The sequence below is a fragment of the Pseudomonas typographi genome, from assembly GCF_014694385.1.
Lineage (GTDB): Bacteria > Pseudomonadota > Gammaproteobacteria > Pseudomonadales > Pseudomonadaceae > Aquipseudomonas > Aquipseudomonas typographi.
In genome coordinates, this window is the sequence record NZ_JAAOCA010000021.1 from 1 (window position 1) to 56,227 (window position 56,227).

Annotated in this window: 48 protein-coding genes, 4 tRNA genes and 1 pseudogene (1 of these 53 cut by a window edge); 30 read left to right on the forward strand and 23 right to left on the reverse strand. The window is 62.2% G+C overall.

The window, feature by feature from the left end; genetic code table 11:
- Positions 1-195: 195 nt before the first annotated feature.
- From HAQ05_RS16670 to HAQ05_RS16700, 7 genes are all read right to left on the reverse strand, one after another.
- Positions 196-2,172: a PAS domain-containing sensor histidine kinase gene (locus HAQ05_RS16670; RefSeq protein ID WP_190422585.1), complete on the reverse strand. Its 1,977-nt coding sequence runs from the start codon at positions 2,170-2,172 to the stop codon at positions 196-198.
- On the reverse strand, positions 2,169-2,792 hold the full coding sequence (locus HAQ05_RS16675) for a response regulator transcription factor (protein ID WP_190422587.1): 624 nt from the start codon (positions 2,790-2,792) through the stop codon (positions 2,169-2,171). The genes HAQ05_RS16670 and HAQ05_RS16675 overlap by 4 nt, the downstream gene beginning before the upstream one ends.
- A gap of 137 nt (positions 2,793-2,929) precedes the next feature.
- Positions 2,930-4,261 (reverse strand): deoxyguanosinetriphosphate triphosphohydrolase, encoded by a 1,332-nt coding sequence (locus HAQ05_RS16680; RefSeq protein WP_190422589.1) that lies wholly within the window; start codon positions 4,259-4,261, stop codon positions 2,930-2,932.
- Between the two features lie 60 nt (positions 4,262-4,321).
- Positions 4,322-5,488, reverse strand: a complete 1,167-nt coding sequence (locus HAQ05_RS16685; protein ID WP_190422591.1) for an EAL domain-containing protein — start codon at positions 5,486-5,488, stop codon at positions 4,322-4,324.
- Between the two features lie 125 nt (positions 5,489-5,613).
- The gene (locus HAQ05_RS16690; RefSeq protein WP_190422594.1) at positions 5,614-5,943 is read right to left on the reverse strand and encodes a hypothetical protein; all 330 of its coding nucleotides are present in this window, start codon (positions 5,941-5,943) and stop codon (positions 5,614-5,616) included.
- Entirely contained in the window at positions 5,940-6,329 is a 390-nt protein-coding gene (locus HAQ05_RS16695; RefSeq protein ID WP_190422596.1) for a phage holin family protein, read from the reverse strand. The genes HAQ05_RS16690 and HAQ05_RS16695 overlap by 4 nt, the downstream gene beginning before the upstream one ends.
- A gap of 2 nt (positions 6,330-6,331) precedes the next feature.
- Positions 6,332-6,646, reverse strand: coding sequence for an ElaB/YgaM/YqjD family protein (locus HAQ05_RS16700; protein ID WP_190422598.1), 315 nt, complete (start codon positions 6,644-6,646; stop codon positions 6,332-6,334).
- Between the two features lie 482 nt (positions 6,647-7,128).
- Here HAQ05_RS16700 and HAQ05_RS16705 point away from each other — a divergent pair, with 482 nt between their 5' ends.
- The 4 genes from HAQ05_RS16705 to HAQ05_RS16720 all read left to right on the forward strand — a co-directional run bounded on the left by HAQ05_RS16705 (position 7,129) and on the right by HAQ05_RS16720 (position 10,273).
- Positions 7,129-7,368: a glutaredoxin family protein gene (locus HAQ05_RS16705; RefSeq protein WP_190422599.1), complete on the forward strand. Its 240-nt coding sequence runs from the start codon at positions 7,129-7,131 to the stop codon at positions 7,366-7,368.
- A 142-nt stretch (positions 7,369-7,510) separates the two neighbouring features.
- Positions 7,511-7,789, forward strand: a complete 279-nt coding sequence (locus HAQ05_RS16710) for a transcriptional regulator (protein ID WP_238935175.1) — start codon at positions 7,511-7,513, stop codon at positions 7,787-7,789.
- Between the two features lie 40 nt (positions 7,790-7,829).
- The gene (locus HAQ05_RS16715; RefSeq protein ID WP_190422603.1) at positions 7,830-8,726 is read left to right on the forward strand and encodes a pseudouridine synthase; all 897 of its coding nucleotides are present in this window, start codon (positions 7,830-7,832) and stop codon (positions 8,724-8,726) included.
- A gap of 179 nt (positions 8,727-8,905) precedes the next feature.
- On the forward strand, positions 8,906-10,273 hold the full coding sequence (locus HAQ05_RS16720) for a PipA/GogA/GtgA family type III secretion system effector (protein ID WP_190422604.1): 1,368 nt from the start codon (positions 8,906-8,908) through the stop codon (positions 10,271-10,273).
- Between the two features lie 164 nt (positions 10,274-10,437).
- On the opposite strand, the gene HAQ05_RS16725 is transcribed toward HAQ05_RS16720, so the two are convergent.
- The 3 genes from HAQ05_RS16725 to mobA all read right to left on the reverse strand — a co-directional run bounded on the left by HAQ05_RS16725 (position 10,438) and on the right by mobA (position 11,485).
- Positions 10,438-10,514 (reverse strand) — tRNA-Pro (locus HAQ05_RS16725).
- 88 nt (positions 10,515-10,602) lie between these two features.
- Positions 10,603-10,824 (reverse strand): YgdI/YgdR family lipoprotein, encoded by a 222-nt coding sequence (locus tag HAQ05_RS16730; protein ID WP_190422605.1) that lies wholly within the window; start codon positions 10,822-10,824, stop codon positions 10,603-10,605.
- Positions 10,825-10,903: 79 nt separating this feature from the next.
- Positions 10,904-11,485, reverse strand: coding sequence for a molybdenum cofactor guanylyltransferase MobA (gene mobA / locus HAQ05_RS16735; protein WP_190422606.1), 582 nt, complete (start codon positions 11,483-11,485; stop codon positions 10,904-10,906).
- Positions 11,486-11,562: 77 nt separating this feature from the next.
- Here mobA and moaB point away from each other — a divergent pair, with 77 nt between their 5' ends.
- Both moaB and HAQ05_RS16745 read left to right on the forward strand, forming a co-directional pair.
- Entirely contained in the window at positions 11,563-12,102 is a 540-nt protein-coding gene (gene moaB, locus HAQ05_RS16740; RefSeq protein ID WP_190422607.1) for a molybdenum cofactor biosynthesis protein B, read from the forward strand.
- Between the two features lie 13 nt (positions 12,103-12,115).
- Positions 12,116-13,303, forward strand: coding sequence for a molybdopterin molybdotransferase MoeA (locus HAQ05_RS16745; RefSeq protein WP_190422754.1), 1,188 nt, complete (start codon positions 12,116-12,118; stop codon positions 13,301-13,303).
- A 12-nt stretch (positions 13,304-13,315) separates the two neighbouring features.
- Here HAQ05_RS16745 and HAQ05_RS16750 read toward each other — a convergent pair whose 3' ends face one another.
- Positions 13,316-14,758 (reverse strand): mannose-1-phosphate guanylyltransferase/mannose-6-phosphate isomerase, encoded by a 1,443-nt coding sequence (locus tag HAQ05_RS16750; RefSeq protein WP_190422608.1) that lies wholly within the window; start codon positions 14,756-14,758, stop codon positions 13,316-13,318.
- A 283-nt stretch (positions 14,759-15,041) separates the two neighbouring features.
- Between HAQ05_RS16750 and yegS the strand changes: the two genes are divergently transcribed.
- The 3 genes from yegS to HAQ05_RS16765 all read left to right on the forward strand — a co-directional run bounded on the left by yegS (position 15,042) and on the right by HAQ05_RS16765 (position 17,814).
- The gene (gene yegS, locus HAQ05_RS16755; protein WP_190422609.1) at positions 15,042-15,941 is read left to right on the forward strand and encodes a lipid kinase YegS; all 900 of its coding nucleotides are present in this window, start codon (positions 15,042-15,044) and stop codon (positions 15,939-15,941) included.
- Positions 15,942-16,035: 94 nt separating this feature from the next.
- The gene (locus HAQ05_RS16760; RefSeq protein ID WP_190422611.1) at positions 16,036-16,959 is read left to right on the forward strand and encodes a chemotaxis protein CheV; all 924 of its coding nucleotides are present in this window, start codon (positions 16,036-16,038) and stop codon (positions 16,957-16,959) included.
- Positions 16,960-17,010: 51 nt separating this feature from the next.
- Positions 17,011-17,814 carry an MOSC domain-containing protein gene (locus tag HAQ05_RS16765; protein WP_190422613.1) on the forward strand — a complete coding sequence of 268 codons (804 nt, stop codon included), beginning with the start codon at positions 17,011-17,013 and terminating at the stop codon, positions 17,812-17,814.
- 24 nt (positions 17,815-17,838) lie between these two features.
- Here the strand turns inward: HAQ05_RS16765 and HAQ05_RS16770 are convergent, their stop codons facing one another.
- Entirely contained in the window at positions 17,839-19,773 is a 1,935-nt protein-coding gene (locus HAQ05_RS16770; protein ID WP_190422615.1) for a transglycosylase SLT domain-containing protein, read from the reverse strand.
- 199 nt (positions 19,774-19,972) lie between these two features.
- Here HAQ05_RS16770 and HAQ05_RS16775 point away from each other — a divergent pair, with 199 nt between their 5' ends.
- Entirely contained in the window at positions 19,973-21,886 is a 1,914-nt protein-coding gene (locus tag HAQ05_RS16775; RefSeq protein WP_190422616.1) for an ATP-binding cassette domain-containing protein, read from the forward strand.
- A gap of 18 nt (positions 21,887-21,904) precedes the next feature.
- On the opposite strand, the gene HAQ05_RS16780 is transcribed toward HAQ05_RS16775, so the two are convergent.
- Positions 21,905-22,396, reverse strand: a complete 492-nt coding sequence (locus tag HAQ05_RS16780) for a universal stress protein (RefSeq protein WP_190422617.1) — start codon at positions 22,394-22,396, stop codon at positions 21,905-21,907.
- A gap of 102 nt (positions 22,397-22,498) precedes the next feature.
- Between HAQ05_RS16780 and HAQ05_RS16785 the strand changes: the two genes are divergently transcribed.
- The 12 genes from HAQ05_RS16785 to prpF all read left to right on the forward strand — a co-directional run bounded on the left by HAQ05_RS16785 (position 22,499) and on the right by prpF (position 37,667).
- The gene (locus tag HAQ05_RS16785) at positions 22,499-22,927 is read left to right on the forward strand and encodes a hypothetical protein (protein WP_190422618.1); all 429 of its coding nucleotides are present in this window, start codon (positions 22,499-22,501) and stop codon (positions 22,925-22,927) included.
- Between the two features lie 574 nt (positions 22,928-23,501).
- Positions 23,502-25,649 carry a fatty acid oxidation complex subunit alpha FadB gene (gene fadB / locus HAQ05_RS16790; RefSeq protein WP_190422619.1) on the forward strand — a complete coding sequence of 716 codons (2,148 nt, stop codon included), beginning with the start codon at positions 23,502-23,504 and terminating at the stop codon, positions 25,647-25,649.
- Positions 25,650-25,677: 28 nt separating this feature from the next.
- Complete coding sequence (fadA, locus tag HAQ05_RS16795) at positions 25,678-26,853, forward strand: acetyl-CoA C-acyltransferase FadA (protein WP_190422620.1); 1,176 nt, start codon at positions 25,678-25,680, stop codon at positions 26,851-26,853.
- Between the two features lie 135 nt (positions 26,854-26,988).
- A complete protein-coding gene (locus tag HAQ05_RS16800) occupies positions 26,989-27,240 on the forward strand; it encodes a DUF1653 domain-containing protein (protein ID WP_190422621.1) in 252 nt (83 codons plus the stop codon).
- Between the two features lie 96 nt (positions 27,241-27,336).
- Positions 27,337-29,955 carry a type I DNA topoisomerase gene (gene topA, locus HAQ05_RS16805; RefSeq protein ID WP_190422623.1) on the forward strand — a complete coding sequence of 873 codons (2,619 nt, stop codon included), beginning with the start codon at positions 27,337-27,339 and terminating at the stop codon, positions 29,953-29,955.
- 21 nt (positions 29,956-29,976) lie between these two features.
- Positions 29,977-30,501: a DUF6586 family protein gene (locus HAQ05_RS16810; protein ID WP_190422625.1), complete on the forward strand. Its 525-nt coding sequence runs from the start codon at positions 29,977-29,979 to the stop codon at positions 30,499-30,501.
- 52 nt (positions 30,502-30,553) lie between these two features.
- Positions 30,554-30,787, forward strand: coding sequence for a hypothetical protein (locus HAQ05_RS16815; RefSeq protein ID WP_186517230.1), 234 nt, complete (start codon positions 30,554-30,556; stop codon positions 30,785-30,787).
- A 251-nt stretch (positions 30,788-31,038) separates the two neighbouring features.
- Positions 31,039-31,755 (forward strand): GntR family transcriptional regulator, encoded by a 717-nt coding sequence (locus HAQ05_RS16820; RefSeq protein WP_190422626.1) that lies wholly within the window; start codon positions 31,039-31,041, stop codon positions 31,753-31,755.
- Positions 31,752-32,639: a methylisocitrate lyase gene (gene prpB / locus HAQ05_RS16825; RefSeq protein ID WP_190422628.1), complete on the forward strand. Its 888-nt coding sequence runs from the start codon at positions 31,752-31,754 to the stop codon at positions 32,637-32,639. Before HAQ05_RS16820 ends, prpB begins: the two co-directional genes overlap by 4 nt.
- Positions 32,640-32,688: 49 nt before the next feature.
- A complete protein-coding gene (gene prpC, locus HAQ05_RS16830; protein WP_190422630.1) occupies positions 32,689-33,816 on the forward strand; it encodes a bifunctional 2-methylcitrate synthase/citrate synthase in 1,128 nt (375 codons plus the stop codon).
- A gap of 65 nt (positions 33,817-33,881) precedes the next feature.
- Entirely contained in the window at positions 33,882-36,470 is a 2,589-nt protein-coding gene (gene acnD / locus HAQ05_RS16835) for a Fe/S-dependent 2-methylisocitrate dehydratase AcnD (protein WP_190422632.1), read from the forward strand.
- 12 nt (positions 36,471-36,482) lie between these two features.
- Positions 36,483-37,667, forward strand: a complete 1,185-nt coding sequence (gene prpF / locus HAQ05_RS16840; protein WP_190422634.1) for a 2-methylaconitate cis-trans isomerase PrpF — start codon at positions 36,483-36,485, stop codon at positions 37,665-37,667.
- A 66-nt stretch (positions 37,668-37,733) separates the two neighbouring features.
- On the opposite strand, the gene HAQ05_RS16845 is transcribed toward prpF, so the two are convergent.
- From HAQ05_RS16845 to HAQ05_RS16855, 3 genes are all read right to left on the reverse strand, one after another.
- Positions 37,734-37,818: transfer RNA gene (locus HAQ05_RS16845), tRNA-Leu, on the reverse strand.
- A gap of 57 nt (positions 37,819-37,875) precedes the next feature.
- A tRNA-His gene (locus HAQ05_RS16850) sits at positions 37,876-37,951 on the reverse strand.
- Between the two features lie 33 nt (positions 37,952-37,984).
- Positions 37,985-38,061: transfer RNA gene (locus tag HAQ05_RS16855), tRNA-Arg, on the reverse strand.
- 283 nt (positions 38,062-38,344) lie between these two features.
- Between HAQ05_RS16855 and folD the strand changes: the two genes are divergently transcribed.
- Positions 38,345-39,199, forward strand: a complete 855-nt coding sequence (gene folD / locus HAQ05_RS16860) for a bifunctional methylenetetrahydrofolate dehydrogenase/methenyltetrahydrofolate cyclohydrolase FolD (RefSeq protein ID WP_190422636.1) — start codon at positions 38,345-38,347, stop codon at positions 39,197-39,199.
- Between the two features lie 15 nt (positions 39,200-39,214).
- Here the strand turns inward: folD and HAQ05_RS16865 are convergent, their stop codons facing one another.
- The gene (locus tag HAQ05_RS16865; protein ID WP_238935171.1) at positions 39,215-39,808 is read right to left on the reverse strand and encodes a biliverdin-producing heme oxygenase; all 594 of its coding nucleotides are present in this window, start codon (positions 39,806-39,808) and stop codon (positions 39,215-39,217) included.
- Positions 39,809-40,035: 227 nt separating this feature from the next.
- On the opposite strand from HAQ05_RS16865, the gene tig reads away from it, so the two are divergent.
- The 6 genes from tig (at position 40,036) to HAQ05_RS16895 (ending at position 48,503) form a co-directional block, all read left to right on the forward strand.
- Positions 40,036-41,352: a trigger factor gene (gene tig, locus HAQ05_RS16870; RefSeq protein ID WP_190422638.1), complete on the forward strand. Its 1,317-nt coding sequence runs from the start codon at positions 40,036-40,038 to the stop codon at positions 41,350-41,352.
- 88 nt (positions 41,353-41,440) lie between these two features.
- Complete coding sequence (gene clpP, locus HAQ05_RS16875; protein ID WP_190422640.1) at positions 41,441-42,079, forward strand: ATP-dependent Clp endopeptidase proteolytic subunit ClpP; 639 nt, start codon at positions 41,441-41,443, stop codon at positions 42,077-42,079.
- Positions 42,080-42,185: 106 nt separating this feature from the next.
- Positions 42,186-43,466, forward strand: coding sequence for an ATP-dependent Clp protease ATP-binding subunit ClpX (gene clpX / locus HAQ05_RS16880; protein WP_190422642.1), 1,281 nt, complete (start codon positions 42,186-42,188; stop codon positions 43,464-43,466).
- Between the two features lie 160 nt (positions 43,467-43,626).
- Positions 43,627-46,026 carry an endopeptidase La gene (lon, locus tag HAQ05_RS16885; protein WP_190422644.1) on the forward strand — a complete coding sequence of 800 codons (2,400 nt, stop codon included), beginning with the start codon at positions 43,627-43,629 and terminating at the stop codon, positions 46,024-46,026.
- 151 nt (positions 46,027-46,177) lie between these two features.
- The gene (locus HAQ05_RS16890; protein ID WP_190422646.1) at positions 46,178-46,486 is read left to right on the forward strand and encodes an HU family DNA-binding protein; all 309 of its coding nucleotides are present in this window, start codon (positions 46,178-46,180) and stop codon (positions 46,484-46,486) included.
- A 145-nt stretch (positions 46,487-46,631) separates the two neighbouring features.
- Entirely contained in the window at positions 46,632-48,503 is a 1,872-nt protein-coding gene (locus tag HAQ05_RS16895) for a SurA N-terminal domain-containing protein (protein WP_190422647.1), read from the forward strand.
- Between the two features lie 87 nt (positions 48,504-48,590).
- Here the strand turns inward: HAQ05_RS16895 and HAQ05_RS16900 are convergent, their stop codons facing one another.
- The 3 genes and pseudogenes from HAQ05_RS16900 to HAQ05_RS16910 all read right to left on the reverse strand — a co-directional run bounded on the left by HAQ05_RS16900 (position 48,591) and on the right by HAQ05_RS16910 (position 51,910).
- Positions 48,591-48,848, reverse strand: coding sequence for a PAAR domain-containing protein (locus tag HAQ05_RS16900; protein ID WP_190422648.1), 258 nt, complete (start codon positions 48,846-48,848; stop codon positions 48,591-48,593).
- 31 nt (positions 48,849-48,879) lie between these two features.
- Positions 48,880-49,428: pseudogene (locus HAQ05_RS16905) on the reverse strand (protein kinase domain-containing protein); the annotation flags it as partial.
- A gap of 70 nt (positions 49,429-49,498) precedes the next feature.
- Positions 49,499-51,910, reverse strand: a complete 2,412-nt coding sequence (locus HAQ05_RS16910; RefSeq protein WP_190422650.1) for a glucose/quinate/shikimate family membrane-bound PQQ-dependent dehydrogenase — start codon at positions 51,908-51,910, stop codon at positions 49,499-49,501.
- A 581-nt stretch (positions 51,911-52,491) separates the two neighbouring features.
- Here HAQ05_RS16910 and HAQ05_RS16915 point away from each other — a divergent pair.
- Positions 52,492-53,136, forward strand: a complete 645-nt coding sequence (locus HAQ05_RS16915) for a Pr6Pr family membrane protein (RefSeq protein WP_190422651.1) — start codon at positions 52,492-52,494, stop codon at positions 53,134-53,136.
- Here the strand turns inward: HAQ05_RS16915 and HAQ05_RS16920 are convergent.
- The 3 genes from HAQ05_RS16920 to HAQ05_RS16930 all read right to left on the reverse strand — a co-directional run.
- The gene (locus tag HAQ05_RS16920) at positions 53,100-53,879 is read right to left on the reverse strand and encodes a siderophore-interacting protein (RefSeq protein ID WP_420825777.1); all 780 of its coding nucleotides are present in this window, start codon (positions 53,877-53,879) and stop codon (positions 53,100-53,102) included. The two genes, HAQ05_RS16915 and HAQ05_RS16920, sit on opposite strands and share 37 nt — an antisense overlap.
- A complete protein-coding gene (locus HAQ05_RS16925; RefSeq protein WP_190422655.1) occupies positions 53,876-54,388 on the reverse strand; it encodes a PadR family transcriptional regulator in 513 nt (170 codons plus the stop codon). Before HAQ05_RS16925 ends, HAQ05_RS16920 begins: the two co-directional genes overlap by 4 nt.
- Positions 54,389-54,459: 71 nt before the next feature.
- Positions 54,460-56,227, reverse strand: the 3' portion of a protein-coding gene (locus tag HAQ05_RS16930; protein ID WP_190422657.1) for a transglycosylase domain-containing protein. The gene runs 1,340 nt beyond the window's last position; the window shows 1,768 of its 3,108 coding nt (coding positions 1,341-3,108); its start codon lies beyond the right edge, outside the window — the gene reads right to left on this strand; it ends in the stop codon at positions 54,460-54,462.

The window sequence follows — 56,227 nt, forward strand, 5'->3', positions numbered from 1 at the left end:
GCGGGGGACAAGGGGGGGTAGCGAATGGCGGCCTGCTGCTCATGCGGGTTTTTGCTCGTAGGCGAATGAAAATAAAACGTTCTTTTCATTGCCTACACGCAACCCGGGCAGGTCTTCCTCACTTGAAAATAAAATTTATTTGTATCGGAGGGCGGGCACGGTAGGCGGCCTACGCGACGCCGGCGCCGGTTGCCATCAGCCCGGTGCGATATGGGCAGGCTGCGGCCCAACGGGTGCTGGCGCTGTGGCCTGGCATTCGGCTTCAAGGGCCGTGAGCGCCGTAATCAGTGCCTGGCGCGCCGGTAGCCACTCGGCGCCGGTTCGGCAGGCTTGCTCCAATGCGTGCGCGGCTTGCTCTACGTGGCGCGCACCGACGATCAACGCCATACCCTTCGCCCGGTGGGCAAGGTCGGCCAGCGTTTGCGGGCAGGTATGCTCAGCCAAACTGCGGCGGTCGCTCTGGCAGCCGCGTACCACCTCCGCGCGCAATTGCGCGCCAAAGCGGGCGTCGTGCAGGTCGGTCAGGTGCCGGGCCGGAAGTGGCGCGCACTCGGCCAGGCAGGCGCGTAGCCGGGCCAGGTCTACCGGTTTGAACAGGCAACCGTCCATGCCGGCGGCCAGGCAGCGCTGGCGCTCCTGGGTTTGCGCATTGGCGGTGTAACCCATCACCGTGCAGCGGGCACGGCCTTCGTTGGTTTCGAACTGGCGTATCGCCTGGGTCAAGGCATAGCCGTCCAGCCCAGGCATATTGCAGTCGGCGATCACCAGGTCAAACGGTTGCGCTTTGTAAAGCCGCAGCGCCGCCGTGCCGCTCTCGGCCGCGCGGGGTTCGATGCCCAGGCGCTGCAATTGCCGGGTAAGGACCAAGCGATTGGCCGGGTGGTCGTCCACCACCAACACCCGCAACGGCACGAGCTGCGCCGGGGCCGCCCGGGTGGGCGCCGGTGCTGGTGCATTGGCGCACAAGCGCAACGACAGCGCCAGGCACACATTGGTGCCTACGCCTGGCGTACTGTGCAAGGTTAGATGGCCGCCGAGCACGGTGCTCAGCTTGCGGCAAATCGAAAGGCCCAGGCCGGCGCCATCGCTGCAGCGGGCAGCGCCCGTCGGGCGGAACTGGGTAAAGGGGGTAAAGGCCCGTTGTTGGTCTGGCACCGATATGCCCACACCGGTGTCATTCACGCATAAACGCACCTGCAGGTAGCCTTGGCGTACCGGTTGCAATGCTTCCAGGCGGATGGTCACGTGCCCTTTGGGGGTGTATTTGATGGCATTGCTGATCAGGTTCGATAGCACCTGGCGCAGCCGCAGTGGGTCCACCTCTACCGCTGTGCGGGTACGCGGGTCGATGTTCACGTGCAGGGCCAACCCCTGCTCGCGGGCGGCTGGCGAAAACATCGCGGCGGTGTCTTCGACCAGGTTGGCCAGCGCCACAGCTTCGGGCATCGCCGTCAGCTGCCCGGCTTCGATACGGGCGATGTCGAGCACGTCACCGATCAATGCCAGCAAGCCCTGCCCGGCACGTTGTGCCACCGCCAGCGAGGCTTCATCCGGGCGCCCGGCGCGTGCGTGCTCCAAGGCCAACTCCAGCAGCCCGAGCATCGCGTTCATTGGCGTGCGTATTTCATGGCTCATGGTTGCCAAAAAGGTGCTTTTCGCCACATTGGCCGCGTCGGCGGTGTCTTTGGCCTTTTTAAGCTGTTCGAGCAGCAATTGCCGTTCGCTGATGTCGATCCACCCGCAGACCACCCCACACACCTGGCCGCTGCCGTCGCGGTAGGGCAGCGTCCAGTGGTAGATGGTCAGGGTTTTGCCAGCAAAGCTCAAACTGCGGTCGCGGATCAGCGGGCGGCCGTCGGCGATTACCTGCGCATAGTCGCGTTCATAGGCTAGCGCATCTTCGCTGCCGGCCAGTACCCCTTCGGTGACGCTGCGGCCGAGGATGCCGGTGCGGGTGCAGCCAAAGGTTTTCAGGTAGCTGTCGTTACAACTGAGCAGCCGCCCCTGGCGGTCGCGGATATAAATAGGGTGGGGCGTGCCATCGACCAGTGCCTCGAGGATGCGTACCTGCCCCGCCAACCTGCAGGCATGCCGCCACAGCCCGATGCCCACTGTGGCCAACGCCACTAAGGTGCACACCGCCCCGGCGATTAACCACCACGGTGCCGTCATATCAGTTCGATTCGTTTGGCGAGGGTGATCAGGTCGGCTACCGACCGCACCTTGAGCTTTTCCATCAAGCGCTTTTTGTAGGTGCTCACGGTTTTATCGCTCAGGTACATGCTCAAGGCGATTTCCTTATTGCTGCGGCCTTGTGCATACAGTTGCAGCACCATCAGTTCGCGATCGTTGACCTGTTGCAACAGAGCCAGCTCTGCCTGGCGGGCCGGGTCGGCGCAGGGCAGCAGTGCCTGGCGAGGAAAGTAGTTGTAACCACACAGTACGGCGCGCACCGCGCTGAGCAACTCGCCGAGGTCTTCTTCCTTGCGCACGAAACCACAGGCGCCGGATTGCATGCAGCGGATTGCGAACAACGCCGGCGACTGCGCGGTGAGCACCAGGATGCGCACGTTCGAGCCCATGTTCTGATAGCGCGAGAGCAACTCCAGGCCGTCCAGCCGCGGGATACCGATGTCGAGAATAACGAGGTCGGGCCTGCTTTCGCGCACGCGCTGCATGGCATCGACACCGTTATCGCTCTCGCCGAGCACCTCGTAGCCTTCGGTTTCCAGGAGCATCCTGACAGCGAGGCGAACCACCGGGTGGTCGTCGATGATGTAGATGGTTTTCATGGGCACTTCCCTGCTCGATCTTGAAACAGGGGCACCCTAGCTCATTTGTGTGCCATAAGGATGTCGGCACGGGGGCGGAACCGTTATATCGGAAATTTCCTACAGCATTTTCGGAAGCCATGAAGGGTTGCGAAGGGTCACACCGGCATAGCCCCGCCGGTCATCTCTCGCGCCATGTCGCTGGCATAGCTGTCGGTCATACCGGCAATGAAATCGACCATGCGCAGGAACGCCGTGTGCAAGGGCCAGTGCGGTTGCGGCGCATTATTGCCGAGCAGGTCGAGGATGCGCCGGTGCTTGAACGATGGCGTACGCCCGCCGTGCTGTTCCAGGGCTGCGCCGCAAAAGGCATTGAGCAGTACTTCGAGGGTGGTGTAGGCGCCAATCTCGTGGAGGGTTTTGCGCTTGTCTTGGAAGATTTTGCGCCGCGCGATCTCCTTTGCGCTTTGTACGCAACGCTTGGCCGGCCCTTGTATGTGCTCGACCAAGTCACCCTCCAGCGTGCCGGCCAACAGTGCCGTTTGTTGCTCGACGAAGGCCCTGGCGGCGGCGTTGGTCAGGTGCTCGATGGCTTTGCCGCGCAGAATCGCCAGCTTGCGCCGGCGAGAGTCAGCGGGCCCAAGCTGCCGGTAGGTATCGGGCAGGTCGTCACCGACCAGCCCGAGCAGCAGCGCCTCGACCTCGGCATAGTCGAGCAGGTCCATCTCCAGGCCGTCTTCCAGGTCGATCAAGGCGTAGCAGATGTCGTCCGCGGCCTCCATCAAGTAAACCAGCGGGTGCCGTGCCCAACGTTGCGGGCCGAGTTGTGGCAGGCCAAGCTTCTGGGCGATCTGCTCCAGCAGTGGCAGTTCGCTTTGGTAACAGCCGAATTTGTGCTTTTTGTAACCTTGCGAATCGGCATGCTGGGCGCTCCAAGGGTACTTCAAATAGGCCCCAAGGGTGGCGTAGGTCAGGCGCATGCCGCCTTCGAACTGGTGATACTCCAACTGGGTAAGCAGTCGAAACCCTTGGGCATTGCCCTCGAATGTCAGAAAATCCAGGCGTTCGGCCTCGTTCATCGCATCCAGCCAGCCTTTGCCGGCAGCCTGCTGGAACCAATGGCGAATGGCATCTTCACCGGAGTGGCCAAACGGCGGGTTGCCGATGTCGTGGGCCAGGCATGCCGATTGCACCACCATGCCCAGGTCTGCCGGGCTGCACCAGGCCGGCAGGCTGTCGCGCAGGGTTTCACCTACACGCATGCCCAATGAGCGGCCCACGCAGCTGACCTCCAGTGAATGGGTCAGGCGGGTGTGGATGTGGTCGTTGCTGGTCACCGGGTGTACCTGGGTCTTGCGCCCGAGGCGGCGAAACGCGCCCGAAAAAATGACCCGGTCGTGGTCCTTATGAAACGGGCTGCGGCCCAGTTCCTCGGCACCGTGCACGACCTTGCCGAGCCGTTCACGGTTGAGCAGTGCTTGCCAGTCCAAGGCGTATCTCCGTACAAAACCAAGCCTGTAGCTTCCCCGCTTCGGTGCTGCGGTGCAAGGTCATAAACAGCCGGTGGGGTCTACGTCGATCAGCAGCAGGCGTTGGCCATTGTCGAAGCACTGCCCGGCGGTCAAACAGTACTGGTTGGTGGTGGCGTCCCGGTAGGTGCTGGAAAGCGTTAGCCGGCGTTCGTCCCAGCCTTCGGCGAGCAGGTGGTAGAAGTACGGCCGCCATGACCAGTTGTGGCCGATATAGCCGGCATCGCTGCGCCAAGCGCCGTCGTGCCATTCCAGGTTAGGCGTGAGCTGGGTGCCATGGCGGTCGCATTGGTAAAAACGCAACACCCAGGGGTAATCGTGCAGTGCCGGCAGTTCCGTGGTGGGCGCGTGCCGGGTGGCCCACGCTTGCAATTGGCTCATCAGCATCGCCAGTTGCTGGCGCAGGCGCTTGAACGCAGCGCGCTGCTCGATTTTGTGTTGTACGTAGCGGCCACGCAGGGCCGCGAAGCGCTCAACGAATGCGTCGCTTGCGAAAAAGCCCGGTTCTGCCCGGGCAAACAGGTAACCCTGCACATAGCGCGCCCCGCATTCCAGGGCAAAGTCCATTTCTGCCTCGGTTTCCACGCCCTCGGCAATGATCCAGCAACCGGTTTTCTCGGCCATCAATGCCAGGGCCTTGACCACCTCGCTGCTCGGGCCGCCCCGGGCGGCCGCTTGGAACAGGCGCATGTCGAGCTTGAGGATATCCGGCTGCAGTTCGAGCACCCGGTCGAGTTGGGAGTAGCCGACCCCGAAATCATCGATGGCGATGCGGGCACCGGCTTGGCGATAGCGCGCGGTCACGTCGCGTAGGCGTTGGTTATTGCCGGAGCATTCAGTGATCTCAAACACCACACGCTGCGCCGGCACGCCATGCTTGGCCAACTGTGCCAAGCTCGGCAGCGCCTGCCCGGGGCGCAACTGGCTAACCCAACGCGGCGATATGTTCAGGCTTAAGAACCAATCGGCCGGCGCTTGGGCGAATGTGCTAAGGGCTTCATTACGGATTTGCCGGTCGAGCGCACGCAACGCGCCTGCGGTCTGTTTGGGGTCGCCGAACAACGGCCCCACCGAGCGAAGCTCCCCGCCGGGTAGGCGCAAGCGGCCCAATGCTTCTACGCCGGCGATGCGGCCGGTGGCGGTGTCGATAAAGGGCTGGAAGCAGGCGGTAGGGTGCCCATCGAACACGGCGGCTCCTTAATGCTCAAGAAGGAAGCCTGAATGATGGCTTCTTGGAATCACCCCCGAGCACTGCAAGAATGCCGCCAATTCGCAATCGCTAACGCCATGCAGCCAACGTTCGAACCCTCACATCAACGCGTCGCCTTTTGCAGCAGGCGCAGCAACGGTGCGAGGCTCGCCGCCAACCGCACCAGGCGCCCCAGGCCACCCAGCTTGCCAGCGCGCGCCCCTTTGCCACTGAGAAAACCCAGCAGCGTGACCAGCCCCACCCCCCACAGCGGCCCATGTTTGATGCCCAGCCCCTCTTGTACGTGTTGTGACATGCCCCGCAACCGAGCGAGTGGGTTGACCACTTGGCGGGCCTCTTGGCGGATCTCCTGGCGGTGCATTTCCATGCGCAAGCGAACCAGCGCCTTGCGCATCTCTCGGCGCGACGCGCCGCTGTTCGAGGGTAGGGTCATGGCAACAGCCGCTCCCGGTCTTTAGCCAGCTCTTCAAGGGTGGCATGAAAAGGCGACAATTCATCGAAGATCGCCGCTTTCAGGCGCAACGCGCAAAACAACCCAGCTAGCAGGTAAAAAATACACAAGCCCACCATCCCAGGGATGCGATAGGTATCCCACAGCAGGATGAGCACCAACCCCGATAATGCCACCAAGGCGAGCAGGGCGAACACCAGGGCCAAGCCTGCGAATAACAGCAGGCTCACCGTGCGGGATTTTTGTTCTTGCAGTTCAATACCGGCCAGTTCCACATGGCTGTGCAGCAGGCCCAACACGCTGGCCAGCAGGCGCCGGCTTGGTGAGCCGGTAGGCGCGGCGGCGCCCGGTTTTTCCCCGATGCTCATGTTCAGCGCCTTGTTGCTAACAAACCGATAAGAAAGCCTACGCCGGCTGCAATTCCAATCGCCTGAATCGGCTTGGCTTGGATAAACTCTTCGATAGCACCCACCGCCAATTTGCCTTGTTCGATCAAAGCCTGTTCGCTGTCTTTGAGCGAGCCGCGTGCCCGTACCAGGCTCTCCTTGATCTGGGCGCGTAGCACTTCGGCTCGGTCCCCCGCCAAGGTTGCACTGTGCTCAAGCAGTTTTTCGGCATCGCGTACGAGGTTCTGGAAATCTGCCGCAAGCACTTCTTGTGCGGCTTTGGCGCTGATGTTGGGCATATTGCCTCCTGTCTGGTCGTTATCGGTTTCGAGTCCATGAACGCCGCTAAGGTTCAGCCGGCCCCCCATGGTAGTTTTTTGCTGCCAAACGGTGCGGTGCCCAGCCTGGCGCGCCCAAACGAGGCATTCATCGGCAGGCCACGGAAGGGTCAGCGAGCGGCCGCCTAAATGTTCCTTCACGGTACGCCCATCGGCTGCTCCTACAGCAGTTGCTCAAGGTGGTTGAATGAACCCTTGTGCCCTGGGCGCGTAAACAGTGTGCGGGGTTTGGGCGCCGCAATGGCGTGCCACAACAGTGATCGTAGCCTGCGCTGGGCCATTTTTCGAGCCCGTGCCGCGTAGGGTGGCTGCGGGGTGAGGGCACAAACGCTGGCGAAGGGCTAAGGGAGTGGCCTTGGTACAAGCGCCTGCTGCTTGCGAGCACGGCGCGGTAAGGCGCGATTGCCTAGACTAATATGCCGTTGCCGCTGAGGGGGTTTCACATGCTCGCCGAATGCAAATTGTACATCGTCACCGGCCACCCTTTGTGCAGCCTCGCCGAGGACATGCTCATGGATTGGGTGGAGCGGGCAGGGCTGTTGGTCGAACTGGTCGACATTACCGAGCAGCCTTTGCCGCTAGCCCAGTGGAGCAGCCGCGTGCCAGTGCTTGAGCGGGTGGATACCGGCGCGCAGTTGCCCTGGCCGTTCGACCTGGAAGATATCGAACACTTCCTGAAATAACGCCAGGGTCGCCTCCGCTGGTTTAACTGCGCACACTCACTGCTTGCCGGCCACTTCATGGATGAGTAAACTGTATATGCATACAGCAAAAGCAGGGCGAAGCCGCGTGAACATCGAGCAACTTAAATACAGTGTCAATCACATGCCAGCCCACGCGGTGTTCGACGCAGCCTTGGCGCTTCAACTCGAGGGGCTGGTGATGGATGACCGCACGCCTTTCAGCCGGGTTCACTTCAACGCCTGCTTTGCCGAAATAGAAGCGCTGTTCCAGCGTGCCGGCTATCACCGCGGCCTAGACGTGGTGGGCTATGACGGCCAAGTCTACGCCCTATACGACCCTGCGCGCTGGGAGGCGGTGGCGGTGCTGCGCACCCTCAAGCAGGCGTGCGAGGCGCGCCAGGCTGGAATGGCAGCCAGTTGATGCGGGATAATGCCCGCCTTCCTTAGCGCAGGCACCGAACATGGCCAACCCCAGCTTTCACCCCGCCCAGGTGCAGGCCAGTACACTAAGCCTTCCCGTGGGGCCCTGGCGGACGGTATTCGAATGCCTGTGCGAGCATTTTCCCAACCAAGGCGCGCCGGTGTGGCGCGAGCGTTTTGCCGCGGGCAAGGTGCTCGACGCGCACGGCCAGGCGATGGCACTGGATCACCCTTACCGTGCCGGCCTGCGCGTGCACTATTTTCGCGAAGTGCCTGGCGAAGCGCCCATTCCGGTGCAGGAGCACGTGTTGCATGTAGACGAGCACCTGGTGGTCGCGGATAAGCCACACTTCCTGCCGGTTACGCCCGGTGGCCAGTATGTGGAGCAAACACTGCTGCGCCGGCTGATCCGCCGCTTGGGCAACCCGCACCTGGTGCCGTTACACCGCATCGACCGGCACACGGCAGGGTTGGTCATGTTTTCAGCCAACCCCTCCACCCGTGCGCGGTATCAAAGCTTGTTCCCCCAGCGGCGCATTCATAAACACTACGAGGCCGTAGCCCCAGCGTTGCCGCAGCTCGCGTTCCCCTACGTGCACCGCAGCCGCATGGTGCGTGGCGAGCCCTTCTTTCGCATGGCGCAAACCGAAGGGCCGGCCAACAGCGAAACGCTGATCGAGGTGATCGAACGCGGCAGTGACGCGTGGCGTTACGGATTGTCACCCGTTACCGGCAAAACCCACCAATTGCGGGTGCACATGGCGGCGTTGGGTGCGCCGCTGCGCAACGACCCCTTTTATCCGCAGGTGCTCGCGGCACACTGCCAAGCCGATCTCACGCGGCCGTTGCAACTGCTGGCACGGGCGCTTCGTTTCAACGACCCCCTCAATGGGACGGAGCGCTATTTTTGTAGCGAGTTGGCGTTGCTGCCCCTGTAAAAAAGGCCGTCACTCGCCCCCGGGCGCTGGGCAGTAGCGTATCGCAGCTCGAGGCGGCACCGTGTACATGCCGCAGCCAAGGCGCGAGCGCACACTGGCGCCGGCCGCACGCTCAACCGGAACCGATCGGGGCATGCTGCCCACAAAGCCGTGACATCCTCGCGAAAAAAGGCCTTTCCATGCTTTTTCCCTTACAGGTCACGGCACGCCCAGCCCCGGCGGAACCACAACTGAGTGCGCCACCGAAAGATACCGATCAGCAACTGGCCGAGCGCCATGGCGACATGCACGCGCAACTGAAAAACCCTAGCGCCATGCGCAGGCAGCACGACATGCAAGCCATTGACGACGGCCCACAGCTGGAGCTGGCCCGCCTGGGTGATTACCTGGTCCGCGCCGACAGCCGAGCGGTGGATGGTAAGCCCGACGATTACCGCAAGGCCATGGCCACGTTGAACGAAACACTGGTCAGGGCCTATGAGCGCAGCCCAACGTTTCGCCGCCTTTACAACCACGCGGTGCAAAACGGTGTTCTCAGCTTGGAGGGCCGCTATGCGCTCACACTCGCGCGCCCCCTAGGTGACGGCCGAAGAAGTACCCCGTTGCTGATCGATGGAAAAGAGCCTGGCAAGCAGCCCCATCGCTCGGCCCGCAGTTATCGAAGCGCATCCGGCGAAAGGGCATCTAGTAGTAAACGCGTGTTGCTTGAACAGATACTGTCCGCTGTTACACGGTTACCTAGCACAGAAAGCAAGCACCCCAGGGGGCCCATTCAGGAATACGCCAATATCATCCTCAAGGAACAGGGTGAGCGTGCCGAGCCCGCACTGGTCGCTCAGTTGGAGGATGCGCCACCATCGCGTTCGCCTAACGGCCGCTCAGCGAGCCCACGGGCTGTGCTTAATAGTGTGCTCATGACCCACAACTTGGCTTCGGATAACGGGGCGCAACCGCCGGGGCGTGAACGCTTTCAACGGGCCAAAGCTGAGTTGAACATCGTTGCTCAAGCGCGCTTGGAGGCCATCGCCAACCGCCCCCGGCCGAACCGGCCAGACCTTCAGCAGCTCATACAGATAGACCAGCAGAACGCAAAAGCGCTGGTGCCCACATTGTCACGCCTATTGGTAGGCATGGACGGCACCGAGTCGCCGCTGGGCTTGCTTGAAAAGATGGCGCGGCAGAATGCGCGCCAGAAATTATTCACCTATCGGATGGATAAAGCCCGTGAGCCGTTTGAGATGGTCGCCCGGCGAGACGGCGACTGCTCATCCTTTGCCAAGATTTTCAACATGGTTGGCCAAGCGGCCGGTATCAAAGGCCTTCGTCCGGTCGAGTTGGAAGGCGCCATGAAATTCACCTTATCGGCGACACCAGAGCTTTCCAACTGGGCGGCGGGAGCGCCTCTTGAGTTCGCCAGGCACACCATTTTGGCCATCGAAAACGAAGACGACACTGGGCCCGATATACATTTCGACCCGGTATTTGGTTGCCAGGTAGATCCCGAGCAATACGGCAAAGACGCTGACCGGTACTTGATGCGCGCCTAATGTGATGGTTTGGGGGGGTGCCTGAGCATGCCCATGTGGGCGTTGTAGCTGGGCGTGTCGCGTTGTGCTGTTTCTGGCAAGGCAGCCAGAAACAAGAAAGCCCGCACGAGGCGGGCTTTTCAGGGCGTTTCGTAGGCTATTGGAGCCAGCTCGAAACAGCGATTTGGTCGGAGAGACAGGATTCGAACCTGCGGCCTTCTCGTCCCGAACGAGACGCGCTACCTGGCTGCGCTACACTCCGATGGCGCGAAGGATATCCGGGCTTTGCGCGGTATGCAACCCCTTGATTGACGAAGGGTTAATTCCGCGCCGGGGCCTGGCAGCCGCGCTCAAAGCTCCTTAACGGTGCGCACTTGGTCTTTGTTCACCCGGGTGACTTTGCCGTCCAACTGCTCGAACTCATAGAAGCCGGTGTCGTCATCGTACTTGGGCGTGTCGACGGTCTGGATTTCACGGCCATCGTTGAGGGTAATCACGTTCGGCGTCGAGCAGCCCGCCAGGGTGGCCAAGCCCAAGGTGAGCATCAAAGCGGGAACGATCCGATTGCGCATTTTCTAATTCTCCGGTGTAAATAATGCTGAGTTTACTAGCACCTGAGACGGCCGCGCCAGCGGCAAGTTCCAAAGCCATTCATGATGGCGCTTCGAGCCGGCCGAGTGTATTGAGGTTGGCCAGGCGCGGGTCGCCTGCGGCGCAGTCCACCGCCGCCACCGGCTGGGCCAGCAGCACCCTACGCGGGCTGCGTTCACCGGCTTGCCAAGCGTGCTCGAAGGCGCCGCGCAGCCGAGTGGGCATTACGCACAGCAGCGGCTCCCACTGGCCGCCCTGGCGCACCATCGCGCTGCCGCCGGTGCGCTGGGCAGCGCCAAGCAAGGCTTGCAGCAGTGCGGCGTCTACCCCGGGCACATCGCAGGGCAGCACCAGCAGCCAAGGGTGGCGTGCTGCCGCCAGCCCTGCCAACAAACCCGCCATGGGCCCCGGAAAACCCTCTTCGGCGTCGCCGACCAAACGGTCGGCATAGCGCGAGTAGGCGCTTTCATTGCGGTTGCAGGAGATGATCAGGTCGTCCGTCAGCGGCCGCACCTGTTGGTACAGATAGCTGATCAGCGGCTGGCCATGCCATTGCAGCAGGCCTTTGTCTTGGCCGCCGACGCGTTGGCCCTGGCCACCGGCCAATAACAGGGTGGAAACAGCCAGCGGCGGGGTGGGCATTGGGCGGCTCGGCGGGCAAGCAAGGGGGTGGCTGTGGTATAACATCGAGCCTTCGCGCAAACAACCGGATCGTGCTTATGAAAGCCAAGGCTGACACGCCGTTCGTGCCGCTCAACATTGCCGTGCTCACGGTCAGCGACACCCGCACCTTCGAAAACGATACCTCCGGGCAACTGTTCGTCGACCGCCTCCAAGAGGCCGGGCACTACCTGGCCGCCCGCATATTGCTCAAGGACGACCTGTACCGCATCCGCGCCCAGGTGGCCCAGTGGATCGCCGAGGATACCGTCCAAGTGGTGCTGGTCACCGGCGGTACCGGCTTCACCGGCCGCGACAGCACCCCCGAAGCGGTTGCCTGCTTGCTCGACAAACGCGTCGACGGTTTCGGTGAATTGTTCCGGCAAATATCGGTGCCCGACATCGGCAGTTCCACCGTGCAGTCGCGCGCGCTGGCGGGCCTGGCCAATGGCACGTTGGTATGCTGCTTGCCTGGCTCGACCAATGCCTGCCGCACCGCCTGGGACGGCATCCTGGCCGAGCAGCTCGATGCACGCCATCGCCCGTGCAACTTCGTACCGCACCTCAAGCAGGCGGCACCCTGCGAAAGCCGTGGCTGAGCCCAAGCCGTTGATGCCACTCGAACAGGCCCTGCAGCGCCTGCTCGAGGCGGCCGCGGCCGAGCCGATCCAAGCCTGCGAAACCGTATCACTGGCCGATGGCGCGGGGCGCGTACTGGCCGCGGGCCTGCAAGCCACCAGTGACTTGCCGCCTTGGCCGAACAGTGCCATGGACGGCTATGCGCTCGCGACCCAGGGCTGGGCCGGCCAAGCCTTACCCATCAGCCAGCGGGTGTTTGCGGGCACGGCGCCGGGCCCGCTGCAGCCGGGCACCTGCGCCCGGATTTTTACCGGCGCCCCGGTACCCGACGGGGCCGACTGCGTTGAGATGCAAGAGAACGTGACGTTGCTGGCTGACGGCCGGGTGCAGTTCGACCAACCGCTCACGCCGGGGCAGAACATTCGCCCACAAGGGCAAGAAACCCGCCTGGGCGAAACCGTGCTGCCAGCCGGGACGCGCCTGGGGCCCATCGAACTCGGCCTGGCCGCTACCCTCGGCCATGGCCAACTACGGGTGCGGCGCCGGCCAAAGGTGGCGGTGCTGTCCACCGGCGATGAACTGGTCGAGCCGGGCCAGGCATTGGGCCCAGGGCAAATTTACAACAGCAACCGGCGTTTATTGATCAGTTGGTTGCAGCGCCTGGGGTGTGAGGTCATCGATGTAGGCATCCTCGCCGACGACCTGGCGCTGACCCGCCAGTGCCTTGAGGCCTGCCAGCAGGTCGACTTGATCCTCAGCACCGGCGGGGTCTCGGTGGGCGAGGCCGATTTCCTCGGCCAAGCGCTGCGTGAGGGCGGTGAACTAAGCCTGTGGAAGTTGGCGATCAAGCCGGGCAAACCATTGACCTTTGGCCGTTACCTGCAGGTGCCGGTGCTGGGCCTGCCCGGTAACCCGGCCTCTACCCTGGTGACCTTTGCCCTGCTGGCCCGGCCCTACCTGTTGCGCCGCCTGGGCTGCCAGCAGGTGGCGCCGCTGCGCCTGGCCGTGGCTGCCGGGTTCGACTGGCCGGTGGCGGGCAGCCGGCGGGAGTTTTTGCGCGCCCGGCTGGAGGGCGACCGCGCGGTGATCTACCCGAACCAAAGCTCGGGCGTACTGCGCAGCGCCGCCTGGGCCCAGGGCTTGGTCGAGGTGCCAGAGGGCACTACCTTGCGGGTAGGCGACAGCGTGCGCTTTATCCCTTTGAGCGAGTTGCTGGGGTGACTGTTATGGCGCCTAGGCCGGTACGCGCCCATACACATCGGTGAAGCGTACGATGTCGTCTTCACCCAGGTACTCGCCGCTTTGTACCTCGATCATCACCAGGTCGATCACGCCGGGGTTGACCAGCCGATGGGTGCAGCCTGGCTTGATGAAGGTCGATTCGTTGGTGTCGAGCAAAAATTCATCCTCACCGTGGGTGACCCGCGCCATACCGCATACCACGATCCAGTGCTCACTGCGGTGGTGGTGCATCTGCAACGAAAGCGACTGCCCGGGCTTGACCATGATGCGCTTGATTTTAAAGCGTTGGCCTTCCTCGAGCACGGTGTAGGTGCCCCACGGCCGGGTCACCGTGCGGTGCAGGCGGTAAGTTTCGTGGCCTCGGCTTTTGAGTTCCTGGGCGATCAGGCGAACATCCTGGCTGCGGTGGGTATTGGCGATCAACAGGGCATCGGGGGTGTCGACGATCACCAGGTCTTGCACTCCCACGCAGCCGACCATGCGCCGTGGCGAGTCGATATAGCAGTTGGTGGTGTCGTACAGCACGGTTTCGCCGTTGCATTGGTTGCCTTGCGCATCGGCCGGGGCCAGCTCGCGGATCGCTGCCCACGAGCCGATGTCGCTCCAGCCCAGATCGCAGGGCACTACCGCGACCTTCTTCGAATGCTCCATCACGGCATAGTCAATTGAAATATCCGGTGCGGCGTTGAAGTACTCGGGGGCAAGCTCCAACTGGTATTCGGCATCGCCGCGCCTGCTAGGGCTGTGTTCCAGGCACTGTTGCGCCGCCTCAAGCACCTCGGGCGCATACACGGCGAGCTCTGCCAAAATGCTGTCGGCGCGCAGGCAGAACATCCCTGCGTTCCACAGGTGTTGGCCGCCAGCCAGGTAATCCTGGGCGGTGGCCAGGTCTGGCTTTTCGACAAAGCGTGCAACTTCAAAGGCACCGTGGCCGAGCGCATTGCCTTTTTCGATGTAACCAAAGCCGGTTTCGGCACGGCTGGGCACCAGGCCGAAGGTGACCAGGGCGCCATCCTGGGCCAGGGCCCTGGCAGCCTCCACGGCCCACGCCAGGGCGTCGGCGTCACGAATCAAATGGTCGGCAGGCAACACTAGCAACTGGCTGTCGCCGCCATATTCGCGCGCTACATGCAGGGCGGCCATGGCTATGGCCGGTGCCGTATTGCGCCCGCTCGGCTCAAGGATGAAGTCTAGCGGCAAGCGGCGGTGGTTGTACTGGCGGTAATCATCAGCCGTGCGGAAGAACAACTCGCGATGGGTCACCGTCAGGATACGCTCGACCCCGGGCAGGCCTGCGGCGCGCTCGAAGGTTTTCTGCAACAGGCTTTCGCCGTCTGGCAAGCGCATGAACGGCTTGGGCATGGCTTCTCGCGAGACCGGCCACAAGCGGGTGCCGGCACCGCCGGCAACGATGCATGGAACGAGAGAGCTCATCCTGTATACCTCTCAGGTAGGCGCGTGGGCGCGCAAAATACACAGGGCAGCGCGGTAGCGCCGCCGCGAAGGGAGCGGGCGAAGAAGGGTGTGAGCGGGAAGGGGAGCAGGCTACCGCCACCCAAGGGAGCGGGAGGCGATGAAATGATGTGAAAACGATATTAGTCAATCGATTGACCCTTTGAAAGGGCTACCGACGAAAGGTCGGTTTTTTGTCGTTTGGCCCCGGGCGCTTTTCGCCGTATCTGCGGTCTATGCCTGGATCACTTACGGGGAGTTGGACATGGACGAGCACAAGGCGTTGTTGATTCTGCATGGCAAGCAGGCGCTCAACGAGGAGGTACGCCGCGCGGTGCAGGCGCAGCGGGCACAAGGCTGGGATTTGGCCGTGCGTTTGACCTGGGAGGCGGGCGATGCGCAGCGGCTGGCGGATGAGGCAATGGCCGCCGGTTACCCTACGCTTATCGCCGGGGGCGGCGATGGCACCCTGCGTGACGTTGCCCAAGCGCTGGCGCAGGCGGCGGCGCCGGCCTCGTTGGTGTTGATGCCGCTGGGTACCGCCAACGACTTCGCGCGCGCTGCCCAAGTGCCCTTCGAGCCCGCCGAAGCGCTCAAACTGCTCGGCGCGCCAGCGCGGCCTGTCGACTTGGGCGAGGCCGACGGAGAAATTTTCCTGAACATGGCCACCGGTGGCTTTGGCAGCCAGGTGACCGCCAATACTTCTGAAGACCTTAAAAAGGTGCTGGGCGGGGCGGCTTACTTGTTCACCGGCCTTAGCCGTTTCAGTGAGCTCAACGCGGCCCAGGTGCGGCTCAGCGGGCCGGGGTTCCAATGGCAAGGCGAATTGCTAGCGCTGGGGATAGGCAACGGTCGCCAGGCCGGAGGTGGCCATGTGTTATGCCCGCAGGCCTATATTGACGACGGGCTGCTGGACATCAGTATCCTGCCAGTCCCGCGGGATATGATCGGCGGGCTCAAAGACTTGCTCGCCGGCGGCTTGGGAATCGACTCGCTGTTCGTTCGGGCGCGCTTGCCCTGGGTGGAGGTGCACTGCGGCCAGGGCATGGACATGAACCTCGACGGTGAGCCAGTTAACCGCCGCGAGCTGAGGTTCGCCGCCCGCCGGCAGGCGCTGCGCATTCACCTACCGCCGCAATGCCCGCTGCTCAGTCATCCGGGCTGATGAAGCGTTTAGGCGCCGCTTTTCAAGTTTATGCCGGCTCAGCCGATAGCTCCCGTTAGCACACCCATCTTCAGGCGCGCGGGGGCCTACAACCATGGCTGGTATTCTCGATACGGTCGATCAGCGAACCCAATTGGTGGGTGAAAACCGCCTGGAAATCCTTATGTTCCGCCTGGTTGGCCGGCAGTTGTTCGCGATCAACGTGTTCAAGGTGCAGGAAGTTCTACAACTGCCCAAGCTCACGTTGATGCCCCAGCGGCATGCCTTCGTGTGCGGGGTGGTGAACCTGCGGGGGCAAACCCTGCCGGTGATCGACCTCTCCCAGGCCATTGGTATGCGCCCCATACAAGCAGGCCCCGGTAGCACCATTATCGTGACGGAATACAACCGTTCGGTGCAGGCATTTTTGGTAGGCGGTGTGGACCGCATCATCAACATGAACTGGGAAGCGATCATGCCGCCCCCCTCCAGTGCCGGCCGCCAGCATTACCTCACCGCTATCACCAAGGTCGAGGACCAGTTGGTAGAGGTGATCGATGTGGAGAAGGTACTGGCCGAGATCGTGCCGTACAACGCCAAGGTTTCCCGTGAAAAACTCGACGATAGCCTGTTGCAGCAGGCCCGGGGCCGCGAAGTGCTGTTGGTGGATGACTCCACGGTGGCCTTGGCGCAATTGCGCGACACGCTCTCGCAACTGGGCATGAAGATGCATGTGGCCACCGATGGCCTGAAGGCCTTGCGCATGCTCAAGGGGTGGGCCGACGCCGGGGAAGACTTGCAGGAAAAACTGCTAATGATATTCACCGATGCCGAAATGCCGGAAATGGATGGCTACCGCTTGACCACCGAGATTCGCCAAGACCCCCGCTTGGCCAAACTCTACGTGGTGCTGCATACCTCGCTGTCGGGCAGTTTCAACGAGTCGATGGTGCGCAAGGTGGGCTGTGACGACTTCCTGTCCAAGTTCCAGCCCGACCGCCTGGTCGATGTGGTTCGCCAGCGCCTGGAACGGCTCTGAGCCCCGTGCGCGGGTGATACCCTAGGGCTCCCCTGCTTCGGAAGCATCACCATGCAACTGTGCGCCCTGTACCGTTACCCGCTGAAGTCGGCCATTGGCCAAACCCTGCGGCAATCCGCCGTCGGCCCACTGGGGTTGGCGGGTGACCGCTGCTGGATGCTGGTGGAAGCAGGCAACGGGCGTTTCATGAGCCAGCGCAGCGTGCCGCGCCTGGGCCAACTGCGTGCCGAGTGGGCCGCCGACGCTGGGTTGCTGCTGGGGGCCACTGGGCACGGGGAGTTGGCAGTGCCGCTGCCGCCGGCACAGGCGCCGCTGCGCGACGTGACGGTGTGGGGCGACAGCCTGCGTGTGCCAGATGCGGGAGACGATGCTGCGGCGTGGCTGAGCGCGTTCATTGGCATACCCGTGCGGCTCGTGCACGTACCGGCCGAACGCGCGCGGGCGGTGAACCCGGCTTACGCCCAACCGGGTGACCGAGTAGGGTTCGCCGACGGGTTTCCCTTGCTGCTGATTGGCCAGGGCTCGCTAGACGATCTGAACCAGCGCATCGGGCGGCCGATGGAAATGCTGCGCTTTCGTCCCAACCTGGTAGTCGACGGCGCCGCGCCTTATGCCGAAGACGGCTGGAAACGCCTGCGCATCGGCGAGGTCACCTTCCGTGTAGCGGTGCCTTGTGCCCGCTGCATACTGACTACCCTCGACCCCCAAACCGGCGAGCGCAGTGCGGATCGTGAGCCGCTGAACACGCTCAAGGGCTACCGGCTGCGGGAAGGCGGCATCATGTTCGGGCAGAACCTGATTGCCGAAGGCCATGGAGAGCTGCAGGTGGGCATGGCGGTTGACGTGCTGGAATGAGGCGCGGCCGGGCGTCCCGGCGGCTCACTGGTCATCGAAAAACCGCTCGTTCCATTCCACGATGGGCTGCGGAGTATTAAGCTTATCGCCGTAGATCACGGCATAAGACAACACGTTCTGCACATACTGGCGAGTTTCATCGAACGGGATCGATTCCACCCACACATCGAAGCTCAGGTGATTGGCACCGCGCAGCCATTGTTTCACCCGGCCGGGCCCGGCATTGTAGGCCGCTGAAGCCAATACCCGGTTGCCATTGAACTGGCTCTGTACCTGGCTCAGGTAAGCCGCACCGAGTTGGATGTTTTTGTCCGGGTCGATGGCCTGCTGCGGCGAAGCCAGGGGGATGCTGAATTTTCGCGCGGTTTCCTTCGCGGTACCCGGCATCAGTTGCATCAGGCCCATGGCGCCTACGCCGGAGCGTGCGTCGTCCATGAAGGCGCTTTCCTGGCGAGTGATGGCGAACGCCCAACTGGCGTGCAACCCACGCAGGCGGGATTCGCGCACCAGTGTATCGCGGTGGGCCATGGGGAAGCGGATGTTCAGGTCGTCCCAGTATTGCGCTTGGCTGATGGTGCGGATCGCCGGGAAGTACCAGCCCAAGTCATAGGCAAGCTTAGCCTGGGCAACCATTTCGTCACGGTCGAACAGGTGCGTAACGTGGTACCACTCGCGGCGCCCGGCGACGATGTCGCCGCGCTCGTAGAGCTCCAGCGCCCGGCGTACCCCCGGCGCCCGGCGCACCTTGTTCAGCGTGGCCTGGGTCAAGGGCAGCGGCCGATTGGTCAACTGGTAAGGTTCCTGCGCACGGTCGGCGGCCAGGAAACCGTAGAAGTCACGTTCCTTGGCCAGGCTTCGGTACAGTTGCATGGCCAGCGGGTTTCGCGGCTGCGCCAATTCCAGGCTGCGCGCCTGCCAATAACGCCAGCGGTTGGTTTCGGCCAGCGACGGCGGCAGTTGGCGGGTGAGGTCGTAGGCCTCTTGCCAGTGGCCCAGGCGCAGCAGCAGGCGCAGGCGCCACTCGGTCACGGTGTCATCCTTCAGGCCCGGGTCGTAGGTGGCCATCAGGTCGAGCGCGCGGGGGTCGTATTGGCGTGCCAAGGTCAGCCCGATCTCCCGCGCGATGGCAACCTTCTCCTCGACGGAGAAACGCATGGTGGCCGCGTAACCGTCGAGCAGGCTCATGGCTTGCTCAGGGCTCTGCTTGGCCAGGCGCCGCAGGCCATAGCTGACCACATCGCTCATGGCCTCATCGACTGGGCGGAACATCGCCGGCTGGCTGAGTAATTCAGGCTTTTGCGCAACATTGAGCAGCAACCTGCCTTGGTTCGACAGCGTCACCAAACCTTTGCTCAGGCTGTTCGCCAGGCTGAAGTTGCGCGCTTGCACTGCCAATTTCAGTCGCTCCCAGCGCTTTTGCTCGGTGAGTTGCCCTTCGCCGGCCCAGCGGGTGAACAGGTCATCGCAGGTGCTGGGGAGGTCTTTACCGCTAAGCCAGAGCTTTTCGGTATTGGCGTAGGCTTCGGCGCGCAGGCTTGGCTGGGTGAGTTGGTACTGGGCATTGAGGCAGTCGAGCTCGGTGAAATTGAGCTTGGGCGAATAATAGCGCTCGAAGGTCGCCCAGTCGCCGCGGTCTGCCAGCAGGCGCAGCCAGCGCAGTTTCATCCAGTTGGCCTGGGGCAGGTCGCCGTGCTCGGCGAGAAAGCCTTCGACCTCTTGGTCGCTCGCCGCCGGTAGCCGCGCGGTCAGCTCGTCGTAGGCCAGGTAAGGTTCCAGCGGGTAATCGGCCAGTGCAGTGCGGGCCTGGAAGTACGGGGCGCTATCGCCCTTGGCCAGGGCCTTTTTGGCTTGGTCGTATAATTGCCGCTGGGTAGCGAGGTCGGCGGCCTGTACACCGCTTGAGGTGACCGCGGAGAACAACAGAACACAGGAAACGAGGCGGGACAGTCGACTGCGCATGAGACTTCCGGAGTGATGCGATTAAGGCGGCGCATGGACCGCGCGTTGCTGGTTAGCTTAGCGGGTTGCCGGGCCGGGGCGATAGCATTCCAGCCGGTATGGAACGGTAACCGGATGTTTGGCCAGCCCTGCACCCGTGCGGCCGCCCAAATAAGCCTGCAAGTCGGGTAGAATGCGCGCCCGGTTTCTGGAGAATCTCATGACCCTGCTCAAACTCAGCGATGTGTCGCTTGCCTATGGCGCCATGCCTCTGCTGGACCGTGTTTCCTGGCAGGTCGCCCGGGGCGAACGGGTGTGCATCATCGGCCGCAACGGCACGGGCAAATCGAGCATGCTGCGGTTGCTGCGTGGCGATCAAAAGCCCGACGAGGGCGATATTTGGCGTGCCCCGGGCTTGAAGATCGGCGAATTGCCCCAGGAATTGCCGCGGGCAGACGAACGGACGGTTTTCGATGTGGTGGCCGAGGGCTTGGCCGGCGTGGGCGAACTGTTGGCGCGCTTTCATCACCTGAGCCAGAACATTGTCACCGACGCGGACCTACAAGCCTTGATGGACGTGCAGCAGGACATCGAAGCGCGGGATGGCTGGCGCCTGCAGCAATTGGTCGAGAGCACCCTGAGCCGCCTGCAACTGCCTGCGGATAAAACCCTCGCCGAGCTGTCCGGGGGGTGGCGCCGCCGGGTGCTGCTGGCCCAAGCATTGGTCAGCGAGCCTGACTTGTTGCTGCTCGACGAGCCTACCAACCACCTCGACATCGGTGCCATTGCCTGGCTTGAAGAAGCCCTGAACGGCTTCGGCGGTGCGGTGCTGTTCATCACCCACGACCGTGCTTTCCTGCAAAACCTCGCCACCCGCATCCTGGAGCTCGACCGCGGCCACCTGATCGACTGGAACGGCGACTATGCCAGCTTTTTGGCCCATAAAGAGGCCGAACTTGCCGCTGAGGAAACCGCCAACGCGCTGTTCGATAAGCGCCTGGCGCAGGAAGAGGTGTGGATCCGCCAGGGCATCAAGGCCCGCCGTACCCGTAACGAAGGCCGCGTGCGCGCACTGAAGGCCCTGCGTGCCGAGCGTGGTGAGCGGCGCGAGCGCCAGGGCCGGGCGAACATCCAGTTGGAGGTGGCCGATAAGTCTGGCAAGCAGGTGCTGCTGCTCGAAAACGTCAGCTATGCGCACCCAGGCGGCCCCATGCTGGTCAAGGACTTTTCCATGGTGCTGCAGCGCCAAGACCGCATCGGCCTGTTGGGTGCCAACGGCACTGGCAAAACCACGCTGCTTAAATTGATGCTGGGTGACCTCGAGCCTGTAGCGGGCAGCGTGAAGCCCGGCACCAAGCTGGAAGTGGCGTACTTCGACCAACTGCGGCTGCAACTGGACCTTGAGAAAACCGTTGTCGACAATTTGGCCGAAGGCCGCGACTTCATCGATATCGACGGCCAAAGCCGCCACGTGCTCAGCTACCTGGGGGATTTTCTGTTCAGCCCGCAACGCGCCCGCACGCCGGTCAAAGCGCTGTCGGGCGGTGAGCGCGCGCGCCTGCTGTTGGCCAAATTGTTCAGCAAGCCGGCTAACCTGCTGGTACTCGACGAACCCACCAATGACCTGGACGTCGAAACCCTCGAACTGCTCGAGGAGGTGCTGTCGAACTTCAAGGGCACGGTGCTGATGGTCAGCCACGACCGGGCATTCCTCGATAACGTGGTGACCAGTACCTTGGTGTTCGAAGGCGATGGTGTGGTGCGCGAGTACGTCGGCGGCTACCAGGATTGGCTGCGCCAGGGTGGCTCGCCGAAACTGCTGGGCGTCAAGGAAAACAAAGCCGGCAAGCCGGAGCTGGCCAGCGCGGTGGTAGCACCTACCACTGCCGCGCCGGCCGTAGAGCCAGGTGAAAGCAAGAAAAAACTCAGCTATAAGCTGCAGCGCGAACTGGATTCGCTGCCGGGGCAGATCGATGCCCTCGAAGCGAATATCGCGGCGGTTCAGGCCGAAATCGGCCAGCCGGCTTTCTACCAGCGGCCCGCGGCTGACACCAGCGCGGTACTGGCGCGCTTGGAGCAGCTGCAGCGCGAGCTCGATGCGCTGGTAGAACGGTGGGCCGAGCTCGATAGCTAAACGGTTGCAGCTTACGGCTCAGAAGGCCGTGTTGTCTGGGATGTCATCCACTGGCTTGGCCTTATCGCCCGCGGCAGGTTCTTTCAGGCGTACCGCCAGCACGTCGCAGGGGGCGCCATGCAACACATCGTTGGAGGTGGAGCCCAGTAGCAGCTTCAGCCCGTGCCGGCCATGGCTACCGACCACGATCAGGTCGATGCCCTTTTGCTTGGCCAACTGGTGGATTTCCTGGCGTGGTTGGCCATAGGTGAGGTGGGCATCGTCCTTTGACAGTGTGGGGAACTTGGCCAGCAGTTTTTCCAGGCGTTCCATGGCTTGGTCATATTGTTGTTGTTGCAACTGCGACAGGTCCATCGGCACGTCGCCGCCGAAGGCCATGGCCATGGGCTCGACAATATGTACCAGCGACAACCGGGCGCCGGTGCTTTCAGCGAGTGCTTGCGCCCGGTTGACGACCGGGTCGCATTCTTCCGTCAGGTCGACAGCGACCAAGATCTGTTGATAGGACATGGCAAGTACTCCCAGCAATGGCATGAGTGTAAGTATGGTCGTTATTTGTACGAGTGTTCTGACATCGGTCAGCCTGACTCGTCTGTGTACCGGGGTCTAGATATGACGGTCTGGATAGTGCTGTCAATCATTCTCGTGGTGCTTAGCCCGCTGGCGTGGCTCAAACCCTCGCGCCGCCAAAGCGGGCGCATGGCAGCGCGGCTTGAAGCGAGGCGGTTGGGTGTGGCCATGCAGTTGGTACCGCAGCAGTGGCCCCATTGGCTTCAGGCCGCGCCGCCCGGCACCTGCGCGCAATATGCGGTGCCCCGCCAGTTGGGCAGGATGGACACCTGGTGCTATTGGCAGGCACAACCGGGCCTGTGGGTGAACCAATGGCGCGAACCGTGTGAATGCGAAAATCTATTACAGGTGTTTTCCCAGTGGCCCGCTGACGTGTGGAAGGCCGAGGCGAACCACCACGTGGTCGCGGTGTATTGGGGCGAGCAGGGCGACCCCAAGGCCATTGCCGCCGGGCTGCGCGCGCTGGCGTAGCCGCATTAAAAAGCCCGATCGCAAGGATCGGGCCGGGGTGGCCAGGCAGGCCGGAAAGCTGTGGCGCCGATCATACGCCCCTTAGCCAGGAAAAACCCCGGGTTTTTTCCCTATAACGCCCGCCCGCAGCCAGGTAAGCCTGGGCGTGCTACTTTTGCTAAGCACCGCGCCCGTGTGGTGTCTCAGAAGCTAGCTACACCCCTTTTGGCAGCGCTTTTTGCTGCCGGCCGCGCTGCTTTCCTCACCCTAGCGCCTACTAAGGCGTGTCACGGCGCCTTGCTCGGCGGCGGCATCACCCGCCAACCCGGGTACGAAGCTTCTGAGATGTCCGCTGGGCACTTCGCGCACGCGCCGAAGGGGCATTTTTTCGCCCTGCACGGATCGAAAAAATGCCCCATCCGGCGTCCATTTCGCCTGATTGACAATTTTTAGCTTTTCGCAGAAGGTGTGCACACCCCAATCAAACGGGCGTATGAATCGGGCGTTTGCCCGATGCACCGTCCGCTTCGCCCCGGCGGGCAGGCCCTTCAGGGTTGGCCGGGGCCCAATCATGTTTCCATCTGGAGATCAGTTGATGATTTACGAAGGTAAAGCCATCACGCTCGAGGCGCTCGAAGCCGGCATCGTCGAACTGAAGTTCGACCTCAAGGGCGAGTCCGTGAACAAGTTCAATCGCCTGGCGCTCGAGGAACTGCGCCACGCCGTCGATACGCTCAAGGGCCATGCAGGCTTGGCCGGGGTGTTGGTCACCAGCGGTAAAGACGTGTTCATCGTTGGCGCCGACATCACCGAGTTCGTTGCCAATTTCCGGTTGCCCGACGATCAACTGCTCGCCGCCAACCTCGAAGTGAACCGCATCTTCAGCGATTTCGAAGACTTGCCGGTGCCCACGGTGGCCGCCATTAACGGTATCGCCCTGGGCGGCGGCCTGGAAATGTGCCTGGCGGCGGATTTCCGGGTCATGTCCACGGCCGCCAAGGTGGGCTTGCCAGAAGTAAAACTCGGTATCTACCCAGGCTTTGGCGGCACCGTGCGCCTGCCACGCTTGATCGGGGCCGACAACGCCATCGAATGGATCGCCGCGGGCAAGGAGCACCGTGCCGATGAGGCCCTGAAGGTTCGCGTTGTAGATGCGGTGGTGGCCCCGGAGCTGCTGCGCGATGCGGCGCTAGACTTGCTCCGGCGCGCGGTGGCCGGTGAACTCGACCACAAGGCCCGGCGCCAGCCGAAACTGGAAAAGCTCAAGCTTAATCCGATCGAACAGATGATGGCGTTCGAAACCGCCAAGGGCTTTGTCGCGGGCCAGGCCGGGCCGAACTACCCGGCCCCGGTCGAGGCGATCAAGTCGATCCAGAAGGCGGCCGCGCTCGGTCGCGACAAAGCGATCGAGGTCGAGGCGGCCGGTTTTGTGAAAATGGCCAAGACACCTGCCGCGCAAAGTCTCATCGGGCTGTTCCTCAACGACCAGGAACTCAAGCGCAAAGCCAAGGCTTACGACAAACTGGCCGGGCAAGTGAACCAGGCCGCCGTGCTCGGTGCCGGTATCATGGGCGGTGGCATCGCCTACCAGTCGGCGTCCAAGGGCACGCCGATCCTGATGAAGGATATCAACGAGGCAGGCATCGAGCAGGGCCTGAAAGAGGCCGCCAAATTGTTCGGCAAACTGGTTGAAAAGGGCCGCCTGACCCCTGCAAAAATGGCCGAATCGCTCAATGCCATTCGCCCGACCTTGAGCTACGGCGACTTCGGCACTGTCGATATCGTGGTCGAAGCTGTGGTGGAGAACCCCAAGGTCAAGCAGGCAGTACTGGCCGAAGTCGAAGGCCACGTCAATGAGGGCACGATTTTGGCCTCCAACACCTCGACCATTTCCATCAGCCTGCTCGCCCAAGCGCTCAAGCGGCCGGAAAACTTCGTGGGTATGCACTTTTTCAACCCGGTGCACATGATGCCGTTGGTCGAAGTGATCCGCGGTGAGAAGTCCAGCGAGCAGGCGGTCGCCACCACCGTGGCCTATGCCAAGAAAATGGGCAAGAACCCCATTGTGGTCAACGACTGCCCGGGCTTTTTGGTCAACCGGGTGCTATTCCCATACTTCGGTGGTTTCGCCAAGCTGGTCAGCGCTGGCGTGGATTTCGTGCGCATCGACAAGGTCATGGAAAAGTTCGGCTGGCCGATGGGCCCCGCCTACCTGATGGATGTGGTCGGCATCGACACCGGCCACCATGGCCGTGATGTGATGGCCGAAGGCTTCCCCGACCGCATGAAGGACGACCGCCGCTCGGCCATCGATGCACTGTACGATGCCGGCCGCCTGGGCCAGAAGAACGGCAAGGGGTTCTACGTTTACGAAACCGACAAAAAGGGCAAACCGAAAAAGGTCGCCGACCCTTCGGTGCTCGACGTGCTCAAGCCGGTGGTGTACGAACAGCGAGAATTGACCGACGACGACATCCTCAATTGGATGATGATCCCGCTGTGCCTTGAAACCGTGCGCTGCCTGGAAGACGGCATCGTCGAAACCGCCGCCGAGGCCGATATGGGCTTGGTCTACGGCATCGGCTTCCCGCCCTTCCGCGGTGGCGCGCTGCGCTACATCGACGCGATCGGCGTGGCCGAGTTCGTGGCCCAGGCCGACCGTTATGCCGAACTCGGCCCGCTGTACCAACCCACTGCCAAGTTGCGTGAGATGGCCGCCCAAGGCCAGCGTTTCTTCGGTTGAGCCGCCCGACTATTGAGCGAGATCTGATATGAGCTTGAATCCAAGAGATGTGGTGATCGTCGACTTCGGCCGCACACCCATGGGCCGCTCCAAGGGCGGCATGCATCGCAACACCCGCGCCGAGAACATGTCGGCGCACCTGATCGACCAACTGTTGGCGCGCAACCCCAAGGTAGACCCGGCCGAGGTCGAGGACGTGATCTGGGGTTGCGTCAACCAAACCCTGGAGCAGGGTTGGAACATCGCCCGTATGGCTTCACTGATGACGCGCATCCCTCACACGGCGGGCGCGCAAACGGTCAGCCGCCTGTGCGGCTCGTCGATGAGCGCATTGCATACCGCAGCCCAAGCCATCATGACCGGCCATGGCGATGTGTACGTGATCGGTGGCGTCGAGCACATGGGCCATGTGAGCATGATGCATGGCGTGGACCCTAACCCGCAGCTGTCCCTGCACGCGGCCAAGGCCTCGGGCATGATGGGCCTGACCGCCGAGCTGTTGGGCAAGATGCATGGCATCAGCCGCGAGCGGCAGGACGCCTTTGGTGTACGGTCGCACCAATTGGCCCACAAGGCCACCGTCGAAGGCTTGTTCAAGAACGAGATCATCCCCATGGAGGGGTATGACGAGAATGGCCTGCTGCGGGTGTTCGACTACGACGAGACGATCCGCCCGGAAACCACCCTTGAGGGCCTGGCGGCGCTCAAGCCCGCGTTCGACCCTAAAAGCGGCACCGTGACCGCGGGCACCAGTTCACAGATTACCGACGGCGCTTCGTGCATGATCGTGATGTCGGCCCAGCGCGCGCAAGACCTCGGCATCCAGCCGTTGGCGGTGATTCGCGCCATGGCCGTGGCCGGCTGCGATCCCTCGATCATGGGCTATGGGCCGGTACCTGCGACGCAAAAAGCGCTCAAGCGCGCCGGCCTGACGATTGCCGATATCGACTGCATCGAGCTCAACGAAGCCTTCGCGGCACAGGCCCTGCCGGTGCTCAAAGACCTGAAGGTGCTCGACAAAATGGATGAAAAGGTTAACTTGCACGGAGGCGCTATCGCTTTGGGCCACCCCTTCGGTTGCTCTGGTGCACGGATTTCCGGCACTCTGCTCAACGTGATGGAGCAAAAGGGCGCCCGGCTGGGCATCGCCACCATGTGCATTGGCTTGGGCCAGGGCATTACCACGGTGTTCGAACGGGTTTAGCCGCCCGCCGAGGTTGACCCGCGTCGGGGCCTGGCAAGGTGTTCAGAAGTTCGTGCTAACTTCCGAACACCTTACCAGCGCCCCGGCGTTCGTTCTGCTTCAAAAAAATTGAAACGCTTTGACCGGGAGTGACCCATGCAGCTACAACCTGGCCTGTATCGCCATTACAAGGGCCCGCAATATCGGGTATTCGGTGCCGCCCGGCATTCCGAAACCGAGGACTGGGTGGTGGTCTACCAGGCGCTGTACGGCGATTTCGGCCTGTGGGTCAGGCCTTTGAGCATGTTTCTGGAGTCGGTCGATGTCGATGGCGAGCAGGTGCCGCGCTTTGCTTTGGTACAGGCCCAGCCGGGCCTTTTCGAGCTCGGCGCCGGTGATGGCGCATAGGCATCGCGCTTGACCTCACCTTTTCACCACTATATATAGCGGTGCCTCGAAGGGCGTAATCGCTCTCTTTCTTCAGCATTAGGAAATTTCCAATCCATGGGCAAGTCGCTGGTCATCGTGGAATCCCCGGCTAAGGCCAAGACCATCAACAAGTATCTGGGCAACCAATACGTGGTGAAGTCGAGTATCGGCCATATCCGAGACCTCCCCACCAGCGGCTCGGCCAGTGCCACCAAGGAGCCAGCCAAGGCCGCTGGCAAAAAAAGCAAGGCGGTGGCCGAAGCGCCTGCCGTTTCGCCCAAGGAAAAAGCCCGGCGCCAGTTGGTGGCGCGCATGGGCGTGGACCCGGAGCACGGCTGGAAGGCCCACTATGAGATCTTGCCCGGCAAGGAAAAGGTCATCGAAGAGCTGCGCCGGCTGGCCAAGGATGCCGATACCATTTATCTGGCGACCGACTTGGACCGCGAGGGGGAAGCCATCGCCTGGCACCTGCGTGAGGCCATCGGCGGCGATGATGCTCGCTACAAGCGCGTGGTGTTCAACGAAATCACCAAGAAGGCCATCCAGGATGCCTTCGCCCAGCCGGGCGACCTCGACATCGACCGGGTCAACGCCCAGCAGGCACGGCGTTTTCTCGATCGTGTAGTGGGTTATATGGTGTCACCGCTGCTGTGGCAAAAAATCGCCCGCGGCCTCTCGGCCGGGCGCGTGCAGTCGGTGGCGGTCAAGCTGATCGCCGAGCGCGAGCGCGAAATCCGCGCGTTCAACCCCCAGGAATACTGGGAGCTGCACGCCGACCTGAGCGGCCAGGGCAATGCCAAGGTGCGTTTCGAGGTGGTGCGCGAAGGCGGCGAGGCGTTCAAACCGGTCACTGAAGCCCAGGCCATGGCCGCGGTGACCAAGCTCAAGGCATCGAGCTATAGCGTTACCAAGCGCGAAGACAAACCCACCAGCAGCAAGCCGTCGGCGCCTTACATTACCTCCACCCTGCAGCAGGCGGCGAGCAACCGCCTGGGCTTCGGTGTGAAAAAAACCATGATGATGGCCCAACGCTTATACGAGGCGGGCTACATCACTTACATGCGTACCGATTCGACCAACCTGTCGGTAGATGCGCTGGACATGGCCCGGGGCTATATCGACACGCAATTCGGCGCCGCCTACTTGCCGGCGCAGCCGAACCTGTACAGCAGCAAAGAAGGCGCCCAGGAGGCGCACGAGGCGATTCGCCCCTCCGACGTGAACACCGCGCCTACCCAACTCTCGGGCATGGAGCGTGACGCCGAGCGGCTTTACGAGTTGATCTGGCGCCAGTTCCTGGCCTGCCAGATGACGCCGGCGCAATATCTGTCCACCACCATCACGGTAATGGCCAGCGGCTTTGAGCTGCGCGCCAAGGGCCGCATTCTCAAGTTCGACGGTTATACCCGCATACAACCGCAGCAGAGCAAGCCCGGTGAAGACGAAGTGTTGCCAGACATGGGCCAAGGCGAAGCGCTCACGCTGTTGAAGCTCGACCCTACCCAGCACTTCACCAAGCCGCCGGCACGCTATTCCGAGGCGAGCCTGGTCAAGGAAATGGAAAAACGCGGTATTGGCCGGCCGTCCACCTATGCGGCAATCATCTCGACCATCCAGGACCGCGGTTACGTAACATTGCACAACCGCCGGTTCTATTCGGAAAAAATGGGCGATATCGTCACCGAGCGCTTGTCTGAAAGCTTTGCCAACCTGATGGATTACGGCTTTACCGCCGGTATGGAAGAGAACCTCGACGACATCGCCCAGGGCGAGCGTAACTGGAAGAACGTGCTTGATGAGTTTTACGGCGATTTCAAGCAAAAGCTCGAATCGGCCGAAGACAGCGACCATGGCATGCGCGCCAACCAGCCCACGCCCACCGACATTCCCTGCCCGGAGTGCGGCCGGCACATGATGGTGCGTACCGCCTCCACCGGTGTGTTCCTAGGCTGTTCCGGCTACAGCCTGCCGCCAAAGGAGCGCTGCAAGGCCACCATCAACCTGGTGCCCGGCGACGAAATCGCCGCCGACGACGAAGGTGAGTCTGAATCGCGGCTGCTGCTGACCAAGCACCGTTGCCCGATCTGCAGCACTGCAATGGATGCCTATCTAGTCGATGAGAAGCGCAAGTTGCACATCTGCGGCAACAACCCCGATTGCCCCGGCTATGAGGTGGAGCAGGGCAGTTACCGCATCAAGGGTTACGAAGGGCCGAGTTTGGAATGCGACAAGTGCGGCAGCCAAATGCAACTTAAAACCGGCCGTTTCGGTAAGTTCTTTGGCTGCACCAACCCCGAATGCAAGAACACCCGCAAGCTGTTGCGTAATGGCGAAGCCGCGCCGCCCAAGATGGATGCAGTTAAGATGCCGGAGCTCAAGTGCGAAAAGGTCGACGACACCTACGTATTGCGCGATGGCGCCTCGGGCTTGTTCCTGGCGGCCAGCCAGTTCCCGAAGAACCGTGAAACCCGGGCGCCGCTGGTGCTCGAGCTTATCCCGCACAAAGCCGAAATCGACCCCAAGTACCACTTCTTGCTAGGCGCACCGGCCAAGGACCCCGATGGCCGGCCAGCGGTGATCCGATACAGCCGCAAAACCAAGGAGCAATATGTGCAAACCGAGGTCGAGGGTAAGCCGACCGGTTGGCGCGCATTCTTCGACGGCAAGAGCTGGAAGGTCGAAGACAAGCGCTGAATACACTTTTGGAGACATGCCATGGCCCACGAGCGTTACACCCGAACCAACCAGAAGCTGTATTTCGCGGGCCTGGCCCTGGAGGCCTTGGGTAAGGCTGAGGAGGGCGCGGCCATGAATGCACAGGCCCTGGCCCAAGCTGGGCGCGAGGCGGTGTTATTTCACCTATACGGTGCCTTGCTCGGGTTATGCCACGAAATCGCCGGGTTCTACCGCTTGGCCGACAGCAACGCCCCCCGCGCGCAGGTTTACTTGACTCGCCAAACGCTGGAGGCGGCGCCCAACCCCGAACTCGCTGAGTTGGTGGAGTTGGCCCAGCAACCGGAAACCTGGCTGGCGCAGTTGCTGGCCGCCTTCGAGGGGCTGTTCCAACCCCCGCGCGAAGCGCCGGCCAAAGCCAAGCACGACGTGACCACGCCGCTCATTCAAGCGCTCAATCTCGACGAGCAAGAGCCCGCCGTGTTGCAGGTGCAAACCCTGGAGCAATGGCGCCAGCAGCTCAAAGCATTGGCCATTCGCTTTCGCGAAGGCCTCAGTGAGTGCTGATTCAGTAAAGCGCTGCTACAATGGCAGGCCTTCATTGGAGACCTGCCCCTTTATGTCCACGTCTTTTCTTGAAATCGTCGAACTGCCAGATGGCCGTATCGAACTGCGTCGCGCCGAAGATGAAGGGTCGCTGGTTACCCTCGATTTCTCTGAAGACGCCAAGGTTTTCCTGCAGGGTCAGCATGTCGAGGTGGCTAAAGCCATGCTCAGCGTTGGCGTGCAAATGGCCGGGCGGTTGGTCGAAGGTGACTTCGAACGCGACGAAGGCCCTCGCGTATTGCACTGAGTCGCCGGCCGTAAGGCTAATAACGCTGCAAGCCACCCGTTAACTGCTCAAAGCGCCCGAAAGCCCACGGCACGTCAGTTGCCGCTGCTTTGTCCTGCCTCCCTCGAAACCCTGCCCGGAACCTGCGCGTCAAGCGATGGCGCCCAGCCTCCCGTGCGCCTTGCCGTTTCGTAACTTTGTGTCGACAATCTATTGACCACATGGCCGATTGGCGCTAGCTTTGCCGCATAAACCTAATAAATTGTCGACACATGACCGAAGCCACTCTCATCACCCTGCCCAGCAGCGACGAAGCCGAAACCATCGCCGAACACGTGTTCCGCCGCCTGCAGGCCGCCATCGTGCGCGGCGACATCGCCCCCGGCAGCAAAATCTCCGAGCCGGAGTTGGCGCGCACCCACGGTGTGAGCCGTGGCCCGTTGCGTGAGGCGATTCACCGCCTCGAGGGCCAGCGCTTGGTGGTGCGTGTGCCCCATGTAGGGGCGAGGGTGGTTTCCCTGAGCCACCAACAGTTAATCGAGCTGTACCAAATCCGCGAATCGTTGGAAGGCATGGCCTGCCGGCTGGCCGCCGCACGCATGAGCACGGCCCAGATCGACGAGTTGCGCCAGGTGTTGGACACCCACGAGCGCGACGAGGCCTTCCAAGCGGGGGTGGGCTACTACCAGCAGGAAGGCGACCACGATTTCCACTACCGGATCATCCAGGGCAGCGGCAACCGCACCTTGAGCGAGTTGCTGTGCGAAGAGCTCTACCAGCGCGTGCGCATGTATCGCATCCAGTTTTCAGCCACGCCGCACCGGCCGCACCAGGCGTTCGCCGAACATCACCGCATCCTCGACGCCATCGCCGAACGTGACGGCGAGTTGGCCGAGTTGCTCATGCGCCGGCATATCGCCGCATCCCGGCGCAACATCGAAAGGCAGTTGCCCAGCACCGAACAGAACAACAACGGAGGTGAAGTATGACCCTGACACGCCCCGGCGAGCGCTTTCGCCAAGCCCTGGCCACCGAGCGGCCGCTGCAGATCGTCGGTACGATCAACGCCAACCACGCTTTGCTGGCGCAGCGCGCTGGTTTCAAGGCTATTTACCTGTCGGGCGGCGGCGTGGCGGCAGGCTCGTTGGGGCTGCCGGACCTAGGCATCAGCAACCTGGACGACGTGCTCACCGATGTGCGCCGCATCACCGATGTGTGTGACGTGCCGCTGTTGGTGGATGTCGACACCGGCTTTGGCTCCTCTGCCTTCAACGTGGCGCGCACGGTGCGCTCGATGATCAAGTTTGGTGCCGCGGCCATTCACATCGAGGACCAGGTAGGCGCCAAGCGTTGTGGCCATAGGCCCAACAAGGAGATTGTCACCCAGCAAGAAATGGTCGACCGCGTCAAGGCGGCCGTAGACGCCCGCACCGACGACAGCTTCGTGATCATGGCACGCACCGATGCACTGGCGGTAGAGGGCTTGGAAGCCGCGTTGGACCGGGCCGCGGCCTGTATCGAAGCCGGCGCCGACATGGTGTTCCCAGAGGCGATTACCGAGCTTGGCATGTACAAGCAGTTCGCCGCCCGTGTAGGCGCGCCGATCCTGGCCAACATCACCGAGTTTGGCGCCACCCCGTTGTTCACCACCGAAGAACTGGGCGCGGCCGACGTGGCCATGGTGTTGTACCCGCTTTCGGCTTTCAGGGCGATGAACAAGGCCGCCGAAAACGTGTACACGGCGCTGCGCCGCGACGGCACCCAGCAGGCCGTGCTCGACACCATGCAAACACGCGCGCAGCTGTACGAATCGATCGGCTACCACGCCTTCGAGCAAAAGCTCGATGAATTGTTCGCGCGCGGCAAGGGCTAACGGCGGCCTCCCCCCCCTACAACAACTTCAAGAAAATGGGAGAACTCTCATGGCGGAAGCGAAAACATTGAGCGGCGCAGGTTTGCGCGGGCAAGTGGCCGGGCAAACGGCGTTGTCTACCGTAGGGCAGGCTGGCGCTGGCCTTACGTACCGTGGTTACGATGTGCGCGAACTGGCTGCGCATGCGGTGTTCGAAGAGGTGGCCTACTTGCTGTTGTACGGCGAGTTACCCAACCAGGCGCAGTTGGCCGCGTACCAGGCCAAACTGCGTGGGCTGCGGCGCCTGCCGCAGGTGCTCAAGGAAGTGCTCGAGCGCATACCGGCCAGCGCCCACCCGATGGATGTGATGCGCACCGGGGCGTCGTTTCTCGGGGTGCTGGAGCCCGAAGGCGGTTTTGAGCACCAGCATGAAGTAACCGACCGCCTGCTGGCGCTGTTCCCGGCGATCATGTGCTATTGGTACCGCTTCGCCCACCACGGCGTGCGCATTGAAACCGACAGCGACCAAGTGGGCATCGCCGGGCATTTCCTTTATCTGCTGCACGGTAAGGCGCCGAGCGACCTTCACCGGCAGGTGATGGACGTGTCGCTGATCCTCTACGCCGAGCATGAATTCAACGCCTCGACCTTCACCGCCAGGGTCTGTGCCTCGACCCTCTCAGACCTGTACTCCTGCATCACCGCAGCCATCGGTGCCTTGCGCGGGCCCTTGCACGGTGGCGCCAACGAGGCGGCCATGGCGATGATCGAAACGTTCGCCACGGCTGAAGACGCCACCCGCGGTACTTTGGGCATGCTCGAGCGCAAGGAAAAGATCATGGGCTTTGGCCATGCTATTTACCGTGACAGCGACCCGCGCAATGAAGTCATCAAGCACTGGGCGAAAAAGCTCTCTGAAGACGCCGGCGATTCGCGCTTCTACGCGGTGTCCGAAGCGATCGACAAGGTGATGTGGGAGCAGAAGAAGTTGTTCCCCAACGCCGACTTCTACCATGCCTCGGCGTACCACTTCATGGGTATCCCCACTGAGCTGTTCACGCCAATATTCGTCTGTTCGCGCCTCACCGGCTGGGCCGCCCACGTGTTCGAGCAGCGTGAGAACAATCGCATCATCCGCCCCAGCGCCGAGTACATCGGGGTAGCCGAACGCCGTTTCGTTCCGCTTGAGGCGCGCTGAGCATCCTGGCGGGTAGGGTGGCCCAAGAAGCCACCGCCCGCGACCATCGACCGTGAGCCTGCGCCATGAATACTCAATACCGCAAACCCCTGCCTGGCACCCCGTTGGACTACTTCGATGCCCGCAGCGCTGTCGAGGCGCTGGTCCCGGGTGCTTGGGCGGGCCTGCCCTACACGTCGCGGGTGCTGGCTGAAAACCTGGTACGCCGCGGCGCCCCGGAGCAGTTGGGCGCCTCGCTTGGGCAGTTGATCCATCGCAAGCGTGATCTGGACTTCCCCTGGTACCCGGCACGGGTGGTGTGCCATGACATCCTAGGGCAAACCGCGTTGGTAGACCTCGCCGGCCTGCGCGATGCGATTGCCGAGCGCGGCGGTGACCCGGCCAAAGTCAACCCGGTGGTGCCCACGCAGTTGATCGTGGATCACTCGTTGGCGGTGGAATGTGGTGGCTACGACCCCGATGCGTTCACCAAGAACCGCGCCATCGAAGACCGTCGCAACGAAGACCGCTTCCACTTCATCGACTGGACCAAGCAGGCTTTCGAAAATGTCGATGTGATCCCGCCCGGCAACGGCATCATGCACCAGATCAACCTGGAAAAAATGTCGCCGGTGGTGCAGGTGCAAGGTGGCGTGGCGTTTCCCGACACACTGGTCGGGACGGACAGCCACACCCCTCACGTAGACGCGCTGGGTGTGCTTGCGGTAGGGGTAGGCGGCCTCGAAGCCGAAAACGTAATGCTCGGCCGGGCGTCGTGGATGCGCCTGCCAGACATCATCGGCGTAGAACTGGCGGGGCACCGCCAGCCGGGTATTACCGCCACTGACATCGTGCTGGCCATGACCGAGTTTTTGCGCCAGCAAAAAGTGGTAGGCGCCTACCTGGAGTTTTATGGCCCGGGCGCGCGCAGCCTTACCCTGGGCGACCGGGCCACGATATCCAACATGGCCCCCGAATACGGCGCCACCGCCGCCATGTTCGCGATCGACGAACAAACCCTGGAGTACCTGCGCCTCACCGGCCGCGAAGAACAGCAGGTGCGCCTGGTGCACACTTATGCGCAGGAGGCGGGGCTATGGGCCGATACCTTGGCCGCGGTGGAGTATGAACGGGTGCTGCATTTCGACCTCAGTACCGTGGTGCGCAACATGGCGGGGCCCTCAAACCCCCACGCACGGCTGGCCACCAGCGAACTGACCGCGCGCGGCATCGCTGGCGCTTGGCAAGCCACCCCCGGGCAGTTGCCAGATGGCGCGGTGATCATCGCGGCCATCACCAGTTGCACCAACACCAGCAACCCGCGCAACGTCATCGCTGCAGGGCTGTTGGCGCGCAATGCCAACCGCCTGGGGCTGGCCCGCAAGCCATGGGTAAAAACCTCGCTGGCGCCTGGCTCGAAAACGGTAGCCTTGTACCTGGACGAAGCGGGGCTTAGCGTGGAGCTGGAAAAACTCGGCTTCGGCATCGTCGCGTTCGCCTGCACCACCTGTAATGGGATGTCTGGCGCGCTGGACCCGGCCATCCAGCAAGAAATCATCGACCGCGACCTTTATGCCACGGCGGTGCTTTCGGGTAACCGGAATTTCGACGGGCGTATCCATCCCTATGCCAAGCAGGCATTCCTGGCCTCGCCGCCGCTGGTGGTGGCCTATGCCATCGCCGGAACCATCCGTTTCGACATCGAGAACGATGTGCTGGCCGTGGTAGAGGGCAAAGAGGTTCGCCTCAAGGACCTATGGCCCAGTGATGAGGAAATCGACGCCGTGGTCAGTGCATCGGTCAAGCCCGAGCAGTTCCGCCAGGTGTACATCCCGATGTTCGCCATCGAGGAGCGCACTGGGCCCCAGGTACCCCCTTTGTACGCCTGGCGCGCGCAAAGCACCTACATTCGCCGGCCGCCCTACTGGGAAGGCGCGTTGGCCGGTGCCCGTAACCTGCGCGGCATGCGCCCGTTGGCGGTGCTGGGTGACAACATCACGACCGACCACTTGTCGCCTTCCAATGCCATTCTGGCCAGCAGCGCGGCGGGCGAATACCTGTTGAAAATGGGCTTGCCCGAGGAAGACTTCAACTCTTACGCCACCCACCGTGGCGACCACCTCACCGCCCAGCGCGCAACCTTTGCCAACCCCAAGCTGGTCAACGAAATGGCCGTGGTCGGCGGCAAGGTCAAGCAGGGTTCGTTGGCCCGTGTGGAACCGGAAGGCCAAGTGGTGCGCATGTGGGAGGCCATCGAAACCTATATGCAGCGCAAGCAGCCGCTGATCATCATTGCCGGTGCCGACTACGGCCAGGGCTCGTCGCGGGATTGGGCCGCCAAGGGCGTGCGCCTGGCCGGGGTGGAGGCCATCGCCGCCGAAGGCTTCGAGCGCATCCACCGCACCAACCTGATCGGCATGGGCGTGTTGCCCCTGGAGTTCAAACCGGGTACCAACCGCCACACGCTGGGCATTGACGGCACCGAGTTGTTCGACGTGGTCGGTGAGCGCACGCCCCGGGCCACGCTCACCCTGCTGATCCAGCGGCGCAGCGGCGAGCGCGTGGAGGTACCGGTCACCTGCCGGCTAGACACCGCCGAAGAAGTGTCCATCTACGAAGCCGGCGGCGTGTTGCAGCGCTTTGCCCAAGATTTTCTCGAAGCCGCTTCGGCTTAGCAGGAGAACACCATGACGTTTGCTGCCCAACTGAAAATACCCGCCACCTACCTGCGTGGCGGCACCAGCAAGGGGGTATTCTTTACCCTCGACGCCCTCCCCGAAGCGGCCCGCACCCCCGGGCCTGCCCGTGATGCCCTGCTGCTGCGGGTGATCGGTAGCCCCGACCCTTACGGCAAACAGATCGACGGCATGGGCGGTGCCACCTCCAGCACCAGCAAAACCGTGATCGTGAGCCGCAGCCAGCGCCCAGACCATGACGTGGATTACCTGTTCGGCCAAGTGGCCATCGACAGCGCCTTCGTCGATTGGTCCGGCAACTGCGGGAATTTGTCCGCCGCCGTCGGGCCGTTCGCCATCGCCCAGGGCTTGGTCGACCCGGCGCGGATACCGCACGATGGCGTAGCCACTGTGCGCATCTGGCAAGCCAACATCGGCAAGACCATCGTTGCCCACGTGCCCATCACCGCCGGGGCGGTGCAGGAAACCGGTGGTTTCGAACTCGATGGGGTGACCTTCCCCGCTGCAGAGGTGCAGCTCGAATTCCTCGACCCAGCCGCGGAGGAGGAGGGTGGCGGTGGCGCGATGTTCCCCACCGGCAACCTGATCGACGACTTGACGGTGCCGGGTGTGGGCACCTTGGAGGTCACCCTGATCAACGCTGGTATCCCGACCATTTTCCTCAATGCCGAAGCACTGGGGTATACCGGCACCGAACTGCAGAACGCAATCAATGACGACCCCAAGGCCCTGGCGGCGTTCGAGCTGATTCGCGCCCATGGCGCGGTACGCATGGGGCTGATTGCCCGGGTGGAGGATGCCGCCAAACGCCAACACACGCCCAAGGTAGCCTTCGTGGCGCCGCCGCGGCCCTACACCGCATCCAGCGGCAAGCCGGTGGAACAGGCCGATATCGACCTGTTGGTACGCGCGCTGTCGATGGGCAAGCTGCACCACGCCATGATGGGCACCGCGGCCGTGGCCATCGGTACCGCGGCGGCGATCCCGGGTACACTGGTGAACCTGGCCGCGGGCGGTGGCGAGCGCGAATCGGTGCGTTTCGGGCATCCATCCGGCACCCTGCGGGTTGGTGCACAGGCGCGTAAGGTCGATGGCCAATGGCAGGTGACCAAGGCGATCATGAGCCGCAGCGCGCGGGTATTGATGGAGGGTTGGGTGCGGGTGCCGCCGCCTTGATCGTCGGCGTGCCGTAGGGCAGAAATGAAAAAGCCGCCCAGCAAAGGCGGCTTTTTCATGAATCAATGGTGCGGACGAAGAGACTCGAACTCTTACAGCTTGCGCCGCTGGAACCTAAATCCAGTGTGTCTACCAATTTCACCACGTCCGCATAAACGCTATCTTAAAGCAAAGGCGCCAGATTGTTCACCAGGCGCCTTTTGAAATATGGGGTGGACGATGGGAATCGAACCCACGACAACAGGAGTCACAATCCTGTGCTCTACCAACTGAGCTACGCCCACCATATCGCGTGACTTGTGCCAAAGCTGCCTGTATGGCGCACCCGGCAGGACTCGAACCTGCGACCATCCGCTTAGAAGGCGGATGCTCTATCCAGCTGAGCTACGGGCGCTTATTTTTCGACTTTGAATCAGCCGAATAACAGCCTCAATCGTTAAAACTACAGCAGAAACGCACTGCGATTTTACCGACTGCCTGAACCAGCGCTAGGCCCTGCCCGACAAGTGCGACGGATCTTATAGAGGGCCCCGGGGGGCGTCAACCCTTTATTTGAAAAAAATGCATTGATATAAAGGGCTTAGCGGTTTCCACCGGCCTTATGCCTTTGACCGGGGCGCCGGGCATGCGAGAATAGCCGCACTTTTTTCCCACCCTGCGAGGGTTTATTACGCGTCATGACAGCACAACTTATCGACGGCAAGGCGATTGCCGGGGGCATCCGCCAGCAAATCGCCCGACGTGTCGCCGAGCGCCGCCAGCAGGGCCTGCGTGTACCAGGCCTGGCGGTGATCCTGGTGGGAACGGACCCAGCCTCCGAAGTCTATGTTTCGCACAAACGCAAGGATTGCGAAGAAGTCGGCTTTCGTTCCGACGCCTTCGACCTGCCTGCCAACACCCCCCAGCACGACCTCGAAGCGCTGATCGACCGGCTCAACGCCGACCCGGAAATCGACGGCATCCTTTTGCAATTGCCGCTGCCGCCGCACCTGGAGGCGTCGCGCCTGCTCGAACGGATTCGCCCCGACAAGGACGTAGACGGGTTCCACCCTTATAACCTCGGCCGGCTGGCCCAGCGTATGCCGCTGCTGCGGCCCTGCACGCCCAAGGGCATCATGGCCCTGCTGCAGAGCACCGGGCAAGACCTATACGGGATGGATGCCGTAGTGGTAGGGGCCTCCAATATCGTCGGCCGGCCCATGGCGCTGGAGCTGTTGCTGGGCGGCTGCACGGTCACCGTGACCCACCGCTTCACTGCCAACCTTGAAGCCCACGTGCGCCGCGCCGATCTGGTGGTGGTCGCGGTGGGCAGGCCGGGGCTGGTAAAGGGGGAATGGATCAAACCCGGCGCCATCGTGATCGATGTGGGTATCAATCGCCAGGCCGATGGCCGGCTGGTAGGCGATGTGGTGTACGACACCGCGGTGCAGCGCGCCGGGTGGATCACCCCGGTACCGGGCGGCGTGGGCCCGATGACCCGCGCTTGCCTGCTGGAAAACACGCTGTACGCCGCCGAGTCTCTGCACGGTTGAGCCAGCAAGGCTTGGCTAAGGGCTGGCGGGGTGTGCGGGCATGTCCACCACCCAACGCCGGAACGACTCGAACGCCACACAAGCGGCTGCGGCTGCTGCGTGGATGTCTTCAGGGCTGCGCACATGCTCGGCCAGCGCCTGCTGCCAAGCGCGCCAAAGTGCACCGGTGTGTTCGCCATAGCCACGCAGCCAGTGAAGTTGCAGGGGTTGCAGGCGGTTCTGCCACTGTTTGAAGAGGTAGGCCCCACCCAGCGTCGCCCCTTCGCACACGTAGCTCAACCCGAAGGCTTCGGCCAGCGAGTGCGGGTGCGGGGCGAACGGGCAGGGCTCCACGGGCTGGGTATGGGCGCTGTCGAGCAGGTCTTGGCGCAACCAGTGCACTTTATGTGCCCGCCGCTCGGCCCCTAATGCCCGGCGCCACTCCACGGGCGTGGCAGCGCCATAGAGGCTCGCTTCCATCGGTTGCATCCAGCCCAGCACGCGATATGCGTGCCGGGCATAGGTGGCGATGTCCAATTGCGCGGCTGTCAGTGGCGAGTGGCGGTCGAGCCCGGCGTGAAGGTCGCGGGTGGCATCGCGCAAGGCGCTCAATGCCGGGGAGGCTTGCAAGCTGATGGTAACGATCCTTGGCGCTGGGTTCACCGGTGCGGGCAGAATAGCAGCCCTGGCCAGCGCTGCGGAACTCCATCCGCCAACGGCCGGGTTTTACCCGGGAACCGCCCCGGTCGCCGAACCTTTCATCGGCAGGTGACTTCTTACCGATGACCCACTAGAATGCTTGCCCTTGATCTGGGGCCAGCAATGGCCGGCTAACGTCTGTGCAACGAGGAATATCCATGCAAGTTTCTGTTGAAAACACTTCCGCGCTCGAGCGCCGCATGACGATCGGCGTACCCGCCGAGCGCATCGAGACTGAAGTCAACAAGCGTCTGCAACAGACTGCCCGTCGCGCCAAAGTGCCAGGTTTTCGCCCTGGCAAGGTGCCAATGAGCGTGATCCGCCAACGCTACGAAGCCGCCGCCCGTCAGGAAGCCCTGGGCGAGTTGATTCAGGCGACCTTCTATGAAGCCGTGGTCGAGCAAAAACTCAACCCGGCCGGCTCGCCGTCCGTCGAACCCAAGGTGTTCGAAAAAGGCAAGGACCTCGAATACATCGCCACGTTCGAGGTGTTCCCTGAGTTCACCGTTTCGGGTTTCGAAGGCATCGCCATCGAACGCCTGAGCGCCGACGTCACCGATGCCGACCTCGACAACATGCTCGACGTGCTGCGCAAGCAGAACGTACGTTACGAAACCGTCGAACGCGAAGCACAAGACGAAGACCAACTGAACATCGACTTCGTCGGTACGGTCGACGGTGAAGCATTCGCCGGTGGTTCGGCCCAGGGCACCCAACTGGTACTGGGTTCCGGCCGTATGATCCCGGGCTTCGAGAGCGGCCTGGTGGGCGCCAAGGCCGGTGAAGAGCGTGTGTTGAACGTCACCTTCCCCGACGATTACCAGAACCTCGACCTGGCGGGCAAGGCCGCCGTGTTCACCGTGACCGTCAACAGCGTCAATGCGCCTACGCTGCCTGAGCTCAACGAGGCATTCTTCGCCCAGTTCGGCATCAAGGAAACCGGCTTGGAGGGTTTCCGTGCCGAGGTTCGCAAGAACATGGAGCGTGAGCTGCGCCAAGCCATCAAGGCCAAGGTCAAGAACCAGGTCATGGATGGCCTGATCGCCGCCAACCCGGTCGACGCGCCCAAGGCATTGCTGAGCAACGAAGTCGACCGCCTGCGGGTGCAGGCCGTGCAGCAGTTTGGCGGCAACATCAAGCCTGAGCAGTTGCCGGCCGAGTTGTTCGAGGAACAGGCCAAGCGCCGCGTGGTGCTGGGCTTGATCGTCGCCGAAGTGGTCAAGCAATTCGACCTCAAGCCTGAAGAAGACCGTGTACGCGAGCTGGTCCAGGAAATGGCCTCCGCCTACCAGGAACCCGAGCAGGTAGTCAGCTGGTATTACCAGAACGAGCAGCAACTGAACGAGGTGCGTTCGGTTGTGCTGGAAGAACAAGTTGTGGATACTGTTCTTCAGAAAGCTAGTGTGACTGACAAGTCGGTCTCTTACGAAGAAGCAGTGAAGCCGGCACAAGCGCCCGAAACCGCCGCCGAGTAACGCTAGCTAACGCTTCGAAACCTCATAAGCCAGCCTTCGCGCTGGCTTATGTGTATCAGGACATGACTAATTGGGAGCGAATGCAGGCATGGCCGGCAATTCTTATTTTCAGCACTCTGACATCCAGGCCGCTGGCGGCCTGGTCCCGATGGTTGTCGAGCAATCGGCGCGTGGTGAGCGCGCCTATGATATCTACTCGCGCCTGCTCAAGGAGCGCGTGATCTTCCTGATTGGCCCGGTAGAGGATTACATGGCCAATCTGGTAGCCGCACAATTGCTCTTCCTTGAGGCGGAAAACCCGGACAAGGACATCCATCTGTACATCAACTCCCCAGGTGGCTCCGTCACGGCTGGGATGTCGATCTACGACACCATGCAATTCATCCGGCCCGATGTGTCGACTACCTGCATTGGCCAGGCTTGCAGCATGGGCGCGTTCCTGCTGGCCGGTGGCGCCAAGGGTAAGCGTTATTGCCTGCCTAACTCGCGGGTGATGATCCACCAGCCGCTGGGAGGCTTCCAGGGCCAGGCCTCGGACATCGAGATTCACGCCAAGGAAATCCTCCACATTCGTGCACGCCTCAATGAGCTGCTGGCCTTCCACACCGGGCGCAGCCTCGAGGACATCGAGCGTGACACTAATCGTGACAATTTCATGAGTGCTGCACAGGCAGCCGAATATGGCTTGGTGGACGCAGTGATCGACAAGCGGCAAATGCCCGCATAATCGGCGCAAACCTCCCCTGGCGGGCAGCCCCCGCCATTGGCGGGCTTGAAAAAGCCCGCATTTGCCTTCATCTTGTGTTTCAAGCCTACCGGATTGGATCGATCGAATGACTGACACCCGCAACGGCGAGGACAACGGCAAACTGCTCTATTGCTCCTTCTGTGGCAAAAGCCAGCATGAAGTGCGCAAGTTGATTGCCGGCCCCTCGGTCTTCATCTGCGACGAGTGCGTCGACCTGTGCAACGACATCATCCGCGAGGAGGTGCAAGAAGCACAGGCCGAGAGCAGCGCGCACAAGCTGCCCTCGCCCAAAGAAATAAGCGGCATCCTGGACCAATACGTGATTGGCCAGCAGCGTGCCAAAAAGGTACTGGCAGTCGCGGTGTACAACCACTACAAGCGGCTGAACCAGCGTGACAAAAAAGGCGACGAAGTCGAGCTTGGCAAAAGCAACATCCTGCTGATCGGCCCTACCGGCTCCGGCAAGACGCTGCTCGCTGAAACCCTTGCGCGCCTGCTCAATGTTCCCTTCACCATCGCCGACGCCACCACCCTCACCGAGGCGGGGTACGTGGGCGAAGACGTCGAGAACATCATCCAGAAGCTGCTGCAAAAGTGTGATTACGACGTGGAAAAGGCCCAGATGGGCATCGTCTACATCGACGAGATCGATAAGATCTCGCGCAAATCCGACAACCCGTCCATCACCCGCGACGTATCTGGCGAGGGTGTGCAGCAGGCGTTGCTCAAGCTGATCGAGGGCACTGTGGCCTCGGTTCCGCCCCAGGGCGGGCGCAAGCATCCGCAGCAGGAATTCCTGCAGGTCGACACCCGTAACATCCTGTTCATTTGTGGCGGGGCGTTTTCGGGGTTGGAAAAGGTCATCCAGAACCGCTCCACCAAGGGTGGTATCGGGTTTGGCGCCGAGGTGCGCAGCAAGGAAGAGGGCAAAAAGGTCGGCGAATCGCTGCGCGAGGTTGAGCCGGACGATCTGGTCAAGTTTGGCCTGATCCCCGAGTTCGTCGGCCGCCTGCCGGTGTTGGCGACCCTCGACGAGCTCGACGAGGCGGCGCTGGTACAGATCCTTACCGAGCCTAAGAACGCACTGTCCAAGCAATATGCCAAGTTGTTCGACATGGAAGGGGTAGACCTGGAGTTTCGCAGTGACGCGCTCAAGTCAGTGGCCCGCAAGGCGCTGGAGCGTAAAACTGGCGCGCGAGGCTTGCGCTCGATTCTCGAAGGCGTATTGCTCGATACCATGTATGAAATTCCTTCGCAGAAGGACGTGAGCAAGGTGGTTATCGACGAAAGCGTTATTGAAGGTACCTCCAAGCCGTTGTTGATTTACGAGAGTGAGCCGCAGGCCAAGGCTGCACCGGATGCCTAACGCGTCTGGGTGTGCCGTTGAGGCTGCGTAGCGACGAAGGGGCCTGACGGCCCCTTTTTTGTTCCGACCACGGTGCTTGTTTTTTCATGGGGTTGGCCCCACATAGGCCCCATGCATCATTTCCATCTGTATGCGGCTCAAGCCGCCAAGAGGCGAAACCATGAAGACAACCATTGAATTGCCTCTGCTGCCATTGCGAGATGTGGTGGTTTATCCGCACATGGTCATCCCCCTGTTCGTGGGACGTGAAAAGTCCATCGAGGCCCTCGAGGCCGCGATGACCGGTGAAAAACAGATTCTGCTGCTGGCCCAGCGCAACCCGGCTGACGACGACCCGGATGAAGACGCGCTTTACCGGGTCGGTACGGTGGCCACCGTGCTGCAACTGCTCAAGCTGCCCGACGGTACCGTGAAGGTGTTGGTCGAAGGCGAGCAGCGCGGCACTGTCGAAGGCTTCAAGGAGGTCGCAGCTCACATTCGCGCGCAAGTTACGCTGATCGACGAAGTAGAAGCGGCCGACCGCGAAGCCGAAGTGTTCGTGCGCAGCTTGCTGTCGCAATTCGAGCAGTACGTGCAGTTGGGCAAGAAGGTGCCGGCAGAGGTGCTGAGTTCACTCAACAGTATCGACGAACCGGGCAGGCTGGTCGACACCATGGCTGCGCACATGGCGCTGAAGATCGAGCAGAAGCAGGACATTCTCGAAATCGTCGACCTTTCGGCGCGTGTCGAAAAGGTGTTGGCATTGCTCGACGCCGAAATCGACTTGCTCCAGGTCGAGAAACGTATCCGTGGCCGCGTGAAGAAACAAATGGAGCGCAGCCAGCGTGAGTACTACCTGAACGAACAAATGAAGGCTATCCAGAAGGAACTGGGCGACGGTGAGGAAGGCCACAACGAGGTCGAGGAGCTCAAGAAACGCATCGAGGCGGCTGGGCTACCCAAAGACGCCTTGACCAAGGCCCAGGCCGAGTTGAACAAACTCAAGCAGATGTCGCCAATGTCCGCCGAGGCCACGGTGGTGCGCTCGTACATCGACTGGCTGGTACAGGTGCCGTGGAAGGCGCAAAGCAAGGTACGCCTTGACCTGGCCAAGGCCGAAACGATCTTGGATGCTGACCACTATGGCCTGGAAGAAGTAAAAGAACGCATTCTGGAATACCTCGCCGTGCAAAAGCGGGTGAAGAAGATTCGCGGCCCAGTGCTGTGCCTGGTGGGCCCACCCGGGGTCGGTAAAACGTCGCTGGCCGAATCGATTGCTGCCGCCACTAACCGTAAGTTCGTGCGTATGGCCCTCGGCGGTGTACGCGATGAAGCTGAGATCCGCGGCCACCGGCGCACCTATATCGGCTCCATGCCTGGCCGGTTGATTCAGAAAATGACAAAGGTGGGCGTGCGCAACCCCCTGTTCTTGCTCGATGAAATCGACAAGATGGGCAGCGACATGCGCGGCGATCCGGCGTCGGCGTTGCTGGAGGTGCTCGACCCCGAGCAAAACCATAGCTTCAACGACCATTACCTGGAGGTCGACTACGACCTTTCTGACGTCATGTTCCTTTGCACGTCCAACTCGATGAACATTCCTCCGGCATTGCTTGACCGGATGGAGATCATCCGCCTGCCCGGCTACACCGAGGATGAAAAGGTCAATATTGCGACCAAGTACCTCACGCCCAAGCAGGTCAAGGCCAATGGGTTGAAGAAAGACGAGCTTGAAATCGATGGAGCTGCGATCCGTGACGTGATCCGCTACTACACCCGAGAAGCCGGCGTGCGGGGCCTGGAGCGGCAAATCGCGAAAATTTGCCGCAAGGTGGTCAAGGAACACACTGGGCAAAAGCAGGTGTCGGTGAATGTGGTTCCCGATTCGCTTGAGCAATTGCTCGGCGTGCGCAAATTCCGTTATGGCCTGGCCGAGCAGCAAGACCAGGTGGGCCAAGTGACCGGGCTTGCCTGGACGCAGGTGGGCGGTGAGTTGTTGACCATCGAAGCGGTGGTGGTGCCGGGCGGCAAGGGGCAATTGATCAAGACCGGTTCTCTTGGCGATGTGATGGGTGAGTCGATCACTGCGGCGCAAACCGTAGTGCGCAGCCGCTCACGCAGCCTGGGTATCGCCTTGGACTTTTTCGAGAAGCGCGACATCCACATCCACATGCCAGAAGGGGCGACGCCCAAAGATGGCCCCAGCGCGGGAATCGGCATGTGCACCGCATTGGTATCGGCCTCTACCGGTATTCCGGTACGTGCCGATGTGGCCATGACAGGCGAAATTACCCTGCGGGGGCAGGTGCTGGCCATTGGCGGTTTGAAGGAAAAACTGCTGGCCGCGCACCGTGGTGGTATCAAAACGGTGATCATCCCCGACGAAAATGTTCGCGACTTGAAGGAAATTCCTGAAAATATCAAGCAGGATCTACACATCAAACCGGTCAAATGGATTGACGAAGTCCTGCAAATTGCGCTGCAATACGCCCCGGAGCCCTTGCCCGACGTGGCTCCGGAAATAGTTACCAAGGACGAAAAACGTGACGCTGATTCCAAGGAAAGAATCAGTACCCACTAAGGCTTTACCCATGCGCGGGGGCTTTCTTGACAGAATTTTAGAGCCCTTGCTATAAAGCGGCTCATTCTGAAAAAACGTAAGCCCGGCACTCGTTTCATTGCGTCGAATACATATTTAGAAATAACTCAATAGAGATATAAGGGGACTTAGAGTGAACAAGTCGGAACTGATCGATGCCATCGCCGCATCCGCTGATATCCCGAAAGCCATCGCTGGCCGCGCGCTCGACGCCGTCATCGAATCCGTCACCGGTGCCCTCCAGAAGGGTGACTCCGTCGTGCTGGTGGGTTTCGGTACCTTCGCCGTGAAGGAGCGCGCCGCGCGCACTGGCCGTAATCCGCAAACCGGCAACCCACTCAACATCGAGGCCGCCAAAATCCCGGGCTTCAAGGCAGGTAAGAACCTGAAAGACGCGGTCAACGAGGTTTCGGGCAAGGCCAAGGCCGCCAAGCGTTCATAACTTAGCGGGTGGGCCGTGCCCACCGCATGGGTAGTTCCGAAGCACTCGCTGCGCGAGTTACGAGAAGGCGCATCCCAATGGGTGCGCTTTTTTTATATCCAGGTGTGGGCGAAGGCAAAGATGTGCCGTCGTTTCTGGGGGAAGCATGCTGCAAAACATCAGGGACAATTCACAGGGGTGGATTGCCAAGACCATCATCGGCCTCATCGTCGTACTGATGGCGCTGACTGGCTTCGATGCTATTTTTCGAGCCACCAGCCATAGCCAGGACGCTGCCAAGGTCAATGGCGACGAGATTAGCCAGGCGGACCTCAGCCAAGCGGTCGAAATGCAACGGCGCCAACTGATGCAACAGTTGGGCAAGGATTTCGACCCTTCGCTGCTCGATGACAAACGGCTGCGCGAAGCGGCGCTCAAGGGGTTGATCGAGCGTAAGCTGCTGCTGCAAGGGGCCGTTGATGCCAAGTTCTCGTTCTCTGAAGCGGCGCTGGACCAAGTGATCCTGCAAACACCGGAATTCCAGGTAGACGGCAAGTTCGATGCCGACCGCTTCGACCAGGTGATTCGCCAAATGGGCTTTAGCCGGTTGCAGTTCCGCCAGATGCTGACCGATGAAATGCTGATCGCCCAATTACGCGCGGGCTTGGCGGGCAGCAGCTTCGTAACCGACGCCGACATGCTGGCGTTCGCCCGCCTCGACAAGCAAACCCGCGACTTCGCCAGCCTCAGCTACAAGGCCGACGCGGCTGCGCAAAAGGTCAGCGACGACGAGGTCAAGGCCTACTACGACGAACACGCCAAGGAGTTCATGAGCCCCGACCAAGTCGTGATCGATTACGTGGAGCTTAAAAAGTCCGCCTTCTTCGACCAGGTCAAGGTCAGCGACGAGGACCTGCAGGCCCAGTACCAGAAGGAAATCGCCAACCTGGCCGAGCAGCGCCGTGCCGCGCACATCCTCATCGAAGTCAACGACAAAGTGAGCGACGCCGAGGCCAAGGGCAAGATCGAGGCGATTGCCCAGCGTTTGGCAAAGGGTGAGGATTTCGCCACCGTGGCCAAGCAAACCTCGCAAGACCCTGGTTCTGCCGACAACGGTGGTGACCTCGGCTACTCCGGCAAGGGTGTTTACGACCCCGCATTCGAACAGGCGCTGTACGGTTTGAAACAAGGCGAGGTGTCGCAGCCGGTGCGTACCCCATACGGCTGGCACCTGATCAAGCTGCTGGGCGTGCAGGCCCCGCAAGTGCCCAGCCTGGCGAGCCTGAAAGACAAGATCAGCCGCGAGCTGAAGAGCCAGCAGGTCGAGCAGTTGTACGTCGATGCTGCCAAAAAGCTCGAAGATTCCGCGTTCGAAGCCTCCGACCTGTCCCAGCCCGCCCAGGAACTGGGCCTGAAGGTGCAGACCTCTCAGCCATTCGGCCGCGAGGGCGGCAGCGAGGGTGTGACCGCCAACCGCCAAGTGGTACAGGCCGCATTCAGCACCGAGGTACTGGACGAAGGTGCCAACAGCAACGCCATCGAGCTAGACCCGGAAACCACCGTCGTGGTGCGGGCGAAGGAACATCGCAAACCTGCCCAGCTTTCGCTGGAAGCCGTGAGCGAGCCGATTCGCAAGGAACTGGCCCGTGAAAAGGCCGCCGATGCTGCCAAGGCCAAGGGCGAAGCCCTGATCGCTGGCCTGCGTGACGGCAAAGTTGCCCTGGCCACGAGCCAAGACGGCCAGGCCTGGAAGGTGAGCGAGGCAGCCACCCGCAACCAGGACGGTGTCGACCCCAAGGTGTTGCAGCAGGTGTTCCGGATGCCGAAGCCCGCGAACGGCAAGCCAACCTTCGCCGGCATCACCCTGAGCGACGGCAGCTACACGGTAATCCGCCTTAACGGGGTGAACGAAGGGCCGGAGCCTACCGATGAGGAGAAGAACCAGTACCGCCAGTTCCTCGCTTCACGCAAAGGCCAGCAGGATTTCGCGAGCTATCGCCAACTGTTGGAAAGCAAGGCCAAGATAGAGCGGTATTAATCTGGCAGTGCATGAAGAAAGGCCGCGAAAGCGGCCTTTCTTCTTTATACGACCTAAAGGCGGTAAACCTACCGGTTTAGTGGGCGTTTACCCGACGCTCCAACGGGGTTCCCCTTCTATCAGCGTGCCCCCATGGCTGGTTTTGTCGCCCAGCCGGGCTGCGGGCTGGCCCTCGATCAGCGTGTGTTCAGCGCCTGTCTCGATCAGCGCGCCGCAACTGGTTCGATCCCCCACGCGGGCGATAGCACGGCCGCCCACGGCGGCGCTGCACGCACCTGTTTCAACGGTGCCATTACCATGAATGGGGCACGCGTGCAGGTGACCAACCAGTACGATGGGTTTCATGCGGTAATCCTCTAGGTGGTGTATATCGAATTCACGATGTGAAAGCATTACTCGCCTTCTGCCAGGGCCATAGGCGCGATGCCGGGCGGCGGAAGGCATCGAGTAGTTCAGCACAACTGCCCCGCCGGTCGGGCTCATCGAAGGCCAGGGCGGTGCGTAACGCATGCCAGCAATGGCGAGGCATGTCAGTGGGGCGCTGTAGGCGCTTTTCCAGTTGCTGCTCCCGAGCTTGCAGGGAACCGAGCCGGGAAAATGGATGTTGGCCGTTGGCCAATTCCACTAGCACGCAGGCTAGGCCAAATACATCCGCAGTGGCCGACAGCGGCGCGCCTTCAAGTATTTCTGGGGCGGCATAGCAAGGTGTCCATGCGGCGATTCGGCTGCGGCATAACCGGGGAAGGCCAGGTAGCAGCCCTTCCATGGGCCGCCCCAGGCCAAAGTCGAACAGGCGTAAGCCGCCCTCGGCGAACATGATATTGCTTGGCTTCAGGTCACCGTGCAGCACCCCTTGCTCGTGGCAATGGCAAAGCGCTTCGAGCAAGGGGATAGCAATGCGTTGCAGCTCACCCCAAGCTAGACCATAGCGTGGAATGGCAGGCGAAAACAAAAACGGCGCCCCAAAGGGCGCCGCTCTCACTTCACACCAACGATCATTCCGGCAAAGCAAACGCCATCACATAATCGCCTTGCTTGGTGCCCAGCGAGCCATGGCCACCGGCAACCACGAGCACGTACTGGCGCCCGTCCTTACCGGTATAGGTCATGGGTGTGGTCTGTGCCCCGGCCGGCAAACGGCCTTCCCACAGTTGCTTACCGTTGCTGATGTCATAGGCACGCAGGTACTGGTCCAGGGTGCCGCTTAAGAACCCTACACCGCCGGCGGTCACGAAGGTGCCACCCAGGCTGGGTACGCCCATCGGCAAGGGCATGGGTACCGGCGAGCTGTCGCGCACGGTGCCGTTTTTGTGTTTCCAGATCACTTTGTGGGTGCCCAGGTCCACGGCGGCGACGTAGCCCCAAGCCGGGGCTTGGCAGGGCAGGCCGACCTTCGACAAGAACGGTTCGAGGATCACGCCGTAAGGTGCGCCTTTGTTAGGTTGCACGCCTTCGGTTTCGCTTTTGCGGGTGGGGCCGCCTTCAACGGCTTCACGCGGCACCAGCTTAGACTTGAACGCCATGTAGTCGGGGTTGACGAAGGCCACTTGGCGTACCGGGTCCACCGAGATGCCGCCCCAGTCGAACACACCGAAGTTGCCGGGGTACACGATCGAGCCTTGCAGCGACGGCGGGGTGTAGATGCCGTCGTAGCGCAGCGAGCGGAAGTCGATGCGGCACAGCATTTGGTCGAACGGGGTCACGCCCCACATGTCCTTCTCACGAAGGGTTGCCGGCATGAAGTTCAGTTCCGACATGGGTTGGGTCGGTGAGGTGTGGTCACCTTCGACCGCGCCTTGCGGTACCGGGGTTTCATTGATCGGCACAATCGGCTGGCCGGTGCTGCGGTCCAGCACGTAGATGCTGCCCTGCTTGGTCGAGGCCATCAGCGCCGGCTTGATGCCGTCGGCGGTCTTGATGTCGACCAGGCTGGGCTGGCCGCCTACGTCCATGTCCCACAGGTCGTGGTGGGTGAATTGGTAGGTCCAACGCACTTGGCCGCTGGCGATGTCCAGGGCGGTCACGCCGGCGCTGTACTTCTCGGCCTCTGGCGTGCGGTTGCCGCCCCACTGGTCAGGCATCTGGTTGCCCATGGGCAAGTAGAGCATGCCGGCTTTTTCGTCCACGGCCATCAGCGACCACATGTTCGGCGAGTTGCGCGTGTAATGCTCGCCCGGGCCGATAGGGGTGGTTTTCTCCGGGTTGCCGCTGTCCCAGTTCCATACCAGGTGGCCGTCGTGCACGTCGAACGCGCGGATTACGCCGGAGGGCTCGTCGGTGGAGACGTTGTCGGTCACGTGGCCGCCAATGATCACCAGGTCTTTGGTGACCGCCGGCGGAGAAGTGGAATAGTAACCGCCGGCGGCGAAGGTGCCGATGTTGGCGGAAAGGTCGATAGAGCCTTTGTTGCCAAAACCTTCGCACTCTTTGCCGGTGTCGGCGTCCAGCGCGATCAGGCGGGTATCGGCGGTGGGCACAAACAGGCGTTTCGGGCAACTGCTGCTGGCGGGGCTGGCCGGGGCCGCTGCGCCGTTATCGTTGGCCGCTTGGGCGTAGGCGGCATCGTCGTGGTAGCTCACGCCACGGCAGGTCATGTGCGCCCAACCACGGAAGTTCTCGGCACCCTGGGTGCTGATCTTCGGATCGAAGCGCCAGATTTCCTTGCCGGTGTCGGGGTCGAGGGCAATCACCTGGCTGTGCGGGGTGCACACGTAGAGCATGCCGTTGACTTTGAGCGGGGTGTTTTCCGCGGTGGTTTCGCCGGGGTCGTTCGCGCCGGGGATGTCGCCAGTGCGGTACTGCCAAGCGGGCTTGAGCTGGCTGACGTTGCTGGTGTTGATCTGGTTCAGCGGCGAGTAACGGTCACCGAAGGCGGTGCGGCCGTAAGACTGCCAGTCGCCATCAGGCTGGGCGGGGGCGGTACTGGCGGTGCCGGCACTCTGGCGGTCGAGCTGGCCGGTGATTTCACCCGGGTTGGTGAACTGGCTGGCGACGGCGGTGGCACCGGCGAGGATTACCGCAACGCCAAGGGTACCGGTGCCCAATGCGTAGGGCTGGCCCAAGGTGAGCGGCTTGCGAAACCATGGCAGCCACAGCACGATGCCGAGGGCGAACCACAGCGCCAGGCGCGGTACCAGTTCCCACCAGCTCAGGCCCACTTCCCACAGCGCCCACACGGTGCTGGCGAACAGCACCAGGGCATACAGCGGCAGTGCGGAACGTTTGCCGGCGATGAGCAAAATGCCGGTAACCAGGATGCCGAGGCCGGCGATAAGGTAGTAGAGCGAGCCGCTCGCCTTGGCCAGTACAACGCCGCCAACCACGAGAGCCAGGCCCATCAGCACAAAGAGCAGGCCGAGCAAGCTCGGCAGTATGCGCTTTGAGCCCCAGGCACTTTCAGTGCTCATAAGGGTTTCTCCATTCTAATGATGATGTCGTGAGGGTAGTTCAGAAAAGTCTTACAACCAATTGCTGAGGTTGCTAACAGAACGAATAGTTCGTCGAGGAATACAACTGGCTACTCAGGTATCGTGCTGAAGTGTTTCAGCCCGAAGTGGCGGGGAGGATATAGCGGCCCGGCCAGCAGGCCAAGGCTTTGAAGAGGAAGGGTATTTCTCTAAAGGCGCAATAATGGAACGCCTCGCGGCAGCGGAGCCCATCCACAACCCCGCGGCCACGCGGGCATGCAGCGCGCGGTTGAATCGAAGCGCGCGCCTGGCTTTGAGCCGCCACCGCGCCCCGGCGTTGGGGCGATGGCACGTAGGAAAAATCTGGCAAAAAGCCCCCACGCAGTGCCCAGCCGTTTTGAATACTTCGCCGGGGTTTCGCCCTCGATGAAGGCGCATTTTGCCGATGCCGAAGCAGCAACCCAAGAGGGGAGCAGGGTCACGGCGTTACCGCTTGCGGTTTCGTTTTCCGGGGGTGGGTGTGTATTTTGCTCGGCAAGCGGTACGCTGCGGCCTTTATGGGTGAAGAGGCAAGGGGCGGTATGCGAAGGCGGTCATGGATCGCGGCGTTGGCGGCATTGGGTTGGTTCGCCCTGGCGTTGCAGTTGTACCTGGTGCTGGCGGTGCGGTACGAGGTGCAGGCCAGCCTGCTGGGCGGGCTGGTGCACTTTTTCAGTTACTTTACGGTGTTGTCCAACACCCTGGCGGCGGCGCTGTTCACCGCGCAGGCCAGCCACAGCAACACCGCCACGGCGGTTTGGCTGCGCCGGCCGGCGGTGGCCGGTTGGGTAACGGCGAGCATCCTGCTGGTGGGCATCGCCTACAGCTTGCTGCTGCGTAGCCTGTGGCAACCGCAAGGCTGGCAATGGCTGGCCAACGAACTGCTGCACGATGCCATGCCGGTGCTGTGCTTGGGGTTCTGGTGGTGGGTGGTGCCGCGTGGGCACCTGCGGGCGTGGCATGTGCCGCTGTGGGCGCTGTACCCACTGGGGTATTTCGCCTTCACCCTGCTGCGCGGTGCCTCCATTGGCGTGTGGCCATACCCCTTCGTGGACGTCAGCAGCCTGGGCCTGGGCCGGGTGTTCATTAATGCCCTGGGGGTACTGGCAGGGTTTCTCGGCATTGCCACGCTGCTGCTGATGGTAGACCGTTATGCGTCGGCTTCGCTGCCTTCGGCGCGCCAGTAACCGGCGGCCTTGACCCCGTTTTCGTCGAGCCGATGGTGGTCGAGTAGCAGCCGCCGTACCTGGCGAGACAGCGCCGCCTCGGTGGCGACCCAGGCCCACAGGCTGCCCGCGGGCAATTGCAGGCCAGCCACTACGCCGAGCAGGTCCGCCTTGTGCCGCTCTACCCACACCACTTGTAGGCTTGCCGCGCTGTGCAGTGGCTGGCGTTCGGCGGCGTCTTCGATTTGCACCACTACCAGTGCCTCGCGGTGGGCCGGTAGCTCCTCAAGGCGGCGGGCGATGGCGGGCAAGGCGGTTTCGTCGCCGATCAGCAGGTAGCTGTCGAAGATATCCGGCACGATCAATGACCCCCGCGGGCCGGCCAGGTGCAGGCTATCGCCCGGCTTGGCGTGCTCGGCCCAGGTCGAGGCGGGGCCGTCTCCGTGGATTACGAAATCGATGTCCAACTCGCCGTTTTCCAAGTCGATACGGCGCGGGGTGTAGTCGCGCATGGCAGGTTTCGGCCCGGGGTGCTCAACGCCCGGCTGCCAATAGGCCAGGGCGGCCTCTTGCTCCGGTGTTTGGGCGAACAATAGCTTGACGTGGTCGTCTGCGCCCAGGCTCAGAAACCCCGCCAGCTCTGGGCCGCCCAAGGTGATACGGCGCATGCGCGGGGTCAGTTCGGCCACCCGCACTACCTGCAGGCGGCGGCGTTTTATTTCATGCATAACGCGATGGAGGGCGGATGCTTGGGTCATGTTCATGCCTCGCTGAGGGGGCCGCCGGCGATGGCGCGGGCAGTGGCGTTGAGCAGGTCGCGTACCCGCGTGATTTCATCGGGGGTCCAGCGCCCATGGTGCATTTGCAGGGCGTGGCGTAGGTTGTGCACGGCTTCGTGGATGGCTTCCGGGCGATCATGGCCGCGCAGCGAGCGGCGGCTGACGGCGATGCGTTCACGGGCCCCTTCCAGGGCGACGCCCTGCTCGGCCAGGTAGTGGCGGCCGGCCTCGGTGAGGCTGTAGCGCTTCTTGGCGCCTGCGCTGTCGGCGGCGATGAGGTCGCTTTCTTCAAGGAAGGTCAAGGTCGGGTAGATCACCCCGGGGCTGGGGCTGTAGCGCCCATCGAACGTGGCTTCGATTTTGCGGATCAAGTCATAGCCATGGCAGGGCTCGGCGCCAAGCATGTCGAGCAACAGCAGTTTAAGGTCACCCGGGGCGAATACCCGTGGGCCACGGCCAGCGCGTTCGCGGCCGGGGAGATGGCGGTCTCGCATCTTGAGGTTTCTCGGTGGGGGGCTTTTAAGGTGGCTATAAGATATACCTTAAGATATATCTTAAGTAAAGCCTACCCCGTTGGGCCTCCCGCGGGTGGTTTGCACGCCTGGCCTGCCGCGGCGTTCAAATACGGCTGCAGAATCGGCGCCATGCCCTTGAGCACCTGTACCGGCAAGGCAGAGGTGAAGTGGAAGTTGGCCGAGGCCTTGCCGGGCACGAATGCGGTAAGCGTGCCGAAGTAGCGGTCGCCCAGGTAGAACACGAAGGTGCCCGTGCGGTTTATGGCGCGCGAGCCCACCAGCCGGCCGCCGCTGCCAAAGCTTTCGACGCGGTTATCGCCGGTGCCGGTTTTTCCACCCATGGCCATCGGTGTGCCGTCGGGTTGGGTAAACACATTGGCCACCCGCCGCGCGGTGCCATCGGCCACCACCCCGCCGAGCGCCGCGCGCAGGGCCTGGGCCACTTCCACCGGCATCACCCGTTCGGCGCGGTCGGTGGCCGCGCCCACGCGTGTTTCAAAGGGTGTGCCTTGGGCAAAATGCAGTTGGTCGATGCGCAGGCTTGGCAGGCGCACGCCGTCGTTGAGGATGATCCCGACCAATTCCGCCAAGGCGGCGGGGCGGTCGCCCGAGCTGCCGATGGCGGTGGCCAGCGATGGCACCAAATGGTCGAAGGGGTAACCCACTTGCTGCCAGCGGCGGTGGATGTCGGTAAAGGCCTCGATCTCGATCATCGTACGGATACGGCTGTCGCGGGCGCTTTGGTGTTTGCTGTTGAACAGCCAGCCGTACACTTCCTGGCGCTCTTGGGTGCTGGCCGCGAGTGCTTGGTCGAGGCTAGCGTCAGGGTGTTCGAGCAGGTAGCCCAGCAACCAGAGGTCTAGCGGGTGCACGCGGGCGATATAGCCTTGGTCGGGCAGGGCGTAGGCACCGGGCCCGTATTGATCGTAAAGCTGGCCCAGCCGCTTGGGCGTGAGCGCCGTGGCCTTCCAGTGTTCGCCAATAAAACTGTCGAATTGGGCCCCCGGTGCCTGCGGGAACAGGTAGCGGTACACCGCCGCCAGCCGCACCGGGGTCGTGCGCAGGCCATCGAGGAAGGTGGCCAGGCGCTCGCCGCCGCTTTTACCGTCGTACTTGCGCCAGAAGCGGCGCAGGTATTCGGTGCCCTCACGGTCGGCAAAGCGCGCCAGGTACTCTTGGCGGCGCGGGTCTTGGTCGTTCTTCAGCAACTGGGCACTGTTGTTCGGCGCTTGGTAGAGCGTGTAACGCACTACATCGCGCATCAGCCGAATAAACGGCAAATTGATCGATTCGCGCAGCGCTTGCTTGAGCGTAGGGGTGCGGTCGTTATCCTGCCGGCGGAAGTTTCCGAACACGTGCACCCCGCCACCGGTAAAGAACCGCTCGCCGGGGTTGGCCGAGTACTTGCGCTCAAGCGCCGCATCGAGCATGCCTTGCAGGCTGCCGCCGCGGTGGCTGCCTAGGTAGTCCAGTGCCCAGTGGCTGAGGCGGTCTTGTGGGTCGATCCCTGCGGCCAGGCGATGCAGCTCGGCTGGGTTTTTATCGCTGTAGCGAGCATGCAGCTCGGCGATAATTTGCAAGTAGCTGGTCATTACCCGCAGTTTGGCGGTGGAACCCAATTCCAGCTTGCTGCCTTCGTTGATGTCGAAGGGTTGGTCAGTGCTGTCGGTTTGCACCCGCACCCGCGCCGCACCGCCGCTGTTTTCGAACAAGGTAAACGCGTACTTGACGGCCTCGGTGCTGCTGGGGGTCAACAAGCTTTCGCCGACCAGCCCGGTTTGCTGGGCGAAGGTTGGGTCCGCCAAATGCTTGAGGTAG

What these genes read in the sequence shown, in the direction of transcription:
- HAQ05_RS16670 (WP_190422585.1), bottom strand. Translation starts at nt 2,172, where the DNA reads ATGACGGCACCGTGGTGGTTAATCGCCGGGGCGGTGTGCACCTTAGTG.
- HAQ05_RS16675 (WP_190422587.1), bottom strand. Translation starts at nt 2,792, where the DNA reads ATGAAAACCATCTACATCATCGACGACCACCCGGTGGTTCGCCTCGCT.
- HAQ05_RS16690 (WP_190422594.1), bottom strand. Translation starts at nt 5,943, where the DNA reads ATGACCCTACCCTCGAACAGCGGCGCGTCGCGCCGAGAGATGCGCAAG.
- HAQ05_RS16695 (WP_190422596.1), bottom strand. Translation starts at nt 6,329, where the DNA reads ATGAGCATCGGGGAAAAACCGGGCGCCGCCGCGCCTACCGGCTCACCA.
- HAQ05_RS16700 (WP_190422598.1), bottom strand. Translation starts at nt 6,646, where the DNA reads ATGCCCAACATCAGCGCCAAAGCCGCACAAGAAGTGCTTGCGGCAGAT.
- HAQ05_RS16705 (WP_190422599.1), top strand. Translation starts at nt 7,129, where the DNA reads ATGCTCGCCGAATGCAAATTGTACATCGTCACCGGCCACCCTTTGTGC.
- HAQ05_RS16710 (WP_238935175.1), top strand. Translation starts at nt 7,511, where the DNA reads ATGCCAGCCCACGCGGTGTTCGACGCAGCCTTGGCGCTTCAACTCGAG.
- HAQ05_RS16715 (WP_190422603.1), top strand. Translation starts at nt 7,830, where the DNA reads ATGGCCAACCCCAGCTTTCACCCCGCCCAGGTGCAGGCCAGTACACTA.
- HAQ05_RS16720 (WP_190422604.1), top strand. Translation starts at nt 8,906, where the DNA reads ATGCTTTTTCCCTTACAGGTCACGGCACGCCCAGCCCCGGCGGAACCA.
- HAQ05_RS16730 (WP_190422605.1), bottom strand. Translation starts at nt 10,824, where the DNA reads ATGCGCAATCGGATCGTTCCCGCTTTGATGCTCACCTTGGGCTTGGCC.
- mobA (WP_190422606.1), bottom strand. Translation starts at nt 11,485, where the DNA reads ATGCCCACCCCGCCGCTGGCTGTTTCCACCCTGTTATTGGCCGGTGGC.
- moaB (WP_190422607.1), top strand. Translation starts at nt 11,563, where the DNA reads ATGAAAGCCAAGGCTGACACGCCGTTCGTGCCGCTCAACATTGCCGTG.
- HAQ05_RS16745 (WP_190422754.1), top strand. Translation starts at nt 12,116, where the DNA reads ATGCCACTCGAACAGGCCCTGCAGCGCCTGCTCGAGGCGGCCGCGGCC.
- HAQ05_RS16750 (WP_190422608.1), bottom strand. Translation starts at nt 14,758, where the DNA reads ATGAGCTCTCTCGTTCCATGCATCGTTGCCGGCGGTGCCGGCACCCGC.
- yegS (WP_190422609.1), top strand. Translation starts at nt 15,042, where the DNA reads ATGGACGAGCACAAGGCGTTGTTGATTCTGCATGGCAAGCAGGCGCTC.
- HAQ05_RS16760 (WP_190422611.1), top strand. Translation starts at nt 16,036, where the DNA reads ATGGCTGGTATTCTCGATACGGTCGATCAGCGAACCCAATTGGTGGGT.
- HAQ05_RS16765 (WP_190422613.1), top strand. Translation starts at nt 17,011, where the DNA reads ATGCAACTGTGCGCCCTGTACCGTTACCCGCTGAAGTCGGCCATTGGC.
- HAQ05_RS16770 (WP_190422615.1), bottom strand. Translation starts at nt 19,773, where the DNA reads ATGCGCAGTCGACTGTCCCGCCTCGTTTCCTGTGTTCTGTTGTTCTCC.
- HAQ05_RS16775 (WP_190422616.1), top strand. Translation starts at nt 19,973, where the DNA reads ATGACCCTGCTCAAACTCAGCGATGTGTCGCTTGCCTATGGCGCCATG.
- HAQ05_RS16780 (WP_190422617.1), bottom strand. Translation starts at nt 22,396, where the DNA reads ATGTCCTATCAACAGATCTTGGTCGCTGTCGACCTGACGGAAGAATGC.
- HAQ05_RS16785 (WP_190422618.1), top strand. Translation starts at nt 22,499, where the DNA reads ATGACGGTCTGGATAGTGCTGTCAATCATTCTCGTGGTGCTTAGCCCG.
- fadB (WP_190422619.1), top strand. Translation starts at nt 23,502, where the DNA reads ATGATTTACGAAGGTAAAGCCATCACGCTCGAGGCGCTCGAAGCCGGC.
- fadA (WP_190422620.1), top strand. Translation starts at nt 25,678, where the DNA reads ATGAGCTTGAATCCAAGAGATGTGGTGATCGTCGACTTCGGCCGCACA.
- HAQ05_RS16800 (WP_190422621.1), top strand. Translation starts at nt 26,989, where the DNA reads ATGCAGCTACAACCTGGCCTGTATCGCCATTACAAGGGCCCGCAATAT.
- topA (WP_190422623.1), top strand. Translation starts at nt 27,337, where the DNA reads ATGGGCAAGTCGCTGGTCATCGTGGAATCCCCGGCTAAGGCCAAGACC.
- HAQ05_RS16810 (WP_190422625.1), top strand. Translation starts at nt 29,977, where the DNA reads ATGGCCCACGAGCGTTACACCCGAACCAACCAGAAGCTGTATTTCGCG.
- HAQ05_RS16815 (WP_186517230.1), top strand. Translation starts at nt 30,554, where the DNA reads ATGTCCACGTCTTTTCTTGAAATCGTCGAACTGCCAGATGGCCGTATC.
- HAQ05_RS16820 (WP_190422626.1), top strand. Translation starts at nt 31,039, where the DNA reads ATGACCGAAGCCACTCTCATCACCCTGCCCAGCAGCGACGAAGCCGAA.
- prpB (WP_190422628.1), top strand. Translation starts at nt 31,752, where the DNA reads ATGACCCTGACACGCCCCGGCGAGCGCTTTCGCCAAGCCCTGGCCACC.
- prpC (WP_190422630.1), top strand. Translation starts at nt 32,689, where the DNA reads ATGGCGGAAGCGAAAACATTGAGCGGCGCAGGTTTGCGCGGGCAAGTG.
- acnD (WP_190422632.1), top strand. Translation starts at nt 33,882, where the DNA reads ATGAATACTCAATACCGCAAACCCCTGCCTGGCACCCCGTTGGACTAC.
- prpF (WP_190422634.1), top strand. Translation starts at nt 36,483, where the DNA reads ATGACGTTTGCTGCCCAACTGAAAATACCCGCCACCTACCTGCGTGGC.
- folD (WP_190422636.1), top strand. Translation starts at nt 38,345, where the DNA reads ATGACAGCACAACTTATCGACGGCAAGGCGATTGCCGGGGGCATCCGC.
- tig (WP_190422638.1), top strand. Translation starts at nt 40,036, where the DNA reads ATGCAAGTTTCTGTTGAAAACACTTCCGCGCTCGAGCGCCGCATGACG.
- clpP (WP_190422640.1), top strand. Translation starts at nt 41,441, where the DNA reads ATGGCCGGCAATTCTTATTTTCAGCACTCTGACATCCAGGCCGCTGGC.
- clpX (WP_190422642.1), top strand. Translation starts at nt 42,186, where the DNA reads ATGACTGACACCCGCAACGGCGAGGACAACGGCAAACTGCTCTATTGC.
- lon (WP_190422644.1), top strand. Translation starts at nt 43,627, where the DNA reads ATGAAGACAACCATTGAATTGCCTCTGCTGCCATTGCGAGATGTGGTG.
- HAQ05_RS16895 (WP_190422647.1), top strand. Translation starts at nt 46,632, where the DNA reads ATGCTGCAAAACATCAGGGACAATTCACAGGGGTGGATTGCCAAGACC.
- HAQ05_RS16900 (WP_190422648.1), bottom strand. Translation starts at nt 48,848, where the DNA reads ATGAAACCCATCGTACTGGTTGGTCACCTGCACGCGTGCCCCATTCAT.
- HAQ05_RS16910 (WP_190422650.1), bottom strand. Translation starts at nt 51,910, where the DNA reads ATGAGCACTGAAAGTGCCTGGGGCTCAAAGCGCATACTGCCGAGCTTG.
- HAQ05_RS16915 (WP_190422651.1), top strand. Translation starts at nt 52,492, where the DNA reads ATGCGAAGGCGGTCATGGATCGCGGCGTTGGCGGCATTGGGTTGGTTC.
- HAQ05_RS16920 (WP_420825777.1), bottom strand. Translation starts at nt 53,879, where the DNA reads ATGAACATGACCCAAGCATCCGCCCTCCATCGCGTTATGCATGAAATA.
- HAQ05_RS16925 (WP_190422655.1), bottom strand. Translation starts at nt 54,388, where the DNA reads ATGCGAGACCGCCATCTCCCCGGCCGCGAACGCGCTGGCCGTGGCCCA.